Source organism: Veillonella sp. CHU732 (assembly GCF_003992085.1).
Lineage (GTDB): Bacteria > Bacillota > Negativicutes > Veillonellales > Veillonellaceae > F0422.
This window is the reverse complement of record NZ_RQVC01000011.1, coordinates 1-57,671: the sequence shown is the minus strand read 5'-3', so window position 1 is coordinate 57,671 and position 57,671 is coordinate 1. Positions and strand designations below refer to the sequence as shown.

Annotated in this window: 48 protein-coding genes, 1 pseudogene and 2 other annotated features (1 of these 51 running past the window's edge); of the genes and pseudogenes, 45 read left to right on the top strand and 4 right to left on the bottom strand. The window is 40.3% G+C overall.

Annotated features, from left to right (window positions below; translation table 11 throughout):
• A protein-coding gene (locus EO121_RS06195; RefSeq protein WP_164725877.1) for a glycosyl hydrolase family 28-related protein crosses the window boundary here: on the top strand, positions 1–1,235 show its 3' portion. 235 nt of this gene lie to the left of the window's left edge; 1,235 of the gene's 1,470 nt are visible here — the last part of the coding sequence; the start codon falls outside the window, past its left edge; its stop codon occupies positions 1,233–1,235.
• Positions 1,236–1,277: 42 nt separating this feature from the next.
• On the opposite strand, the gene EO121_RS06190 is transcribed toward EO121_RS06195, so the two are convergent.
• Positions 1,278–2,216, bottom strand: coding sequence for a diacylglycerol kinase family protein (locus EO121_RS06190; protein ID WP_127166819.1), 939 nt, complete (start codon positions 2,214–2,216; stop codon positions 1,278–1,280).
• A gap of 167 nt (positions 2,217–2,383) precedes the next feature.
• Between EO121_RS06190 and EO121_RS06185 the strand changes: the two genes are divergently transcribed.
• The 6 genes from EO121_RS06185 (at position 2,384) to EO121_RS06160 (ending at position 11,691) form a co-directional block, all read left to right on the top strand.
• On the top strand, positions 2,384–3,079 hold the full coding sequence (locus EO121_RS06185) for a GntR family transcriptional regulator (protein ID WP_127166817.1): 696 nt from the start codon (positions 2,384–2,386) through the stop codon (positions 3,077–3,079).
• Positions 3,080–3,684: 605 nt separating this feature from the next.
• Positions 3,685–5,436: a 2-oxoacid:acceptor oxidoreductase subunit alpha gene (locus EO121_RS06180; RefSeq protein WP_127068833.1), complete on the top strand. Its 1,752-nt coding sequence runs from the start codon at positions 3,685–3,687 to the stop codon at positions 5,434–5,436.
• A complete protein-coding gene (locus EO121_RS06175; RefSeq protein ID WP_126940932.1) occupies positions 5,436–6,308 on the top strand; it encodes a 2-oxoacid:ferredoxin oxidoreductase subunit beta in 873 nt (290 codons plus the stop codon). The genes EO121_RS06180 and EO121_RS06175 overlap by 1 nt, the downstream gene beginning before the upstream one ends.
• A gap of 220 nt (positions 6,309–6,528) precedes the next feature.
• A complete protein-coding gene (locus tag EO121_RS06170; RefSeq protein ID WP_127166815.1) occupies positions 6,529–7,872 on the top strand; it encodes an MFS transporter in 1,344 nt (447 codons plus the stop codon).
• 376 nt (positions 7,873–8,248) lie between these two features.
• Entirely contained in the window at positions 8,249–9,544 is a 1,296-nt protein-coding gene (purB, locus tag EO121_RS06165) for an adenylosuccinate lyase (protein WP_127166814.1), read from the top strand.
• A gap of 632 nt (positions 9,545–10,176) precedes the next feature.
• Positions 10,177–11,691, top strand: a complete 1,515-nt coding sequence (locus EO121_RS06160; RefSeq protein ID WP_127166812.1) for an ABC transporter substrate-binding protein — start codon at positions 10,177–10,179, stop codon at positions 11,689–11,691.
• Between the two features lie 194 nt (positions 11,692–11,885).
• On the opposite strand, the gene EO121_RS06155 is transcribed toward EO121_RS06160, so the two are convergent.
• Positions 11,886–13,403 (bottom strand): ABC transporter substrate-binding protein, encoded by a 1,518-nt coding sequence (locus tag EO121_RS06155; protein WP_127166810.1) that lies wholly within the window; start codon positions 13,401–13,403, stop codon positions 11,886–11,888.
• A gap of 231 nt (positions 13,404–13,634) precedes the next feature.
• On the opposite strand from EO121_RS06155, the gene EO121_RS06150 reads away from it, so the two are divergent.
• The 22 genes from EO121_RS06150 to EO121_RS06045 all read left to right on the top strand — a co-directional run bounded on the left by EO121_RS06150 (position 13,635) and on the right by EO121_RS06045 (position 36,949).
• Entirely contained in the window at positions 13,635–14,573 is a 939-nt protein-coding gene (locus tag EO121_RS06150; RefSeq protein WP_127166808.1) for an ABC transporter permease, read from the top strand.
• Positions 14,570–15,379: an ABC transporter permease gene (locus EO121_RS06145; RefSeq protein WP_127166806.1), complete on the top strand. Its 810-nt coding sequence runs from the start codon at positions 14,570–14,572 to the stop codon at positions 15,377–15,379. The genes EO121_RS06150 and EO121_RS06145 overlap by 4 nt, the downstream gene beginning before the upstream one ends.
• 55 nt (positions 15,380–15,434) lie before the next feature.
• The gene (locus EO121_RS06140) at positions 15,435–16,205 is read left to right on the top strand and encodes an ABC transporter ATP-binding protein (protein WP_009352902.1); all 771 of its coding nucleotides are present in this window, start codon (positions 15,435–15,437) and stop codon (positions 16,203–16,205) included.
• Complete coding sequence (locus EO121_RS06135; RefSeq protein ID WP_164725878.1) at positions 16,205–16,951, top strand: ATP-binding cassette domain-containing protein; 747 nt, start codon at positions 16,205–16,207, stop codon at positions 16,949–16,951. The genes EO121_RS06140 and EO121_RS06135 overlap by 1 nt, the downstream gene beginning before the upstream one ends.
• Before the next feature lie 171 nt (positions 16,952–17,122).
• On the top strand, positions 17,123–18,589 hold the full coding sequence (locus EO121_RS06130) for an energy-coupling factor ABC transporter ATP-binding protein (protein ID WP_127166802.1): 1,467 nt from the start codon (positions 17,123–17,125) through the stop codon (positions 18,587–18,589).
• A 1-nt stretch (position 18,590) separates the two neighbouring features.
• Entirely contained in the window at positions 18,591–19,397 is an 807-nt protein-coding gene (locus tag EO121_RS06125) for an energy-coupling factor ABC transporter ATP-binding protein (RefSeq protein ID WP_127135668.1), read from the top strand.
• Positions 19,398–19,407: 10 nt separating this feature from the next.
• Entirely contained in the window at positions 19,408–20,079 is a 672-nt protein-coding gene (locus tag EO121_RS06120; protein ID WP_127166801.1) for an energy-coupling factor transporter transmembrane protein EcfT, read from the top strand.
• A gap of 533 nt (positions 20,080–20,612) precedes the next feature.
• Positions 20,613–21,107, top strand: a complete 495-nt coding sequence (locus tag EO121_RS06115) for a pyridoxamine 5'-phosphate oxidase family protein (RefSeq protein ID WP_127166799.1) — start codon at positions 20,613–20,615, stop codon at positions 21,105–21,107.
• Between the two features lie 107 nt (positions 21,108–21,214).
• The gene (locus EO121_RS06110) at positions 21,215–21,841 is read left to right on the top strand and encodes a peptidylprolyl isomerase (RefSeq protein ID WP_127166797.1); all 627 of its coding nucleotides are present in this window, start codon (positions 21,215–21,217) and stop codon (positions 21,839–21,841) included.
• Between the two features lies 1 nt (position 21,842).
• A complete protein-coding gene (locus EO121_RS06105) occupies positions 21,843–22,115 on the top strand; it encodes a GIY-YIG nuclease family protein (protein WP_127166795.1) in 273 nt (90 codons plus the stop codon).
• A 36-nt stretch (positions 22,116–22,151) separates the two neighbouring features.
• Positions 22,152–22,610 carry a DUF1934 domain-containing protein gene (locus EO121_RS06100; protein WP_038144345.1) on the top strand — a complete coding sequence of 153 codons (459 nt, stop codon included), beginning with the start codon at positions 22,152–22,154 and terminating at the stop codon, positions 22,608–22,610.
• Positions 22,576–24,240, top strand: a complete 1,665-nt coding sequence (gene argS / locus EO121_RS06095; protein ID WP_127166793.1) for an arginine--tRNA ligase — start codon at positions 22,576–22,578, stop codon at positions 24,238–24,240. Before EO121_RS06100 ends, argS begins: the two co-directional genes overlap by 35 nt.
• 31 nt (positions 24,241–24,271) lie before the next feature.
• Positions 24,272–25,882 (top strand): CTP synthase, encoded by a 1,611-nt coding sequence (locus EO121_RS06090; RefSeq protein ID WP_127166791.1) that lies wholly within the window; start codon positions 24,272–24,274, stop codon positions 25,880–25,882.
• A gap of 217 nt (positions 25,883–26,099) precedes the next feature.
• Positions 26,100–26,705 carry a protein adenylyltransferase Fic gene (gene fic, locus EO121_RS06085; protein WP_127166835.1) on the top strand — a complete coding sequence of 202 codons (606 nt, stop codon included), beginning with the start codon at positions 26,100–26,102 and terminating at the stop codon, positions 26,703–26,705.
• 481 nt (positions 26,706–27,186) lie between these two features.
• Positions 27,187–27,387 (top strand) — a binding site (T-box leader).
• Between the two features lie 525 nt (positions 27,388–27,912).
• Complete coding sequence (locus EO121_RS06080) at positions 27,913–29,451, top strand: 2-isopropylmalate synthase (protein ID WP_240629399.1); 1,539 nt, start codon at positions 27,913–27,915, stop codon at positions 29,449–29,451.
• 4 nt (positions 29,452–29,455) lie between these two features.
• On the top strand, positions 29,456–30,721 hold the full coding sequence (gene leuC / locus EO121_RS06075) for a 3-isopropylmalate dehydratase large subunit (RefSeq protein WP_127166787.1): 1,266 nt from the start codon (positions 29,456–29,458) through the stop codon (positions 30,719–30,721).
• A gap of 1 nt (position 30,722) precedes the next feature.
• Complete coding sequence (locus EO121_RS06070; RefSeq protein ID WP_127166786.1) at positions 30,723–31,217, top strand: 3-isopropylmalate dehydratase small subunit; 495 nt, start codon at positions 30,723–30,725, stop codon at positions 31,215–31,217.
• Between the two features lie 132 nt (positions 31,218–31,349).
• A complete protein-coding gene (leuB, locus tag EO121_RS06065; protein WP_127166784.1) occupies positions 31,350–32,423 on the top strand; it encodes a 3-isopropylmalate dehydrogenase in 1,074 nt (357 codons plus the stop codon).
• Positions 32,424–32,737: 314 nt separating this feature from the next.
• A complete protein-coding gene (gene pheA / locus EO121_RS06060) occupies positions 32,738–33,625 on the top strand; it encodes a prephenate dehydratase (RefSeq protein WP_127166782.1) in 888 nt (295 codons plus the stop codon).
• A 348-nt stretch (positions 33,626–33,973) separates the two neighbouring features.
• A complete protein-coding gene (locus tag EO121_RS06055; RefSeq protein WP_127166780.1) occupies positions 33,974–34,390 on the top strand; it encodes a PepSY domain-containing protein in 417 nt (138 codons plus the stop codon).
• Between the two features lie 331 nt (positions 34,391–34,721).
• Entirely contained in the window at positions 34,722–35,231 is a 510-nt protein-coding gene (locus EO121_RS06050) for a hypothetical protein (protein WP_127166778.1), read from the top strand.
• Between the two features lie 146 nt (positions 35,232–35,377).
• Positions 35,378–36,949 carry a class I SAM-dependent methyltransferase gene (locus EO121_RS06045; RefSeq protein ID WP_127166777.1) on the top strand — a complete coding sequence of 524 codons (1,572 nt, stop codon included), beginning with the start codon at positions 35,378–35,380 and terminating at the stop codon, positions 36,947–36,949.
• A 189-nt stretch (positions 36,950–37,138) separates the two neighbouring features.
• Here the strand turns inward: EO121_RS06045 and EO121_RS06040 are convergent, their stop codons facing one another.
• Positions 37,139–38,584, bottom strand: coding sequence for an aminoacyl-histidine dipeptidase (locus EO121_RS06040; protein WP_127166775.1), 1,446 nt, complete (start codon positions 38,582–38,584; stop codon positions 37,139–37,141).
• A 167-nt stretch (positions 38,585–38,751) separates the two neighbouring features.
• Here EO121_RS06040 and EO121_RS06035 point away from each other — a divergent pair, with 167 nt between their 5' ends.
• Entirely contained in the window at positions 38,752–39,729 is a 978-nt protein-coding gene (locus EO121_RS06035; RefSeq protein WP_127166773.1) for an asparaginase, read from the top strand.
• 73 nt (positions 39,730–39,802) lie between these two features.
• On the opposite strand, the gene EO121_RS06030 is transcribed toward EO121_RS06035, so the two are convergent.
• Positions 39,803–40,537, bottom strand: coding sequence for an adenosylcobinamide amidohydrolase (locus EO121_RS06030; protein WP_127166771.1), 735 nt, complete (start codon positions 40,535–40,537; stop codon positions 39,803–39,805).
• A gap of 202 nt (positions 40,538–40,739) precedes the next feature.
• On the opposite strand from EO121_RS06030, the gene yfbR reads away from it, so the two are divergent.
• The 15 genes and pseudogenes from yfbR to EO121_RS05960 form a co-directional block, all read left to right on the top strand.
• Positions 40,740–41,333: a 5'-deoxynucleotidase gene (gene yfbR / locus EO121_RS06025; RefSeq protein ID WP_127166770.1), complete on the top strand. Its 594-nt coding sequence runs from the start codon at positions 40,740–40,742 to the stop codon at positions 41,331–41,333.
• A 201-nt stretch (positions 41,334–41,534) separates the two neighbouring features.
• Positions 41,535–41,745 (top strand) — a binding site (T-box leader).
• A 39-nt stretch (positions 41,746–41,784) separates the two neighbouring features.
• On the top strand, positions 41,785–43,251 hold the full coding sequence (locus EO121_RS06020) for an ATP-binding protein (RefSeq protein WP_127166768.1): 1,467 nt from the start codon (positions 41,785–41,787) through the stop codon (positions 43,249–43,251).
• Positions 43,252–43,277: 26 nt separating this feature from the next.
• Positions 43,278–45,938, top strand: coding sequence for a valine--tRNA ligase (locus tag EO121_RS06015; protein WP_127166766.1), 2,661 nt, complete (start codon positions 43,278–43,280; stop codon positions 45,936–45,938).
• Between the two features lie 11 nt (positions 45,939–45,949).
• Positions 45,950–47,242 (top strand): folylpolyglutamate synthase/dihydrofolate synthase family protein, encoded by a 1,293-nt coding sequence (locus tag EO121_RS06010; RefSeq protein ID WP_127166764.1) that lies wholly within the window; start codon positions 45,950–45,952, stop codon positions 47,240–47,242.
• On the top strand, positions 47,215–48,447 hold the full coding sequence (locus EO121_RS06005; protein ID WP_240629398.1) for an O-antigen ligase: 1,233 nt from the start codon (positions 47,215–47,217) through the stop codon (positions 48,445–48,447). Before EO121_RS06010 ends, EO121_RS06005 begins: the two co-directional genes overlap by 28 nt.
• A gap of 664 nt (positions 48,448–49,111) precedes the next feature.
• Positions 49,112–50,620 (top strand): acetyl-CoA hydrolase/transferase family protein, encoded by a 1,509-nt coding sequence (locus EO121_RS06000; RefSeq protein ID WP_127166762.1) that lies wholly within the window; start codon positions 49,112–49,114, stop codon positions 50,618–50,620.
• 21 nt (positions 50,621–50,641) lie between these two features.
• Complete coding sequence (locus tag EO121_RS05995) at positions 50,642–52,288, top strand: methylmalonyl-CoA mutase (RefSeq protein WP_126941051.1); 1,647 nt, start codon at positions 50,642–50,644, stop codon at positions 52,286–52,288.
• A gap of 30 nt (positions 52,289–52,318) precedes the next feature.
• Positions 52,319–52,714, top strand: a complete 396-nt coding sequence (locus EO121_RS05990) for a cobalamin B12-binding domain-containing protein (protein ID WP_126937572.1) — start codon at positions 52,319–52,321, stop codon at positions 52,712–52,714.
• 68 nt (positions 52,715–52,782) lie between these two features.
• Complete coding sequence (meaB, locus tag EO121_RS05985; protein ID WP_009352943.1) at positions 52,783–53,724, top strand: methylmalonyl Co-A mutase-associated GTPase MeaB; 942 nt, start codon at positions 52,783–52,785, stop codon at positions 53,722–53,724.
• Positions 53,725–53,825: 101 nt separating this feature from the next.
• Positions 53,826–54,248, top strand: a complete 423-nt coding sequence (mce, locus tag EO121_RS05980) for a methylmalonyl-CoA epimerase (protein WP_009352819.1) — start codon at positions 53,826–53,828, stop codon at positions 54,246–54,248.
• A gap of 36 nt (positions 54,249–54,284) precedes the next feature.
• Positions 54,285–55,814, top strand: a complete 1,530-nt coding sequence (locus EO121_RS05975) for a carboxyl transferase domain-containing protein (protein ID WP_127166760.1) — start codon at positions 54,285–54,287, stop codon at positions 55,812–55,814.
• A gap of 80 nt (positions 55,815–55,894) precedes the next feature.
• Positions 55,895–56,221: an OadG family protein gene (locus EO121_RS05970; RefSeq protein ID WP_062401065.1), complete on the top strand. Its 327-nt coding sequence runs from the start codon at positions 55,895–55,897 to the stop codon at positions 56,219–56,221.
• 16 nt (positions 56,222–56,237) lie between these two features.
• A complete protein-coding gene (locus EO121_RS08655; protein WP_009352831.1) occupies positions 56,238–56,402 on the top strand; it encodes a hypothetical protein in 165 nt (54 codons plus the stop codon).
• A gap of 59 nt (positions 56,403–56,461) precedes the next feature.
• Positions 56,462–56,839 carry a biotin/lipoyl-containing protein gene (locus EO121_RS05965; protein WP_127166758.1) on the top strand — a complete coding sequence of 126 codons (378 nt, stop codon included), beginning with the start codon at positions 56,462–56,464 and terminating at the stop codon, positions 56,837–56,839.
• A gap of 56 nt (positions 56,840–56,895) precedes the next feature.
• Positions 56,896–57,501, top strand: a pseudogene (locus EO121_RS05960) (sodium ion-translocating decarboxylase subunit beta); the annotation flags it as partial.
• Between the last annotated feature and the right edge of the window lie 170 nt (positions 57,502–57,671).

Here is a 57,671-nt window from a genome sequence, read left to right as displayed (position 1 = left end):
ACGTCAATCAAGAAAAAGTGAAAGAAATTCGTTCTAGTGCAAAGGGCGTATCTATCATTCCTAGACTAGAGTTGGATGGATTAGAATCCGATACAGTATACTTAGTGCAAGTAAAAGCTGTAGATGATACGGGCTCTACTTTGTCGGATTCTTCCAAGGTACCAGTCAAAACATTACCTCAAGAACCACGGTTAGAGGCTACCGCCTATGGCGCTGTAGGAGATGGGATTACGGACAATACATTAGCGTTACAAAAAGCGATACGTGATACCCCAGCGGGAGGTATCTTACATCTTAGTAAAGGGGTATATCGCACAGGAACGCTATTCTTGCACAGTTATATGACCTTAGAATTAGATGAGGATGCTGTGCTGATGGCGATTAATGATAGCTCTGCCTTTGTAAAGCCTAATTATGTGGTGACAGGAGGTACGCCATATTTAGGACTTTTACAGTTAGAAGGCGATGAGCAAGGACCTATCGAAAACGTTGTCATTCGTGGTGGTACTATTGATGGATATGGATGGAAAGAAGACCTTTTACAAGAGGAGAATACACCCGAAGCGGATGCAGTGACGCAAGATGTGCTTGATCATACTGGTTTGTTAAGTAAGTCTGAAGTACAAGCGGCAATGCGTAGAGGGGCTAGTTATGAGAAAGGAAACACCATACGGTCTTCTTTAGTGGTTATCCATCATGGTAAGGATATTTTGCTGAAACATACGGTGTTAAGAAATGCATCAGCTCATATGGTGGAGGCTACACAAGTGGATCAACTAAGCATCCAAGAGGTGCGTATGGAAGGTAGGCACAGTGGTGATGGCTTACATTGGGATGGTGTAGGGCTATTGATGTATAACCTTGTGATGGAACGTATGCAACAAGGGATTGTAGTCTTAGCAGGACATCCTGTAGGATCTAGTGTAACGGAACAGTGGAATGCGTATAATTTACAGATTCGCCATAGTCGTGTAGGCATTGTCTTTAGTAATACAGGGAATACTTGGATTCAACATATGTACTTACAAGGATTGACGATGGAAGATGTACTACTCGCTATGCGTATTCGTGAGACCACAACTATAGGTGGTGGTATACGTGATATTGTAGTGCGAGAAGTAGAATTGCGGGATATTATACAACAAATAGATATAGGTAACAAACGGAATAGTCCTGTGGAATGGATTCGTAGTTCAATAACATTTCAAAAGCAACAAAAAATAGAGGAGAGTTGATAATTCAACTCTCCTTTGTTGCTTGTTCAAAAACTATTGGATTTATTTTTGTAATGGATTGTGGAATAATCCTTGCGTTTTTTTTCGACGTTTGTTAGGCACGTAAACTTGTAAAAACTTAGGCAATACTTCTAAGTCTACTGGTGCATCAGGTCCGATATCGCCATCCATGTTGGTGGACGCATCCATGGTGTCACACACTTCGATGCGAGCTTGTTTGACTTTTAGGATGGTTACATATTTTGAATTATAAATAGAACCACTTAGAATGAGTGGTAAAATAAAGAATAGGTTCATAATAAAATATTCTTTAAAGATGATAATACGCATGTATCCATCGTCGACGGAAGCGGTAGGCATGAAATGCTCAAAGCTAGACACTACATTGGTTAATAAGGCGATGACCAATGGAGACATAAATTCTTGGGTTCCTTCTTCGGTAGTGATGCGGAACTTATAATCCTTGGTTGTAAATAAGGCTTGTCCGCCTTTGGCAAAGTAGGCTAGAGGTCCTAATAATTGTTTTTCTTTTGGAGTGACGGAGGCCACAACCTCAGGGATGACCCCGATGGCGATATTGTTGCAAAAAAACGAATCGTTACAACGCCCTACATCGACATGGCGGATGGTACTGTTTTTTAAGCCGTGAATAGCTTCTAATGGTTGTAAGGGGATGCCTAGAGCACGGCTCATATCGTTGACAGTGCCAAGGGGAATGAAACCGAATTTGGAGCGACAGCCAGCTTTCACAATGCCGTTAACAGTTTCATTAATAGTGCCATCACCGCCCATGCAAAAGATGGCATCAAACCCTTCGTTGGAGGCTTCGATGGCGAAGCGGGTTGCATCACCAGCTTGTCGGGTAAATTTTACTTCTAAACGATCAAAAAGAGCGCTTAGTTGCCATTGTAGTTCCATTACGTATCGGCGGGCCCGACCACCACCTGATACAGGGTTTATAATAATTAGACAACGACTCATGGTTGATTCCTATTCTATACACAGATACATTAGTTATTACTATTATATCACAGGGACATTAGATTTCATTGATTTTTAGGACCTATTTCACGTATAATGAAAGAAATGTGTTACGTATGCCAGACTAGGTGAAAGTATAGAACAGTAACATCTTGGAGGGGGATTCGATGGATAAGACGGAAGAGTATCGTTTACATAGTATAGACTCAATAGGGCGGTTGCCGCTGAGTGAGCAAGTGTATATGTCGCTAAAGCAAGCTATTTTGACGGGTTCTTTGAAACCAAAAGTGAAATTAAGTGAAGTGCGTATTGCAGAACAATTAAATGTGAGCGCCACTCCGGTACGTGAAGCATTTCGTAAACTGGCGAAAGATAATCTTGTGGTCATTAAACCGTGGAAAGGCGTGACGGTGAAAGGCTATTCTCCAGAGGAGATTGTAGCCATGTATCAATGCCGTGAAGTAATGGAAGGCTTGGGTGCTAGACTTTGCGCAGAACGATGCACAGAGGAGCAGTTAGCAGAGTTACAAGAAGTGTGTGATGCAGGAATTCATACAGAAGATCCAGAGGAACGGGTTGCCATTAATAGTCGCTTTCATACATTGATTGCAGAATTTTCTGGCAATGACCGGGTAGCAGATTATTTAGCGGATTTTCGGGAAATGGTAAATCGTGACATGTATATCAGTACGTCAGATAAAACACGTACCATTTCTTGCGATTTAGAACATCAACAAATTATGGAAGCTATCCATGATCGCAATGGACAGCTTGCAGAAGAGCGGATGCGAGGTCATGTGCGGAATGCCTTTGTATTTAAAAAGGCTCATGCAGAGTTATTGGCGAAGCAGAAAGAAAAGTAATAATTTTGGCGGTGAAAGTATTCATAGGTTGTAATACTAATAGTTTCTAGCGTTATATATAAAAAATATATAAAAAGCCTAGGAATTTATAAAATCATGTGTTTACTTTTACACAATCATTTGCTATAATAACTCAAGCAAAGGGTTCACACTACCTTTGCTAGATAAAGATCTCTCTCTTTATCTACCTAACTTACAATAGGGAAGGGTTCATCTTATACCTTCCCAGGTAAAAGACCCTACTTTTACCGAAGGGGCGCCCCCCATTGCCCCAACAAAACATTTGAAGCTATTTCAAATGTTCTCTCTCTTTTTTCTCAAATACAAAGACCTCGGCTTTATTCTCTTGGCCGAGGTTTTTGTATTTTTTTACTTATAGGGCATGCCTATATATACCATGCGTGTCATAACGTTAGGAAATAGATGTATAAAGAATCTGTGAAAGTGGCAATATTGCTTTATAAATATAGGGAATATGATTGATGAAAAGCGGTAAAAATGCTATTATTAGAGGTGAACTTTGAGAGATTGATGTGTATTGAAAACACTTACTATATACAGTCTTTCTGTGGTCCTATATTACAATCCTAAGGAGGGTGAATCTCTTGCAAAAACGTAAAGATTTTATCTGGAAAATGGGCGGTCAACAAGGTGAAGGTATTGAAAGTTGCGGCGAAATCCTAGCGACTATTCTTGCCAAAGAAGGATATTCCTTGTACAGCCAACGTTTGTTTGCATCTCGTATCAAAGGTGGTCACACAACATTTGCATTACGTATCGCATTAGAACAAATTATGACAGTCGGTGAGCATATCGATTTCTTGGTAGCGCTTGACCAAGAAACTGTAGATATGCACGGTAAAGAAGTGCGTGAAGGTGGCTTTATCATTTGCGATAGCAAAGTAAATCCTAATTTTGAAGCTTTCACAGGCACTGGTGTAACATGCTTAGCATTGCCAATTTCTGAAACAGCATTACAACAAGGTTCCTTGTTGATGCGTAATATCGTGGCACTAGGTATGTCCGTTGCGCTATTGGGCTTTGAAACAGAATTATTCTTAACAGCGATTAAAGCTCGCTTTGCGAAAAAATCGGAAGATATTATCAATAAAAACTTACAAGCATTCCAATTGGGTTATCAATTGGTAAAAGACCAATTGGGTGATGTAGAAGTAGATACATTGGATAAACCAACACCAAAAGATCAAATGTTCTTGCTTGGTAATGAAGCATTAGCATTAGGCGCGATTGCAGCGGGTTCCCGTTTCATGGCGTCCTATCCAATTACGCCAGCTTCTGAAGTTATGGAATACATGATTAAGAAAATGGATAAAGTTGGTTCTACTGTGGTACAAACAGAAGATGAGATTGCGGCATGTATGATGGCTATGGGTGGTGTATACGCTGGTGTTCGTGGCTTTACATGTACATCTGGTCCTGGCTTGAGCTTGATGGCTGAGTCTTTATCTATGGCATCTATGGCTGAATTGCCAATGCTGATCATCGATGTACAACGTTCTGGCCCATCTACAGGTATGGCTACAAAAGTAGAAACATCCGATATCGATGCAGCTTGCTACAATGCGCATGGCGACTATTCCAATATCGTAATTGCTCCAACAAGCATTGAAGAATGTTTCTATGAAATTCAACATGCTTTCAACTTGGCGGAACAATACCAATGTCCAGTTATTTTCATGCCTGATTTACAACAAGGCTTGAATAAACAATCTGTACCAACATTCGATTTGAACCGTGTTGGTATTGAACGTGGTAATTTGATGAAAGAAGAAGAATTGCCAGCATTGGAAAATCCTAAATATTTCAAACGTTTTGAATTGACTGAAAGCGGTATTTCCCCTCGTACGATTCCAGGTATGAAAAACGGTCTATTCTTGTCTACTGGTCTAGAGCATAACGAAGAAGGTAAACCAGCAGAAGCACCTTCTATGCACGTGGCACAAACAGACAAACGTTTCCGCAAATTATCTACAGTAGCGGATGTATATGAACCATTCTTGAACAATGCAAAACATGAGGAAGCAGATGTTCTTGTGATCGGTATTAACTCTAGCCGTGGTGCTATCGAAGAAGCAGTGGTGGAATTAGAGGCAGAAGGCCACAAAGTAAACCATTTACAACTTCGTTTGATTAAACCGTTCCCAAAAGAACAATTGCTACCATTCTATAACAGTGCTAAAAAAGTTGTGATTTGTGAACAAAATGCGACAGGTCAATTGACTAATTTATTCCGCATTAACATGCCGAATAAAGAAAAACTTTCTAGTTGCTTAAAATATGATGGTAATCCATTTACAACATCTTATGTAAAAGCGGCAATTAAGGAGGTTTTATAATGGCAACAGCAAATGAATATAGAAATGATATCCGCCCTAACTGGTGTCCAGGTTGTGGTCATTATGGGGTACAAGCAGCCATCGCTGATGCAGTAGCTGCTCTTGATATTGCGCCTGAAAAGTTGGCTGTTATCTCTGGTATCGGTTGTTCTAGCCGTATCGGTGGTTACTTCTATGCCTATGGTGCGCATACTACACATGGTCGTGCACTTCCGTATGCACAAGGTGTGAAATTAGCGAATGAAGATATGAACGTTGTGGTTTGCGGTGGTGACGGTGATGCCTTCGCGATCGGTATGGGCCATACGATCCATGCGTTCAAACGTAATGTAAATATTACGTATGTGGTTATGGATAACCATGTATATGGTTTAACCAAAGGTCAAACATCTCCTCGTTCTGACGTGGGTTTTGTGACAAAAACATCTCCTCATGGTTCTTTTGAAAGTCCATTACCAATTTGTGAAACAGCCATCGCGTCTGGTGCAACATTCGTGGCACAAAGTTACATGGTAAACCGTGCACAATTAGTGGATTTAATTAAACAAGGTATGCAACATGAAGGGTTCTCTTTCATTAACGTATTCAGCCCTTGCGTAACGTACAATAAACAAAATGGTTATGATTACTTCAAAGATAATCTAGTAAACTTGCCAGAAGGTTATGATCCAACAAACCGTGCACAAGCATTCGCTACACTAGGTGAAACAAATGGTCTTGTAACAGGTTTGATTTATCAAGATACAACAAAACCATCCTTTGAACAAGCGTTATATGCTGCTAACGGTGGTCCACATGCTCGTGCATTAGTGCATGACGTGGTGAAACCAGATGCAGAGATGTTTGCAGCTCTTTGCAACGAGTTTAAATAGAAACAACATATCTCTAGGATATACGTAGTACGAAAATCCGCATTACTTCTAAAAACTGCCCTACGCGAAAGTTTTTAGTAAGCAATGCGGATTTTCTTTTGCATTATCGTATTGTGTAGCGAGATATGTTGTTTCTACTGGGGAAACTCGAGGGGGAACTTTCAAAATCTCATTTGTATTGTTATAATGAGAGTATATTGAAACAAGGAGTGATATTGTCATGAAAGCTGTTTTATATACGATGATGGTAGCGGCGTTTTTGAATCCTTTTGCATCGAGTTCTCTCACGATGTCTTTTCCAGATATGATGCAAGAGTTTGGAGCGACTACGAATGATATGGCATGGGTGGTAGAATCGTTTTTGCTGTGCTGTACGGTGGCGGTGATTCCTGCTGGTAAGTTAGCAGATATCTATGGAAAGCGCAAGTTATTTTATATAGGTAGCATCGTATTTACGGTGATATCTGGGTTTATGTGCTTTGTTGGTTCCGTAGAGATGCTGACGGTGTATCGAGCTTTGCAAGGGATTGCCTTAGGGATTGTGTATACTACGTCTATGTCTATTTTAACCTTGTCTGTACCAGTGGAACGACGTGGATATGCGTTCGGTATGATTGGAGGTATGGTCTATTTGGGGCTATCCTTAGGCCCGGCCTTAGGTGGTTTTCTAAATTACTATTATGGATGGCGCAGTATTTTTGTATTTACTACTTTATTAGGTGTTGTGGCAAATGTGATGGCCTTTCGCTCGTTGCATAAGGAATGGGTACATACACCGGATAGTAGTATTTCTACGGGAAGTTTACTTTTATACGCCTTGGGTATCAGTGCAGTGATGATTGGTATTACCGAATGGGTTCGCTTTTGGTGGAGCCCTTATGCTTTCATAGTGGGGCTGGCGTCGTTAGGTGTGTTGGGATATGTAGAGTGGCATAGTAAGGATCCGCTTATTCCGGTTAAAATATTTGTGTCGAATCTAGGGTTTACCATGTCTAGCATAGCTGCGATGATGAACTTTAGCGCTACTTTTGGTGTAGGATTTGTATTGTCCCTGTTTTTACAAATGATAATGGGCTTTGATTCTCGTATGACCGGATTAATTTTGTGCATACAAACCGGAATTATGGTGTTCTTGGCACCTCGCATGGGAGCACTGTCTGATCGATATAATCCATCCTTATTTGCTCAATGGGGGATGGTGCTCATCGGCATAGGATTGCTTAGCATGGCCTATGGTACTTTCACTGAAAGTATGGGAATCATCATGGTAAGCTTGGCTATTGTAGGTATCGGAGTGAGTTGCTTTGCGCCACCGAACAATAATCTAATTATGAGTTCTGTACCGAAAACGTACATTGGCTTTGCCTCTTCTACGATTTCCACAGTACGCCTATTGGGACAAACCTTGAGTATGGCTTTGATTGGAATTATTCTAGCCTACACCATAGAAGGAAGAACAGCATTAGAAATGATGGAATATAACAGCACTGTTGCGCTAGTTGTATTTGGCGTGATTTGCTTGGTAGGAGCTATCCCGGCGGGGATGCGTAATATGCGTAAGTGAACTGTCAACTGTTGGTTGACAGTTCGCTTGGGTGCTATAAAAATTTTGTTGCCCAATTAATATATTTCCTTAGAATAGTCGTATTGCTTCTAAAAACTTTCATGTAGGTCAGTTTTTAGAAGTGATGTAGAGGTTCTTGTGATGCACTAGTCTGATATATTTAGAGAATTGAGAATGTGCTTTCTGTTGCTGAGTGGTTGTCAACTACTAGTTGACAACCACTTTATAATTGTTGAACGGTCAACTAATAGCTGACAGTTGCCCCTGATTTTTGTATAATGATAGAGTAATATGGAATACCCTAAGAGGTATGACTTTCACAATGGATGGTCAAAGGATTTCCATGAGGAAACGGATTAGATAAAGGAGTTATAGTATGATTAATCGCTACACTCGTGAAGAGATGGGACATATTTGGAGCGAACGCAATGAGTTCGATACGATGTTATTAGTTGAAATTTTGGCATCGGAAGCGCAGGCAGAATTGGGGATTATCCCAAAAGAAGCGGCCGTAGCGATTCGTGAGAAAGGTGACTTTCAAGTAGAACGGATTCGTGAGATTGAACGAGAAACGAATCATGACATTATTTCCTTTGTCACTGCTGTAGGCGAATACGTAGGACCTGAGTTTGCGAAATACATTCATCTTGGCTTAACGTCTACAGATGTAAAGGATACAGCATTAGGATACATGATGAAACAAGCTTGCGACTTGTTGTTAAAAGGCTTGCGTAATTTCCGTGACGTCTTGGCTCGTCGTGCCGTAGAGTTCAAATATACGCCGATGATTGGCCGTACGCATGGTATTCATGGGGAACCGATTACATTTGGCGTGAAGCTAGTGAACTGGATGTCTGAAATTGACCGTGACATTGCTCGTTTAGAACAGGCTCGTCAATCCGTAGCAGTAGGCAAATTGTCTGGTGCTGTAGGAACATACTCTAATATCGATCCATTTGTGGAACAATATGTATGTGAAAAATTGGGTTTAGAACCAGTGAAAGTAGCTACACAGGTAGTATCTCGCGACCGTCATGCAGAATTGTTGTCTATGATTGCTGTTATCGGTGGTACCTTGGATCGTATTGCTTTGGAAATTCGTCATTTACAACGTACAGAAGTGCGTGAAGCGGAAGAGTATTTCAGCCCGAAACAAAAAGGTTCCTCTGCGATGCCGCATAAACGGAACCCTATTACTTGTGAAAGAATTTGCGGCTTAGCACGTATCTTGCGTGGTCATGCACAAGCAGCCTTTGAAGACCAAGCTTTATGGCATGAGCGCGATATTTCTCACAGCTCTGTAGAACGTGTGATTTTACCAGATGCGACAATTACATTAGATTATATGATTCATCTAGCTACCCGTACGGTAGATAAATTATTGGTATACCCTGAAAATATGATGAAAAACTTGAACTTAACAGGTGGTCTTGTATTTAGCCAAACGATTTTAACGCATTTGGTGGATAAAGGGGCTGTTCGTGATGAAGCCTATCGTTGGGTGCAACGTCATGCTATGGCTCGTTGGTTGGAAGGTAAAGACTTCGCTACAGGATTAAAATCTGATCCAGAGATTGCAAAATACCTAAGCGCAGAAGAAATTGATGCTTGCTTTGATCCAACACCATTGTTACGTCATGTAGATACCATTATGGCTCGCTTTGGATTATAATCTGCGATACCTTGTATTTTAAGCGTGGATGGTATATAATTAGGTTAGTAAATAAGGAATGATAACTCAAGCATGTTGTCAAACAAAAAAAGGACGGTTGCAGCCGTCCTTTTTCTTTCTATTTTCTATTTTTATAGATATCGATCAAAATGTATGCTACTACATGTATTACGATACCTTGTAAAATAGGGGGAAGAAAGGCTCCCAGATTTAAGGTATGATATACCTCAAGCATGTCATCACCTCCTTTCTTATTAAAGAGGCACTTAAAGTATAGCATACTTTTAAGATAAACGTAATGAGGATATTTATCAAAAATAAAAATCCGTGCTAAAAGCGCGGATTTTTTTGTACTTTACATAACATCATAAATACATGTTAATACGATATAAAGGAATAAAACTAATAAATTGTTTTAAAAAAAATACCTGTAAACATATATAAATGAACACTCTATCACTTATGCCGGAAGAATAGTTATGCATTAATTTCATAATTGGTATATTTACAAATAGAGGTCAGACCCTATATACTAGAAGACAGAGTATATAGGAAAGGTGGATTGTATCACCGTTGTATTATTACATTAGCGATGCCTTACAAGATGGTAAGCACGTGTAAAAGGAGGAACTATGAAACGTTGGTTAGTACTAGCAATGACATTGGTTGTTGCCCTAGGCTTATTAGCTGGATGCGGTTCAGACACTAATAAAAGTGGCAAGCATGCAGGCTTAGGTTTATTCTGGTTTGGGGAAACGTTAGACCCAACGCATGAATGGGATGCGTGGACATTGACTCGTATTGGCGCCGGTGAAACATTGGCGACAGTAGACAAAGATATGACATTCCAACCACAATTGGCAGATTCTTGGGAAAATGTGGATCCATTGACTTGGAAATTCCATATCCGTGAAAATGTAAAATTCCATAATGGCGTTGTGATGACTCCAGATATGGTGAAAGCATCCATCGAAAGAACCATTGCTAACAGCAAACGTTCTAAAGATGCCATCAAAATTGAAAGTATCACTGTGGATGGTCAAAACTTGATCTTTAAAACAACAGAACCAAATGCGCATTTATCGGCAGACTTAACAGAACCTGCTTTCGTTATCGTGGATGTTGCGGATACAAAAGATATGGAAAATGCACCAATCTTAACAGGTCCTTACAAAATCGTGAAACATACAAAACAAGAAGAAATTCAACTAGAACAACATAAAGAGTATTGGGGTGGCACACCTGGTTTAGATACGTTAACAGTTAAAAACATCGAAGACAACAGCAAACGTGCGATGGCATTACAATCTAAAGAAGTAGATATCATTCAAAAAGTAGATGGTGCTAACCGTGGCTTATTCGAAAATAAAGACTACAATTTGTTAGAAGTAGCAGGTGTTCGTACACACATGTTACAAATCAACATGAAAGAAGGTTCTCCATTAGCGAATACAATGGTGCGTGCAGCTATCTCTTATATGATCGACTATGAAGGATTGGCAAAAGCATTGGGCAATGGTGCTATTCCAGGAGGTGCTACATTCCCTCCAACAGCGAACTTAGGCTTCGATAGCTTACCAAACAAACAACATCTAGACTTAGCAAAAGCAGATGAATTACTAAAACAAGCTGGTTACACAAAAGAGGGCGATGTATACACAAAAGATGGTCAACCATTGCAATTAACAATGGGTGTATGGGGTAAAGACACTGTATCCTATGAAAAGATCCAATCTGACTTAAAAGCTGCTGGTGTACAAGTAGAGTTAAAACGCGTACAAAGCGCTGATGATGTCTTAGGCGGTGCTACTGACAATTTAACTATGGGTGAAAATAACTGGTCTACTTTAACAAGTAATGACCCATTCCGTTTCTTATCTGCTTTATTTGCAACAGGTACGAAAGCAAACCGTGGTGAATATTCTAACCCTCGTGTAGATGCATTGTTGGACAAAATGACAAATACCTTTGATGCAGAAGAACGGCGTAACATTACAAAAGAAATCCAAAACATCTTAATTCAAGATAATGCGGCTTACTTCTTGTACTACCCAGTATCCTCTGTGGTAACAAGCAAACGCGTTCACAATGCACAAGCATTCCCAATTGATTATTATTTAATGACGAAGGATATTACTGTTGACTAAATATCTTAGTAAATTTTATTCATGATGTCCTTTTGATGAGAAACGTAAAACTATAAAAAAAGAAACATAAGTGAGGCTACTTTGTTATACCTGAAATCAGTTATATATCATGCATCTCACTTATGTTTCTTTTTATTTTTTATAATTACATTTTAGACAGCTCTTATATGCAAGAAACTGAACATAGTATACCTTTATTCTACAGTGGTGTCTTTTGTAATCACATAGTAGTCAATAGGGAATACTTTCACATTTTTTACTCGATTTGTTGTTACTACATTAGCACTTGGATAGTATAAGAAATAACCAGCGCTATCTTCTAGCAACACATTTTGAATATCCTTGACAATCGCTGTGCGTTCTTCTTCGTTAAATGTGGTTGTCATTTTATTAATTAACTCATCAACCTTCGGATTCGAATAGTCGCCACGATTGGATTTGGCACCACTTTTGAAAGCTAGGCTAAGGAACCAATATGGATCATTTGTGGACATTGTTACCCAGTTTGTTTCTCCCATATCAAAACCATTAGGAGCTAAAGTTAGTAATTCATCAGGACCTTGTACACGTTTTAATTCGACTTCAACACCAGCTCGTTTTAAATCATCTTGAAGTTTTTCGTAAACGCTACTATCTTTACCAAAAAGAGCTAACACTAAGTGTAATGGTTTGCCATCTTTCATGTAGGTATCACCTTGTTTTGTGTAACCAGCTTGTTTTAGTAATTCATCTGCTTTAGCTAAATCTTTATGTTGTTTATTTTTTAGATCGTCAAAGCCTAGGTTGGCTGTTGGAGGGAATGGGGCACCTCCAGTAACGGCACCATTACCGATTACTTTTGCTAATGCATCATAATCGATCATATTTGCGATAGCTGCTCGTACGGTTGGATTTGATAATACATTGCCTTCACGGACATTCAACTGTAGCATATATGTGCGAACCCCTGCGGACTCAATGATGTTATAATCACCCTTTTCAAATAAACTTCGATTAGCACTATCTACTTTTTGGATCATATCTACATCTTTAGACTGTAGAGCCATAGCACGTTTATTATTATCTTCTAGATCTTTAACTGTTAAAGAATCTAAAGCAGGTGTTCCACCCCAGTATTCTTTGAACTGAGCCAACTGAATTTCTTCTTTTTTTGTATGTTTTACAATTTTGTAAGGGCCAGTCAAAATTGGTGTATTATCCATATCTTTTGTATCCTGTACATCGACAATTACGAAAGCAGGCTCAGTTAAACTAGCTAGTAAATCAACATTTGGTTCTGTTGTTTTAATAATTAGATTTTGACCATCCACTGTAATCGAGTCTATCTTTACAGCTTCTTTGGAACGCTTGCTCTCGGCGATTGTACGTTCAATAGATGCTTTTACCGCCGCAGGTGTCATCATAGAACCATTATGGAATTTTACATTTTCACGAATATGGAATTTCCATGTTAAAGGATCCACCACTTCCCAGGAATCGGCTAACTGAGGTTCAAATTTCATATTTGAACTTACCGTTGCTAACGTTTCACCGGCACCGATTCGTGTCAATGTCCAAGCATCCCATTCATGTGTAGGGTTCAATGTTTCACCAAACCAATATAAACCAAGATTCAAATGCTTGCCATTTTTGCTTGATTCATCAGAACCACAGCCAGCAATTAAACCGATAGCAACAAACAGCGTCATTGCTAGTGCAACCCATTTTTTCATATATCCTCCTTATAAAAAACTAAAGAATAACTATAGTATACTGTATTTTTCTATAAAAGACAATAATTCTCATAAAAGTGGATATATATTGGAAGTGTATAAGTTGCTAAATGCTTTTGTAATTATATATTTAATCAGATATGAGGAATAAAATTAAATTGTTATATTTACAAAGAGAGGCCCTATCCTATATACTTTAGGAGAGAATATATAAAGGAAAGGTGGATTGATATGGTACGGGTATTATTATATAAATTGGCATCTATGGTAGGTGTATTATTGGCAGTCACATTGGGAACGTTTCTCTTAATGCAAATGTCTTCTGTAGATCCAGTGTCGGCACGGTTTTATCTGCAAGGTATGACGCCAGATCCCACTATAGTGGAACAAATTCGACAAGAGTTAGGCCTTAATGACCCTTGGTATATACAATATGGTCGTTGGTTGTGGCAAATGTTACATGGAGATTTTGGGCAGTCTATCTTCCTAAATGTACCTGTTGTAGATTTGTTGCAAAGTGCTTTGCCAAGGACCTTATCCTTGGTGGCGGTTTCCATCGGTTTAGGCAGTATCCTATCGATAGGTTTAGGAGGACTGGCAGCGCATTATAAAGATACTTGGATCGATTATGCGGTGCGTATAGTATCATTTCTAGCATTGGCAGTACCAGCATTTTGGGTAGGATTGTTGTTATTATATGCGCTAGCTGTGAAGATTCCTATTTTCTCTGTGACAAATACAAAGGGGTTAAGTGCTTACGTGTTGCCGAGTATTACTTTGGCGATTTGGTTTTGTGGCTTATATATTCGTCGCGTTCGCAACGCAGTGGTGCAAGCGTATGCATCGTTGCCGGTGATAGGGGCAAAAACGATGGGTATACGTACCGCATATATCTATCGTGATTACATCATTCCTCAAGTGCGTCTTGTGCTGTTATCCATGTTAGGGATTACGACCGGCGCTATGTTGGGCGGTTCTGCAGTGATTGAAACGGTATTTTCTGTCAAAGGAATGGGCCAACTCATGGTGCATGGTATTATTAGTCGTGATTATATTGTGATTCAAAGTTATATCGTATGGATTTCTCTAGTCTATGTGGTGGTCAACACATCGGTGGATATATGGATGTACTTACTTCATCCTGAAAGAAGATATGGAGGGCGCCCATGATTCGTATATGGAAACAAGATAAGCTACTCTTAGGGGCCATTTTACTGACTATACTTTGGATGGGACTCTTTCTATTTGGTTCTCAGTTAGCTCCCTTTGACCCTAATGAGACAAACTTAGGGGCTAGATTACAAGATATAAGTGCAACGCATTTATTAGGCACGGATCAATTGGGGCGTGATGTACTTTCACGGATATTATGGGGCGGACAAGATTCGTTGTTCATAGCCATATCCATCATTGCCATTAGCAGTATCATTGGCATTTGTATCGGTGGTTTGCTAAGTATGAGTCCTTGGTATATTGATGAATTGGGATCTCGTTGCATCGATATGATACTAGGGTTCCCCAGCATGATCGTGGCCATTGCCTGCATCGGTATATTGGGGCCGTCTGTGGAAAATATTATCATTTCACTGTGCCTAACTTGTTGGGCAGAATACGCAAAGATTACGCGGAACTTGGTGAATTTGGAAAAACAAGCACAATATGTGGTTGTAGCACGTATGTCTGGGGCTTCCTTGTGGCGCATTATCCGTCGCTACATGATTCCCAATCTTCGAGGGACTCTATTGTTGGTCATCATTCAACATATGGGGGACACGATTATTACGGTGGCAAGCTTTTCCTTAATCGGCATTGGCGTACAACCGCCTACACCAGAATGGGGTGCTATCTTGCTGAATGCTCGAGATTTCTTGCAAACAGCGCCTTGGCTGTTGATCTATCCAGGGTTAGCAATTTTTATCACTGTTGTGTTATTAAATTACATTAGTGATGCCTTACAAGATGGTAGGCATGTGTAAAGGGCGAAATAGTAGCCCCAATTTGATTCTTATGTAATGACAAAGGATAGTACCATTGACTAATACAGATTTAGTAAGCGTAGACAATTTATCCGTCTCTTACGATGGAGTAAAGGTCGTGAAAGAAGTATCTTTCACGTTAAAACAGAATGAAACCTTTGCCATCATTGGTGAAAGTGGGTCCGGAAAATCTACTGTAGCGAAAGCTCTCTTAGGTTTGTTAGAACAGGCAGACCTAACGGGAGCCATCCACTATGGGGGAGATAATTTGCTCACTTATGGACCTAAGGAATGGCAAGGTGTACGTGGTGTACATATAGCCATGATTTACCAAAATCCAGGTAATTATTTAAACCCATTCAAACGCATTGGAGAACAGATGAAAGTAATCTTAGCCTCTCATGGAAAGGCCTATGATGAAGGCGATATTTTGAATCTGCTAGAGGCTGTTTCCTTACCACGAGGAAAGGCATTGCTTGAGTCCTATCCATTTCAACTGAGTGGGGGCATGCAACAGCGTGTGGCCATCGTTATGAGTTTACTCATACATCCGCAACTACTTATTGCAGATGAACCAACTAGCGCTCTTGATGTATTGGTGCAACAGGATATTGTAAAAGTCCTAGAAGAGGTGCAACAACGGTTGCAGAATACGTTGCTGTTTATCACACACAATATTCAGATAGCCCGTAGATTGGCGGATCGCGTAGGCATTATGCATGAAGGTGTGTTAGTGGAAATCGGTAAGACCGAAGAGGTTTTATCGAATCCGCAACATGAATATACGAAACTACTTTTACAGTCTTTGCAGGAGGTGAAAGTATGATACTAGAAGTTCAGGGCGTCAGCAAACTATATACCCGCAAAGGGGAAACGGTGACAGCACTGCAAGATGTGAGTTTGTCCGTGCAAGAACGAGAGCGCATCGGAATTGCAGGTGGCAGTGGATCTGGTAAAAGTACCTTATTGCGATTGCTATCCTTGCAAGAAGAGCCAACTTCAGGGAACCTTTCTTTGTTTGGAAAATCTGTTTCCCAATGGAAAGGAAATGAGAGAGAGCTCTATCGTTCCTTGCAAGTGATGTTCCAAAACTCCTTTCACAGCATTAGCCCTCGCATGGCAGTAGGTGAATTTATGCTAGAGCCTTGCGTGAATTTTGGGATAGGCACAAAACAAGAGGCGAAAGAGCGCTGTGAATGGTGGCTTTCAAAGGTGGGATTGGATACATCGGTGTGGAAGAAATACCGCCATGAATTGAGCGGAGGCCAGTTACAGCGATTGGTTTTAGCCCGCATGATGGCAGTCGGGGCTGAGCTTGTCTTATTTGATGAGCCGACGAGTGCCCTCGATGTGTGCAATCAAGCACGGGTCATCGAACTGATTCAAAACGTTTACGAAGAGCAACCGTTTACCTATGTGTTCGTCAGCCATGACCTAGGCGTTTTGCAAACTCTCACCGATCGTATTATCGTGATGAAAGAAGGTGCGATTGTAGAAATCTTGGCATCAAAAGATTTGGGATTGGCAACGCATCCGTATACAAAACAATTATTGGCAGCTAGCCGTGGGTAAATGGCTATCGTCTATACAGTAGCAAAGACTACAACATTTCCTTGTGAAAGTGTTGTGGTCTTTTTTTGATATAAATGTTATCCTAGTGATAGCATGAATCGTAAAAAAATAGTATAATTGTATTTTAGAATATACGATACAAGTGATATAGAAGATGATAGGGAGGAACGTATGAAAGAAATCAAAGATGTGTCGAAACTGACTTACACGCATGTACAAGGTGGTCAGTTTCGTTGGATAACGGTGAGTACCATCATGCTAGCTTTGGGAACGATTTTACATGCTGTATCCCCAAGTGTGGCAGGGGTCACACCGAACTGGACTATAGCTACTTATTGCGTAGCTATCAACTTAACGCGTCCAACCCTTAGACAAAGTTTAGGTATTGGTTTGGTAGCGGCCTTGATTAATGTATTCACGTCAAAATCGGCATTGCCATATGGGAACCTGATTAGTGAGCCTTTGGGGGCTTTCACTTGTGCCGTGTTAGTGCATTATATTTCTAATCTAAAAATTGGTAAGCTAAATTTGATGCCTATATTGAGCGCTTTCATTAGTACTGTAGCATCTGGTGGAGCTTTTATTACCTGTCTATATCTCGTATTAGGATTGCCTAGCAATGTGTATTGGAATGCTATGTGGCCATTGGTATTGATGGTATCTCTTTGTAATGCCGTAGTGGCACCATTCTTGTACATTCCAGCGCAAAAATTATTGGCTCGTCAAACTGTGAAGGGGCAAGAATTGACAGACAGCAGTGATCACAGTGATTTACATATTGTACCGTCTGTGAAAGCACCTATCGTCATCGACCATATGAGTTATCGCTATGGGAATCAAAGCGAGTATGCTGTGAAAGACATTAACTTAGTGGTACATGAAGGAGATTTTCTTGTCATTACAGGACCAGCAGGTTGTGGTAAATCTACCATCTGTATGGCCATGGCAGGAGCTGTACCTAAGTTTTACGGCGGTACTATGGAAGGTATGGTATTCATCAATGGCAAAGCGGTGACGCAATTAGAAATTCCAGATGTAGCAGATGATATCGGTATCGTCTTAGCCGACTATGATACACAACTAGTGACCATGACGGTGGCAGAGGAAGTAGCCTTTGCCCTTGAAAATCGTGGTTATACAGCGGAGGCGATTCAAGAGCGTACAGCCATCGTATTAGAACAAGTAGGCTTAACTGGATTGGAAGACCGCAATGTGTACAGCTTGTCTGGGGGGCAACGTCAGCGGTTGGCCATTGCCTCTGTGTTAGCTGTAAACCCATCTATTTTAGTGTTAGATGAACCGACTAGCTCTTTAGATCCAGAAGGCACAGAAGAGTTATATCGCTTAGTAGGTTCCTTGAATCGTGACCATGGTATTACCGTTGTGGTTATTGACCATGATTTACACGCTGTCTTACCGTACGCAAATCGTATGGTATTAATCGATGGTGGGGAGCTAAAAATCGACAGCTCTGTAGAAGATGTATTGTCTTATATGTATGATACGAATACATACGTAGATGCATTGCCATCCTTATTTGTGACCTATAAATCATTAGTAGCAAAAGGGATTGCTTTAGATACACCATGGTTATCTTTAACATCTGCTCAATCTAGTCTTATGAAAGGAGAACGCTAATATGTTAACAGTTGAAAATTTGCGCTTTTCCTATGTACCGGGACAAGATATTATGAAAGATGTAACTTTTACCATAGGAGATGGAGAATTCATTACATTAGGTGGCCGTAATGGGTGTGGTAAAACAACGGTAACTCGTTTATTAGTGGGTTTGGAAACACCCGTAGAAGGTAAGATTTCTTACGACGGCCAAGATATTACGAATATGCCTACCTCTGAAAGAGGACGTTTTATTGGCTATGTATTTCAACAGCCAGATCGTCAAATGTTCCGCCAGACTGTGGCAGAAGAGGTGGCATTTGGTCCTGAACAATTGGGATACGACAAAGCAACGGTAGACCGCATCGTACAAGATGCTCTAGAACGAGTAGGTATTTCCCATTTAGCAGAATCCTATCCATTAGGCTTACGCCGAGGGGAAAAGCAACGAGTAGCGATTGCCTCAGCGTTAGCGATGCAGTCTAAACTGTTGATTCTTGACGAACCTACTAGTGGACAAGATGGAACAGAAACAAAAGGTTTACTTGTGTTGTTACAAGAATTGCAAGCCCAAGGTTTGACCATATTACTCATTACCCATGATATGGAAATTATGGCAGAATATTCTACACGAGTGATCATTATGGGATATGGCACAAAAGCCTTCGATGGATCCCCGGAAGAATTATTTACAAGCCGTGAGGACTTGTTGGAACTTGGTTTGACAAAACCGCCGAGTGTGGTGCTTAGTGAAACGGTACCAGACTTAGGGTATTGCAAATCGATGAAAGAGTTTGAACTGCGCTATGCAGAGTATGTGAAAGGATAGGAGGAGACCGATGAAATTTGTACCATTAACAAAAATTTGGGCAACAATCTTCGTGTCCATCTTAGCCATTGCTATGAAAACTCCGGAACTATTGTTAGCATTATTTGGAGTAGAATTGCTGGTAATGCTGATTGGTGGTATCTTGTTGCGTCAATGGAAAGCATTATTCGCCTTAATCGGGTTTTCTGCGTTCTTAGGTATTGTACAGTACTTGGGTAGCTGGTCCGTGGACTCCGCGGTTGTAACAGCTTTGCGTATGTTGACGATGACCACTATCTTTATGATGCTCATTGTAACAACGAAAACACAAGATTTAACAGTGGCTCTTGTACAACAATGTCGCATCCCCTATGCGTATGCCTTTATGTTTACAGCGGCCCTACGCTTTGTGCCTGACTTTTTACGTGAAAGTAAAGCGGTGCAAGAAGCACAGGCCTGTCGGGGTATGTCGTTAGAAGGGAATTGGCTGACAAAGATAAAATCTTATATGACGGTCATTCAACCGTTGATGCTGAAATCATTGAGCCGTTCGGAGACAATGGCATTGTCCTTGGAACTTCGAGGTTTTGGAAATCAGCAACATACATTTATGCGGAAAGTTAGCTTGCAAGCAGTGGATTATGTGGCATTCTTCGTGATGCTGGCAGTTACCTATGCTGTCATTCAGTATATCATCTTCTAAGCGTCACTGGTGATGCTATGTAGCCTGTAGGTCGTCACTTGTTTCTCTATGCAGCCTATGGCGTTCTTAACTAAATATGATAAAGGGAAGAGCACGATGCTCTCCTATTGATGATTGTCACGTTCAAACAATACTATATAAAGCAAATAAAGAGCACGGCACATTCCTTCAGAAACGGTATTTCATAATGTTTCTTCAGGAACATGCCGTGCTCTTTTAGGATAGGTGTAATTATGATATAAATGAGCGTGACATTACTTTAGTTTATTTGGGGCACACCGTGCTCTTCTTGCATTTGTGTGATTTGGTCAGTAAAGGAACGCCACAAGACTGCTACGCCTAACTGCGTTCCTCAAGGGGAATCGCAAACTTATGCTTTGCTTAGTTTGCTTCGAATGTATCGTATTTACTTTTGTCGAGCTAAGTTTTTAATAATAACTTTCAAAATTATTCTGTAAATACTTGAAATGGACATGGCTGTTAGTGCTATAATAGAATGAGGTAAGTTCGTGCAGGGGTTGAAAGGAGAATTGATGGATTATAAAGTAGCAGCTTCTTTTTGGACAGAGAAGGATAAAACTGCAAGAAAGATGGACCCACGTGAATTGCATGTTGAGATTGTTGATTTTTTGAAAGCTCATCATACATGTGCTTTAGCGACGCATAGTGAAACGGGAGTTCGTTGCACTCCATTATCGTATACTGTGCATGGTGGATACATTGATATTTTCTCTGAAGGTGGTGAGAAATTCTTTCACTTAGAAGAAGATAAAAACGTATCTCTTACGGTGTTCGATCCTTATGAGGGTCCAGGTACGGCGAAGAGTGTTCAGATTCAAGGTGTAGCAACGGTGCTAGGTCCTGATGATGAAGAGTATGCTAAGGTACTAACAGAAATTGGTATGGAAAAATTATTAGACCGTGATGATCCATTGTATTTGATTCGTGTGAAATCGAATGAGATTGTTTACTTGAATGGTTCTTTGCGAGCACGTGGCTATTATATTCGTCAAGTCTTGGAGAGATAGGGTAGATTCTTTTTGCACATCTGCGTCAAGTATGATACAATAAGTAAAGACCGCCGTTAGAGGTTTCATCTAACGGTGGTTTTTATATTTAGAAATGGAGATAATTAATGAATATACAACGTATCTTACTGAGTGCGCTATTAGGAGCAACGTTAGTAGTGACGGCTGCTTGTGGTACTGACGCAGCTCAGCAAGCAAAATCTGAAGTAGGGAAAGAAGTGAAAGTAGAAATAAAAATGCCTAGCTTTGATGCGACACCAATTGCTGATGAATATGCTACGATTCATACGAATAAAGGTGATATTAAAGTGCGTCTATATGGTAGTAAGGCACCTATTACTGTAAAAAACTTTAAAAGTTTAATTGAGCAAGGATATTACAATAATTTAACCTTTCACCGTGTTATCGATGGATTCATGATCCAAGGCGGAGATAATAAAAAAGGTGGTCTAGGGTATACAATTCCTGATGAAGTGAGCAATGATTTACACTTTAATAAAATGGGAATCTTGGCGATGGCTAATGCAGGCCCTAATACAGGGAATGCTCAGTTCTTTATTACAGTGGCACCAACCCCATGGTTAGATAACAAACACACCATCTTTGGAGTAGTTGTACAGGGTATGGATGTGGTAGAAGCGATCAGTCGTGTGCCGAGAGATAAACGGGATACTCCGAAAGAACCAGTGGTGATTCAGTCTATTGACTTAGCGCCAATCCCAGCCGGTGAATAAGATGGAAGAAAAATTTTACACCTATATGGTACGCTGTGCAGATGGCTCTCTCTATACGGGATGGACTACGGATTTAGAAAAACGTATACGAGCCCATAATGGTGAAATTAAAGGGGGCGCCAAGTATACACGAGGTCGAAGACCAGTCACTTTGGTATGGAGCACAGCTTTCAGTAGAAAGCAAGACGCTCAATCCATGGAACAGCAAGTAAAGCGTATGGAACGGTCCCAAAAAGATGCTCTCATTGCAGCAAATTGTGATATAATGAAATGATACAGATAGTGCGTGAATACGAGAGGAGGAATGCTAATGAAACGAGTCATTGTGTCCGTGAAAAGTACGCAACGTGATGCGGATGGAGAAGATACGGTGGTGGAATTAGTATCCTCTGGTAAGTATTATGAAACAGCCTTGGCGAAACATATCATTTATGATGAAAGTGAAGTTACTGGTTTGGGAAATACGAAAACAACCATTAAAGCCTATAAGGATTCGGTGGTGCTTTTACGAACTGGCGAATTTTCTATGCGCCATGAGTATCAGTTGGGAAAGACTAATATTGCAAGTTTGGAAACCCCATATGGGGCAGTAGAACTAGCTATGCTAACCCATGAATTAGACATAGATTTGAAAGATGGCAAGGGCCATATTTGTTTAGGATATGATATCTCTGTTGGTGGTGAATGGCAATTTTACAACCAACTATATGTAGAGATTCGGGAGGATGTACATTATGGACATGAAAGAAGTTTTGAAAGCAGCCATTAAGGATGCTTTGCAGATAGCTCTGGAACAGGGAGAATTACCAGAAGGTACCTATCCAGAGGCACATTTGGAAGTGCCACCGCAGAAAGAATTTGGCGATTTTTCTACGAATATTGCTATGCAATCTGCACGGATAGCGAAATCAAACCCAAGAGCTATTGCGGAAACGATCATTTCCCATATGAATTATGATTGGTTAGAGCGCGCAGAAGTAGCTGGTGCGGGATTTATTAATTTCTTTTTAGTATCTGATGTGATTTACGATACTTTAAAAAACATATTAACAACAGGGGACACATATGGTAGTGCACCACTTCGTGAAGAAGATACTGTGCAAATTGAGTATGTGAGCGCGAACCCAACCGGTTTGTTACATGTAGGTCATGGTCGTGGTGCTGCCTATGGTAGTGCCTTGGTAAATTTAATGCGTGCAGCTGGATATAATGTGTTTGCTGAATATTACATTAATGATGCAGGTAAGCAAATCGACAACTTAGCGGCCTCTGTGAATGCTCGTTATTTGGAATTATTAGATATGAAACATGAGTTCCCTGAGTCTGGCTATCGTGGTCAAGATGTCATCGATACAGCGCAGGAATTGATTAACTGGAGAGGCGATTTCTTTGCAGTGCTTCCAGAAGAAGAGCGTGTTCCATTCTTTAAAGAATTTGCTTTAACAGAAAAATTAAATGGTTTACGTAAAACATTGCGTAATTTCCGCGTAGGGTTTGATCGTTGGTTTAGCGAACGTAGTTTGCATAAAAGTGGTGAGATTCGCACATTAGTGAATCAGCTATTAGAATCTGGCGGAATGTATGAAAAAGATGGGGCTTACTGGTTGGCATCTATGCAATATGGAGATGACAAAGACCGTGTAGTTATCCGTGATAATGGAGAACCAACATACCTAGCCGCAGATATTGCGTACCACAAAGATAAATACGAACGTGGTTACAAACAATTAATTAACATTTGGGGTGCTGACCATCATGGTTATATTGCTCGTGTAAAAGCAGCGATGGAAGCGCTTGGATTCAATCCAGATAAATTAGAAGTTCTGTTATTACAAATGGTATTCTTATACCGTGATGGGGAACTTGTAAAAATGTCCAAACGTACTGGTGAAACCATAACTTTGGATGAATTGATTGAAGACGTAGGAGTGGATGCAGCAAGATACTTCTTCTTGATGCGCTCCTTAGATAGTCAATTGGACTTCGACATCAACTTGGCATCCTCTAAATCTAACGACAATCCAGTGTACTATATCCAGTATGCACATGCTCGTATTCATAGTATTTTTGGGCAAGTAAAAGAAGCAGGTATTGCCTATGGTGACTGGGCAAATATATCTTTCACAGCATTGCAAAGCGAACAAGAAGTGGAATTGATTAAAAAATTAGCAGCCTATCCAGAAGAAATTCAACTATCTGCTAATAATAAAGCGCCACATCGTATAGCGAAGTACTTGTACGATCTAGCAAGTCTATTCCATTCCTTCTATAAACAAGGCCGTATCATGGGCGTTGACCCAGAATTGCAACAAGCTCGATTAGGCTTGATTACGGCAACAGCACATGTATTACAACATGGTCTTGGTATCTTAGGTATTTCCGCTCCTGAAAAAATGTAATCAGAAGCACATAATTTATTAGGGAGGCATCATGTCAACAAAGTATATTTTCGTAACAGGCGGCGTCGTATCATCATTAGGTAAAGGCATTACTGCAGCATCCTTGGGACGTTTGTTGAAAAACCGTGGATATAAGGTGACAATTCAAAAATTTGATCCATATATCAATATTGACCCAGGTACAATGAGTCCCTATCAACATGGTGAAGTGTTCGTCACTGACGACGGTGCAGAAACTGACTTAGATTTAGGTCACTATGAACGTTTCATCGACATTAACTTAGGTAAAACATCCAATATTACAGCTGGTAAAGTGTATTGGTCTGTGATCAATAAAGAACGTAAAGGTGAATATCTTGGCTCTACTGTGCAAGTTATCCCTCATATTACGAATGAAATTAAAAATGCTGTGTTTCGCGTAGGTAAAGAAGATAATGCAGATGTGGTGATTACAGAAATCGGCGGTACTGTAGGCGATATTGAAAGCTTACCATTCTTGGAAGCTATCCGCCAAGTGAAAAAAGAAGTTAATCGTGATGATGTGTTATATATCCACGTAACATTGGTACCATATATTAGTGCAGCTGGCGAGTTGAAAACAAAACCAACACAACATAGCGTAAAAGAACTTCGTGGCATCGGTATTCAACCAGATATCATTGTATGCCGTACGGAAAAAGAAATTTCCCGTGAAATGAAAGATAAATTGGCATTATTCTGTGACGTGGATCCAGATGCTATCGTGGAAAACCGCACTTGTAGCACGATCTATGAAGTGCCTTTGATGATGCAAGATGAAGGATTAGACAGTATTGTTGTGCGCAAATTGAACCTAGAAGATCGTCCTGCAGATATGACAGAATGGAAAGAAATGGTTCATAAAATCTTACATCCTAAACAAGAAATTACCATCGCTCTTGTTGGTAAATACGTAGCATTACATGATGCGTACATTTCTGTAGCAGAAGCGTTGGGTCATGCAGGTATCGTAGAAGATACAAAAGTGAACATTAAATGGGTTGATTCTGAAGCGGTAGAAGCTGAAGGTACGGACTTAGCGGAAGTATATAAAGATGTGGATGGTATCTTGGTACCAGGTGGTTTCGGTTGCCGTGGTGTAGAAGGTAAAATTTCGACCATCCAATATGCTCGTGAGCACAAAGTGCCATTCCTTGGCATTTGCTTGGGCATGCAAACATCTGTGATGGAATTTGCTCGTTCCGTATTGGATATGAATGGCGCTACTTCTACAGAATTTGATGAAAGCTGCCAGTTCCCTGTGATCGACTTAATGGATGACCAAGTAGATGTGGATGAAAAAGGCGGTACAATGCGTCTTGGCGTATACCCATGTAAAACAGTACCTGGTACAAAAGTACATGAAGCATACGGCGAAGACTTGATTTACGAACGTCATCGTCATCGTTGGGAATTCAACAATGCCTATCGTCAACAATTGACAGATGCAGGCTTGATTATCTCTGGTACATCCCCTGATAATCGTCTAGTAGAATGCGTTGAAGTAGCAGATCATCCTTGGTTCGTAGGCGTACAATTCCATCCAGAATTGAAATCCCGTCCAAACAATGCACATCCATTGTTCAAAGGATTTGTGAAAGCGGCCATTGAAAATAAAAAATAAGACATAGTGAGTATGTAACATAGAAAGGACTGTAACAGAATACAATAGATTCTGGGTGCAGTCCTTTTGTATGAAGTGATGTCGATGATTTTGTAGAATTTGTTATAAAATATAAGTTGTTTGTAACACCAGTGACAACATATATCTTAGAAGATTTTTATAAAAATGATGAATGTTAGAGGCGCCGGTATATTTTGTGCTAGAAGGTGGTGATGGTATGGTATTGCAAAATAAGTTGGGAATCACTAACTCTGTAGAACTTGCTAGAGAGGAAGAGCGGATTAGTAAGAAGAAAGCGTTAGATCTGTTTGATACTACTGTACTAGAGAAGTATCCTGTAGGTTCTTTTGCGCAATTAGCTGCGATACACAGATATTTATTTGAAGGTATCTATGACTTTGCAGGAAAAGTTAGGTCTGTTAATATAGCAAAAGGTAATTTCAGATTTGCTCCTGTGATGTATTTACAGGCTGCCCTTGAAAGTATAGAGAACATGTCACAATCTACATTTGATGAAATTATTGAAAAATATGTGGAGATGAACGTGGCACATCCTTTCAGAGAAGGCAATGGAAGAAGCGCTAGAATTTGGCTAGACCTAATGCTGAAGCAAGAACTACATCACGTTGTAGATTGGAGTTTTGTAGATAAAGACGATTATTTACTAGCTATGGAACGAAGCCCTATTAAAGATACTGAAATCAAGTATCTCCTAAAAAATGCTTTAACTGAAAGGATAGATGATAGAACAGTATATATGAAGGGAATTGACTATAGTTACTACTATGAAGGGTATACTTTGTATAAAATAGAAGAATTGTAGGCTAAAATCTATAGAAGAAAATACAAAAACAATACGATGTATATCTATTGTTAGAGTGATATGATATGTATCATGTATTGTTTTTTATCTCAAACAGTGCTATACTTAAGACACAAACAAGAAGAGCCATCAACGTGTGCTGGCGTTAGGCTCATCTCAAACTAGTAAAATGATGATGCCTAACGTTTAGAGGGTACGAACCTCTTTCGTTAGGCTTTATCATTAATTGTTAAAGAAACTAATGATTTGTACTATAAGCTTTAAAATTAAAATCAATACATTGATTTTTCTAAAAAACTTTTTCATAGTACCACCTCCTCCTATAGGATAGGAAGAGATGAGCCCAACGCACGTTGAAGACTCTTCTATAATTGCATTATAACAGAGTTTATTCGTATTGTGTATACATCCAAAATAAAAAACACATTAGTCTATTGACAAGCGACTCAAAATACTATAGAATAGTCTTCAGTTACATAAAGCAAATGCGATGAACAGGTATAAAGATATAGTTAGTTGCTTTCAGAGAGCTGCTGGTTGGTGTGAAGTAGTAGAACGGTTATATTGAAACTCTCCTGTGAGCAGCGATGGTGAAATCAAGTAGTCATCGACGGTAGTTCCGTTATAACTGTGAGAACCAACTAGGGTGGGACCGTGTTATTGAAATGATAATGCCCCTTGATGTGCAATGCACATTGAGGGGCTTTTTGTATCATAGGTTGTACCAGTTGCGTCCATATGTTTCTAGTATTTTAGTAGTCATTAGATATATATTATTAAGATTGAAAGAGCATAGCAGGCATTTAGTACAAGCCGTATCTAATCTATTAAAGAGTTAGCGATCTAGTATAAGAGGCTAAGAATGAGATTGTTTAGAAATTTGGTATAGATAGTACAGCCTATGCTGCTGAATATTCTAGCATGCTATACTCGATCATACATAATACTAGATTATCAATTAAGTATTAGAAATAATAAGGACCAACAGGCAACGAACATACACAATATATAACGCCCCTAGGGATGCATTGTCATCTCTGGGGGCGTTTTTCTATTCTCTGAAAGTTATTTTCACAGAACATAGGAATACAACCACCACAAGAGGGATCGCCGCAAAGGTGAGATATGGTCGCGACATATCCAGTTTTGTAGAGATACTTCATGATAATGAAATTAAGACATACGATAGATAGAAAGAGGAATCATCATGAACAATAGAATTTATTTTTTTGATACAACACTTCGAGATGGGGAACAAACACCGGGTGTGTCCCTTCAAACACCAGAAAAAGTAGAAATTGCACAAGCTCTTGTGCGTCTTGGATTAGATGTCATCGAAGCGGGGTTCCCAGCTGCATCGGAAGGCGACTTTGAGGCGGTATCTACGATTGCTAGAGAAGTGCGTGGATGTACTATCGCAGCGCTTGCTCGATCCAATGAGAATGATGTGACGAAAGCAGCAGAAGCACTTGCAGGCGCAGAGCGCAGTCGTCTACATGTGTTTATCGCTACTAGCGATATTCATTTAGAGTATAAATTGAAAAAGACTCGTGAAGAAGTGCTAGACATTGTGAAACACATCCTTGAGTTTGCGAAAGGTAAATTTGATGAAATTGAGTTCTCCGCAGAAGATGCATCTCGTACAGATTTAGATTATTTATGCCGTGTTTTTGAAGTAGCTATCGAAGGCGGCGCATCTATCTTGAACGTACCAGACACAGTAGGTTATATGACACCAGAAGAGTTTGGCAATCGCATTCGCTACATTAAAGAGCATACGAAAGGCATCGAAAAAGCAATCATCAGTGTACATTGTCACAATGACTTAGGTCTTGCGAATGCGAACACGTTGGCAGCTATCGAAGCAGGGGCTCGTCAAGTGGAATGTACTATGAATGGCTTAGGCGAACGAGCTGGTAATGTGGCTATCGAAGAAGTAGTAATGGCCATTAAAACACGTCATGACCACTATCCATTCGATGTTCATATCGATACACCTTTGTTTACGCGTACTAGCAAATTGGTGAGCAAACTTTGCGGAGTTGCTGTATCTCCTAATAAAGCTATCGTAGGTGCGAATGCCTTCGCACATGAGTCTGGTATTCATCAACATGGTATGTTGAACAATCCAACGACTTATGAAATCATGACACCAGCTAGTGTAGGAGCAGAAAAAACGTCCATCGTATTAGGTAAACATTCTGGTCGTCATGCCTTTGAAGATCATCTAGTGAATTTAGGCTTTCAGTTAGAAGAAGAACGAGTGAATGAGTTGTTCGTTCAATTCAAAGCTTTAGCAGATAAGAAAAAACAAGTCTACGATGAAGATATCTATGCTTTGGTGATGGATACTATGCATCACGAACAGGCATTCCACGTGGTACAACACGATTACCATTCCGATCAAAATGGATACGTTCTTGCTAGCATTCGTGTGTTAACTCCGAATGGGGAACGTATGGATGCTGCTGTCGGTGATGGCCCAGTAGATGCTTCTTTCAGAGCTATCGAACGATTAGTGAACACACCATTTGTATTGGAAGATTTCCAAATCCGTTCCGTAACAGTAGGTAAGGATGCCCTTGGTGAGGCGGTTGTAAAAGTCAATTATAATGGCCGCAGATTTCAAGGCCGTGGTATTAGCACAGATATCGTAAAATCTAGTGTAAATGCCTATATTAACGCAGTCAATGCGATTTATTTAGCAAAAGAATTAGAACAAGAGTTTGGAAACCAGGAGGGTTAATGTCATGGGTATGACGATTACAGAAAAGAATATGGCACGCCATGCAGGACTTGCAGAGGTGAAAGCAGGTCAAATGATCGAGTGTCAATTGGATTTCATCTTGATGAACGATATTACATTTCCGCCAGCGAAAAAAGAATTTGAAAAGATCGGTAAACCTGTATTCGATGCAGATCGCATCTACTTAGTACCGGATCATTTCACACCGAATAAAGATATTAAATCTGCTACGCAAGCCAAAGTAATGCGCGATTTCGTGCGACAACATAAGATTACACACTATTTTGAAGTAGGTCGTATGGGTATTGAGCACGTATTGTTACCAGAGCAAGGTTTGATTGGACCAGGGGAAATGATCATCGGCGCCGACTCTCACACTTGTACCTATGGGGCATTGAATGCGTTTGCTACCGGCGTTGGTTCTACAGATGCTGGGGTTGCTATGGCAGAAGGTAAAACTTGGTTTAAAGTGCCAGAAACGATCAAAGTCGTGTTAGAAGGGAAACCTGCTAAATGGATTTCCGGTAAAGATATTGTGTTGGACTTAATCGGTAAAATTGGTGTGGATGGAGCACGTTATAAAGCCCTTGAGTTCCATGGGACTGGTGTGCAATACATGACGATGGCAGACCGTTTGACCATCTGTAACATGGCCATCGAAGCAGGCGGTAAATGTGGTGTATTCCCATACGATGCAGTGACAGAGGAGTATATCCAAGGTCGCATCACACGCCCTATCGAACCGATTGCAGCAGACGAAGATGCAGAATATTGCCAAGTAGTAACCATCCAATTGGACGAATTAACACCAGTGGTAGCGTACCCACATCTTCCTTCCAATACACATTACATGAAAGACATTGTGAAAGAAGACCGCATTCAAATCGACCAAGTCATCATCGGTTCTTGCACGAATGGACGCTTTGAAGATTTAGAAATGTGCGCAGAAATTTTTAAAGGTCGCAAGGTGGCGGACTTCGTGCGTTGCATCGTGATCCCAGGGTCCCAAGATGTATATAACCAAGCTGTAAAAGCAGGCTTAATGGACATCTTTATCGAAGCAGGCTGTGCTGTAAGTACGCCAACGTGTGGTCCTTGCTTAGGTGGTTACATGGGTATCATGGCAGAGGGAGAACGCACTGTGTCTACTACAAACCGTAATTTCCGTGGCCGTATGGGACACGTGGACAGTGAAGTATATTTGGCAAGTCCCTATGTGGCGGCAGCAAGTGCAGTAGCAGGGTATTTAGCAAGCCCTGAGGAGGTATAATATGGCAGACTTTCAAGGAACAATTTGGCGCTACGGCGACAATGTAGATACAGACGTAATCATCCCAGCACGCTATTTGGCCATAGCGGATATGGCGGAATTAGCAGAACATGCTATGGAAGACATTGATACAACCTTTGCACCGAATGTGAAAGCTGGTGAAATTATGGTAGCTGGCAAAAACTTTGGTTGTGGTTCCTCTCGTGAACATGCACCAGCCGTGATTAAAGAAAAAGGTATTTCTTGTATCGTAGCAGATAGCTTTGCTCGTATCTTTTTCCGCAATGCTATCAATATCGGTTTGCCTGTGATCGAAATTGGTGAGGCTGTGGACCGTATTCAAGAAGGTCACGAAATCGCTGTAGAAATGGCCACAGGTGTTGTCCATAATGTGACTACCGGTGAAAGCTACCAGGGAACAGCACTACCACAATTTGTGCAAAATATTGCCAAAGCAGGTGGATTGGTAAACTTTGCAAAAACAAGACAAAACTAATATATCTAATAGGGTGCCTTAGGCAAAGCTACTATCGCTTAGCCTAGAGGTATTCCCTATAGTATGGATACTAACTAGGTAGAATATCTTGGTATATTGTAGATGTGTAGAGACTTTTAAAAGAGGAATACTATGAGTGAAAAACAAATTGTCCTAATTGCTGGCGACGGCATTGGGGAAGAAATAACAAATTCGGCGCGTGCTGTGGTGGATGCAGCCTTTGCCAAAGCTGGTGTAACAGCCAACTGGATTGAGAAAAAAGCTGGCGGTGCGGCTATCGATGCCTTTGGTGAACCATTACCACAAGATACTATCGATGCATGCCAAGCAGCAGATGCTGTATTATTAGGTGCTGTAGGAGGCCCTAAATGGGATGATGTAGATCCGTCCATCCGTCCAGAAAAAGCCATCCTTGGTTTACGCAAAGCATTGGGCTTGTTCTGTAACTTGCGCCCAGTGAAAATCTATCCAGCATTGCGTGAATTTTCTCCGTTGAAACCAGAATTGGTAGAAAACGTTGACTTCGTTATCGTTCGTGAATTAACAGGCGGCATCTACTTTGGGGAACGGGAAGAAGCACAAGGAGAAGGCCCAACAGAATTTGCTTGGGACAAAGAGACTTATGCTCGTTATGAAGTGGAACGCATCATGGACGTAGCAGTAGAAACAGCTCGTAAACGATCTGGCAAAGTGGTGAGCGTAGATAAAGCTAACGTATTGGCATCTTCTCGTTTATGGCGTAAAATTGCAAAAGAAAAAGCAGAAGCAAATCCAGATATTTCCATGGACTACTACTATGTAGATAATACAGCTATGCAACTCGTGACAAACCCAGGTCAATTTGATGTGTTAGTGACAACGAACTTATTTGGAGACATCTTGAGCGATGAAGGGGCTGTTATCTCTGGATCTCTTGGCTTATTGCCATCTGCCTCCATTGGTACAGGTACTTCCTTGTATGAACCAATCCATGGATCGGCACCAGACATTGCAGGACAAGGCATTGCCAATCCACTAGGAACAATCTTGTCTGCTGCCATGATGTGTCGTTACTCCTTGGATTTACCAGAGGTAGCAGATAATATTGAGCAAGCGGTGACAGCGGTTCTTGATGTGGGCTATCGCACAGGTGATATGTACCGTGAAGGATTTACGAAAGTGAATACACAAGGCATGACTGACGCTGTCATAGCGCACTTAGGATAAGATGTAAGAGTATATAAGGTATAAAAAATCGCGGCACACTCCTCCACAAACTGATACTATCGTTAGGTTTGCTCCGGAGTATGCCACGCTTTTTTTATGTATGTTATTACTTAGATATCGTTGATACTGCTTAGCCTATGTGCGCTATGGTGGTGCTCTAGGGAGAAGCGGATAAGTATGATTTCAGGAAAAAGATGATGGTCGGTACAGACCTATCTCACAAGAAATATATATACTAGTTAAGGTTTCATGTACTTTTGTGTATAATAGTGTACATATGTCAGTGTTGGGAACGGAATATAGGAGGAGTTACCATGTCAGATGAACGAGTTACAGATCTACAGTTGGCACACTCTGTGCTAGGCTATACTGGGGTTCCAGGGGCCTATGCCTATGAAGTGTTGCAGAATGTACTTTCAAAATATATAGAAAAGGGTGGATCCGTGGAAGGGCAACGGATTGAGCGCTGTCAAAGTCATCGTGAGCTTGTACAGGCTGTCCACGAAGGACGCATCGATTATGCTATATTGCCTATTGAAAATTCCATCGTTGGTGAAGTACGGGATAGCACGGATTTAATCAAAGATAAGAATATCCACATCGTGGGAGAAGTACGCCACCGTATTAGCCATAGTTTATTGGGCGTGCAAGGTGCTAGCCTAGATACGATTCAAGAGGTGTACTCTCATGAGCAAGCCCTCATGCAATGCTCACAATTTTTGGCAACTCACAGTTCGTGGCAACTAAGTCCTATGAACAATACCGCTATGAGTGCGAAACATGTAAGTGATACCCAGGATATAACGAAAGCATGTATTGCCAATGCATCTGCGAAAGAATTATACGGTCTTACATTGTTGGCGCCAGACATTGCAAACTTTAAGGAAAACTTTACACGATTCTTCATCATCACTCACAAACAGGTAACGATTCGTGATGCACACAAGTTGAGCATCATTGTACAAACACCGAATACTCCAGGGGCGCTGGTGAAAGTATTACGAGTCTTTGAAAATCATCAGCTGAACATGGTGAATATCAAGTCACGACCATGTATGCACACACCGTGGGAGTACTTCTTCTACATTGATATTGAAGGGGAAGGCCGTGAAACAGAAGTACAACAGGCTTTGGCAGAAGTGCGAGAACTGTCCAATTATTTGCAGGTCTTAGGGCATTATAAAATCTATGATGTACTGTGAGGGTTCCATTAGAACTCTGATGCCATAGAATACTAATATAGAGACATGATGGAAACCTTGCTATTTCTAGATGCTGTAATGCTAGGTAGTATAAGAGTAGTAATTTAAAAGTTTGATGAAGTTTCGGTATACCCCTTGCTCATAGAAATAGAGATATGATACTATATTCCCATGTGATATATAGAAATGTATAGATATAGCTGTACTGTATAAATGAGCTAAGTACATGTGCTATGTAAATGTAGCATAGAAATGTAGTGTACAAATGCACTATGCAAACTCAGTACAGATGACCTCCAATTTCTATATACGAATTACGAATGTGAAAATTAAATAAGGAGACATAGTATGAAACGAAGCATTATTTCTTTTTTAGTAGGCGCCATTGTGACGGCATGTGCTATGGGTTGGTTTTGGTATCAAGACCGTGAGCAGTATACACGTGCCATCCCCGCTGTAAAAGGGGCAGTTCAAGTAGCGCCAGTGGTGAATGGAACACCAACAGGAACGACAAATGGTACTGTACAACAACAAACTGGAGCCGTAGCGTCACAAGCAATACAGCAACAAGTACAAATCACACAAGAAAAAGCAATGGAAATCTTTAAAACAGCATACCCTGACTATCGCATTGAAAAAGTGAAGTTCGATACAGATCACGGCCGTGCTCATTATGAAATCGATGGGGAGACCTTAACACGGGAAGTAGAAATTAAAATCGATGCTGTTACTGGGGAAATCTTCCAAGTTAAAGAAGGACATTAATACTTTTTTATAGGACTAAGAATACCTAACCTACCTAGTAGGCTAGGTATTCTTTCATTAGTAAAGGAAATGATTATATTAGTATTGCAATCGGCAAATAAATGAGTTTCTAACGACATCATGAATCATTTTCTAGTAGTACATTTTAACGTACTGTGTTAGTATGGATTATAGAAGGTTCGGCAAATTATCTGTATATAATGTAGATTTATTTGGTGTATCGATGCTAGTACATCAAAGATAAAGTTTAGAAAATAAATGGGAGGATACCTTAAGATATTTAGAAGTTAGCATATCAATTTGAGTGAGTAAAGCAGGATGGAGGGATTGTATGACAGAACTACACATGTATTTAGCGTATTTGACAGCATGGACCATATACCAATTGTGGTCAATTCACAGATGGATACAATCGGAGTCAAAAGAGGAAAAAGCAGAGAATGCGGGACATGCATTGCAGGAGGTTTTAAATTTTATTTCGCCTAAGGCAGTGGCTGGTTTGGCCATGAGCGGAATCATTTTTACAGGGGCTGCAGATGTATTAGGCATTTTGCTAGTGAAAGGCTTCATACGTGACCCTCAATGGCTAGATACTTTGCTAGTCGGCCTTGTTTGCGTAAGTATTATAATGGGTATCCGTTCTGCTATTGAGGCGTATCGCATTGTTCTAAGTGCATCTAATTCTCGTCAACCAGATCTCTTTTTAGTGCGCCATGAAAGACTATTTAAAAAGGGGCGTATGAACCTAGAGGTCATAGTGAACCGGATATTACATATTCTATATGCGGGATTTGCCATTTACACGATTGTTATACTTTTACAAGCATTGCATATTTTATAAGAAAATTTGTCAATAATGTTTATAGGATATTAGCAAAAGTTGTGGTGGTCTGTTATAATAAATTGATTACATTACATATGGTTGGAGTATAGCAGTGTAAACGATAGTATATATATACAAATCAATTAGTAAGAAAGGCATTGATAATGAACGTAAACAAGAAAGCAACAATTTCTAAAGAAGAAACGGCCGTGATTGAACATTTAAAAGACTCCTATAATGAATTGGTATATCCTTCAAAATCCTTTGGAGTAACCTCTATCAACAGTTTAGAAGCAAAGGCAAAATTATGGGGCTTGAATCCAGTGCCAGCAAAAGAGGCTCGAGTATTAGAACTAGGTTGTTCTATGGGTGGTAATATCATCGGTCAAGCTGTGTATCATCCAGAGGGGTCCTATGTAGGCGTTGACCTTAGCGGATCTCAAATTGAAATTGGCAATGAAATCATCGAGGCTATCAATTTAAAAAATGTAAAATTACTAGAACAAGATATTCTAAAAATTGACAAAGATTTTGGCACATTCGATTACATCATCGTTCATGGTATTTGGTCTTGGGTACCAGATGTGGTGAAAGATAAAATTTTAGAGATTTGTAATGTGAATTTATCCGAGCGTGGGGTAGCCTATGTTTCTTATAATGTATACCCAGGTTGGCATCGATTGAAACAAGTGCGGGAGATGATGCTCTTTGCTACACGGTATGATCAGGATATGGATTTATTACCTCGCACAGAAAAAGGGATTTCCTTCGTACATCATATGAATGAACTTATTAAAGGCTCTAAGGATGTGGTACCTAAATTAGGTTGGAAAACAGATAGCTTTGATTCTGCTTTAGATCATAAAGCCTATTATATCGCCCACGAATATTTAGAGCCTATTAATGACCCTGTATATATAACGGATTTTATTGACCGCGCTAACAAACATAAATTAGTCTATGTAGCGGATACAGATTTCCAACTGTCTGCTATTACGTGGATGAAAAAAGAACGCAGAGAATTAATTGAGGCTATGTCTGGTGGAGATTGGAATACGAAAGAACAAATTCTAGATTTCTATTTTGATACCCAATTCCGTCGTTCCTTATTATGCCATGAGTCACAGGCTCATTTACTACGTCATAATGAAGAGTTTTTAATTACCACTCTTGATTCCCTGTATTTCGGTATGGTCAATAAGGGTAAGGAACTACAAGATACAGCGAATGTGATAGAACAGGCCATTGTAAACCTATGCCGTAAAGGAGATATGTTCACCGTTGCTGATTGCAAAGAAGAATTGCAACAATTACAAACAGATGTGGAATATGATCGTATGGAACTATACAGTATGCTTATTCGTTTCTTGTTGTGTGGATTTATCGCACCTGTGACGGAGAAAAAAGAAATTACTACATTCCAAGAAGGTGTGTCCACAGTGCCAAAAGAGATGGCGAATTATGTACAAACTGTTGTGGATAGAGGTGGTTCTAGATTTATCAACATTTCTGATTTGTACAATGACAGCATTACAGGCTTTAACTCCGCCCATGTACTGATGATGAAAGAGTTGGAAATGCCAAAAACGTTGGAAGAACTTTACAACGTAGCGGATAAAATTTTGAAAGTAGATGAAACGAAACCATCTGGTGAAGTGGTGCCGTTACAAGGCCGTACTGTGGTAGATAGTACATTAGAGGATTTAGGTCAACTTGGTTTCTTGCGTAATAACTAGAACTATTGGCAAGTAGCTTAGGTAGTGGACCCAGCAAGATGATTATAAAAAAGAGCTGTACTAGCATGTCTGTGTGACATGTGAGTACAGCTTTTTTGTTGTGGTAGGGAATACACAAAGGGGCGTTCATCTATAATGATGTGCATATAACAGAGGGGAATCGCATGGCGATTCCCCTTACTCATAGTGTTATTGCAATTTTTCTAATAAGGTTAATAAGAATTTGGACACTGTATCTACTGCTGGCAAGTGTAACCGTTCTTTTGGTGTATGAGCACCTAAGATAGTAGGACCAAAGCTAATCATTTGTGTATTTGGTAATTGTGCTTTTAGTAAGCCACATTCAAGGCCTGCATGCACGGCTGTTACATGAGGTTCTACACCGATTACCTCTTTGTATAGAGCGATCGCCTGTTCTTCTAAACGGCTACCGCGTTCGTATTCCCAAGCTGGGTAACGACCTTGTTCAGAAGCATTGAAGCCATGTATTTTGGCCAATGTCATGATGCGGTCACGTAGGTAAGCTAGTTGACTCATAGTCAAGCTACGCACGGAGATAAGAATATCTAATTGTGTGTCATTATCTTCGACGATAGCGATATTGTTACTGGTATCTACTAAGCCCTCTAACTTTTTACTCATACCAAATACACCATGAGGTGCTAAGTACAAGAATTGCAAAAAGGTTTGTGCTTGTGCATCGCTATAGATCGTAGCAGGTGTGTCACAAGGAGTGACTTTCACTTGTAGATTTGGATCTTGTGGAGATAATTCGTGACGAATAATCTCAGCGTTGGCTTGGATATGAGCTTGTAATGCGTCTGCATCAGAAGGTTGGCAAAGAATCGTTGCCTCTGCAAAGCGAGGAATCGCATTATGTTTAGAACCACCTGTAAAATGGCTTAAAGAAATAGGGGATTCTTGTTGTGCTTCCACTAATAAGCGAGCTAGGATTGTCAGAGCATTACCAAGTTGTTCACCAATTTCGATGCCAGAGTGACCACCATGGAGTCCATCTACCGAGATTTTCAAAGCAGTTAATCCAGCTGGTGCTGGTACTGCGTTCGTTGGTAAAGTAAGATCCAAACGACAGCCCCCAGCACAGGCTACAATAAATTCATGTTCTTGTTCTGTATCGATATTGAGCAAATATTGTCCGTGTAGGCGGTCGCCTTTCACAGCCATAGCGCCGTTCATACCTGTTTCTTCATTAGTAGTAAATAGGCATTCTAAAGGTCCATGAGGGATGGCTGGATCATCTAGGACAGCCAGTGCCATCGCCACAGCAATGCCATTATCGGCACCTAGAGTAGTTTCATTGGCGTGTAACCATTCACCTTCTTCAATCAGCTCGATCGGGTCCTTGGAAAAATCGTGAGTGGATGTGTCAGATTTTTCTGCCACCATATCGATATGACCTTGTAAAATGATAGATGGATGATTTTCATAGCCAGCAGTTGCATTAGCACGAATGATTACGTTTAATTCTTCGTCTTGTTCTGCCTCTAAACCTCTATCTTTGGCAAATTGCATTAGAAAATCGCTAATGCCTTGCTCATTGCCAGATTCACGAGGGATTTGACTGATTTCACGGAACCAATGTAATACATTCGTTGTATAGTTAGTATGTGTCATAATAAACCCTTTCTTAGGATGGATGAAATACTCAATAAAATAACTATACTCCATTAGCCGTAAGGGGTCAATATAATAATAAACGATTCTTTTATGATGAAAGTCTATGTCAATGGTGTGCCAAGGAATGCTATAATAAAAATAGTGATTTCAAAGGAGGTTATCACATGAAGGATACAAAGATTATGATGATAGGCACAGGAGGTACCATTGCAGGTACAGGAAATGGGTCTAGTGCATTAACAGAATATAGATCGGGATCCATAGGTGTGGATGATTTGATGCAAGCTGTGCCAGCCTTGGAGGGGTATGGCCCGTTTGAAAGTATACAATTCTCTAATATCGATAGTTCTGAAATGAGCCCCTATCGTTGGGTACGCTTAGCACTACTTGTGAATGAAGTGGCTGAGCGAGATGATATAGGTGGTATTGTTATTACTCACGGCACAGATACGATGGAGGAAACTGCATATTTCTTGCAATTGACGGTGCATACGAAGAAACCGGTTGTGATGACTGGTTCCATGCGTCCTGCTACAGCACTCAGTGCGGATGGTCCGGTGAATTTGCTGCAAGCAGTACAAGTAGCACGCAGTGAAAATGCTTGGAATCAAGGGGTATTAGTGGTCATGAATGGCTACATTGATAGCGCTAGAGAGGTGGCTAAGCTACACACTACTGATGTGGCTACCTTTGGAAATGCCCAATTAGGTCATATGGGTTGCGTACAAAATGGAACAGCTTATTTTTACTATACTCCGTGTCGTAAGCATACAAGTGATAGCGAATTTATTTTGCGTGAGGAAGTGGAATTGCCACCCGTAGGGATTGTACATCTCTATGGAGGTATGGATACAGAAATACTCACTATGGTAGCAAGTCGATCACAAGGGTTAATTGTGGGTGGCTTTGGGCATGGCACATTGCCACAGGCTGTACGAGATACGCTCAAAAAAATTACCATTCCCAAAGTGCGGTCATCCCGCATTGGGAATGGTATTGTATCTAGCAATTCATCGGATGCGAAAGAGGGATTAATCGTTAGCGATTCTTTGTCGCCTGTGAAAGCTAGAATACTTTTGATGTTGGCGTTACAACAAGAACGAAGTCGAGAAGATTTAGAGAAACTATTTACACTCTATTAAGGCGTTTATTGTTGTGCTATGCACTCTACGGAGATCTAGGTTAACGGAATGGTAGCACAATAAGCCCTAATAGTTATAAATCCAAGGTATCTGCATTCTCTAATGCTGTTTCTATAGCACTTCGTACGGCTTTGGCTAAGGTGTCGCCAAACTGGGAGAACGTGCCTGAGTCTGTGAGGAGCTCTCCGTTCGGATCAATGGTCATGATGACACCATCTGTGGATGTGCCTGTAGCTAGTTGTCCAGATAGGATGCTAGTGATTCCCTTGGATTGGAGTGCTACGGTTTTGGCTTCCGTTATAGTTAGCAATGATTTTGTGAGAGCCCCGTCGGTGAGGGCGCAGTTGGTAAATACTAATAGGTTGATGGTGCCTCCAGCATGGAAGGCGCCATCTTTTTCGTAGTATGTATAGCCATCGCCTGCTCGATGCGCTGTTTTTTCAACACCTGCTGTAGCAATGACTTCGACTATGATGCTTCCCTCTTGTAAGCATACATAGGCATGTCGCTCCATAGAAGCGCTAGTCAATAAGGCTGTACAAAAATGAATCGGTAGGTCTAGTTGTACGCATTCTTTTGCTAAATAAGCAGACGTGGATCCACCAGGTAATTCACTTTCATCATTGACGAAAAATGTGAGTTGTTGATTGCGCATAGCCATGACATGGTGCAAGCCACCGTTGAAAGGGCTCGTGCTGATGGCATAATAAGGCATATCATAAGTCACAGTAATGGCAGAATTGTGTATATCTACATAGCCACCACTACGTAGTGTAGTAGGGGCCTTATATTGATTGTGATTGGGCATATATCCTCCTAGTAAGTAACATGAGATTTTATATAGTTATAGTACCATAAAACGGAACATAGGGGATATTGAATTTAGTATATTTTATGTATCAGAGATTAACATAATAACTATTGGGACGTACTAAACAACTCATTACCGGAATAGCGATAATGGGCTTTTTTTTGTATAATGAGTATAATGGATTAAGGAGGCATGTACCATGGAAGAAAGTCATTTTTTTGCCCTTTTAGGGCGTATGAAATATATTCAACGTTGGAGCTTGATGCGCAATACAGAGGTGGAAAATTTACAAGGGCATAGTTTAGAAACGGCTATGATTGCCCATCAATTAGGAGTGCTTCGGAATACATATTTTGAGGGAACTGTGGATGTGAACCGATTAGCGGTACTGGCCATGTATCATGATGTGAGCGAAGTATTTACAGGAGATATGCCCACGCCAGTGAAATATTTTAACCCTAAATTGCGTGCCCTATATGGGGAAGTGGAACAGTTGGCCAATGAAACCTTATGGCGTACGTTGCCAGAACCGGTGCAACCAGTCTATGAGGAAGCCTTAGTATCTGTTCCAGAGGAATACGAAGTACTAGTGAAAGCAGCGGACACTTTATCAGCATTCATGAAATGCGTAACAGAAAAAGCCGCAGGTAATGACGAGTTTAATGCAGCCTATGATACGATTCACGAACGATTAGTACAGATGCAATTGCCAGAGGTAGATCTATTTTTGAAAGTGTATGTGCCTAGTTTAACGAAGTCCTTAGATGAAATGAATGTGTCTTTTACAAAGTAAGAAGTTGATAGTCAATCAAGATATATTTTAGGGATGTGCTGTATAAAGTTGGCGTCAAGAAAGATGTTTGTGAAAAGTCAGACTAGAATTGTTTTTATAGACACTGAAAGAACGGTTTGACAATTATATAAATTGTAGATAGTTTTGCAGCTTCATATATTGACGGTGTTGCATACTTTCACGTATACTAATACTATATAGATAATAACTAAGAAGAGGAAAAATCTTTTGAACGCATCACAGAGAGCATTGGGTTGGTGGAACAATGTATGTAGAAGGAAGAGGGTAGCCTCGGAGTTGGCATGGTGAACTAGAGTAAGTGTGCCCGCTGATCAGCGTTAACGATAATGAGTGATTGCTACAGCAATAATCTAGGTGGTACCGCGGAAGTATAGACCCTTTCGTCCTAACGGACGAGGGGGTCTTTTTGATGTTTTGAAGAGGGAAAACTATGGATTTAGTAAACTATATCGGAGAAACTAGTTCTTACGATAAAAAAGTACAGCTCGAACGGCATAAACCTAAAAGTTGGCTAAAATCTATTAGTGCATTTGCCAATTCAAAAGGCGGGGTGCTTATTTGGGGAATCGATGATGAAGATAGGCTCGTAGGATTAGATGATGCAAAAGGTGATTCTGAGTTCATTAGCGCGATGATTAAGACCAAGCTAGACCCTACACCTAGAGTTAATATAGAAATCATCAGGAATGATAATAAAGATCTTATTATGTTACAGGTGTATGAGGGAAACGAAACTCCCTATTATTATGTAGATAGTGGAAATAGGCTTGCCTTTATACGAGTTGGAAATGAAAGCGTTGCAGCCAGCAGCGTGCAACTAAATAGCCTTATTCTACGAGGTATGAATAAAACGTTTGATACTATATCAACAACTATTTCGATAGAACGAGCTGCATTTTCTAAGTTAAAATCTGTATACTTTCAGCGAACGGGTAATGATTTGCGAGATAATGATTTATTATCTTTTGGGTTAGTTAGTAGCGATCATCATCTTACAAATGCAGGAGCGTTATTAGCTGATGAGCCACTGGTTCGTCAGTCAAGGGTGTTCGCCACAAGATGGAATGGCCTTGATAAAACGAATGGTAGAGAAGAGGCTCTTGATGATAAAGAGTTTGAAGGTAGTCTTTTGTTATTGTTACAAAATAGTATAGACTTTATAAAAACCAATTCTAAAAAACGTTGGAAAAAAGTTGATACATATCGCGTGGAATATCCTGATTATCCAGAGCGAGCAATACAAGAAGTATTGGTAAATGCTTTGATTCATCGTGATTATGGTGAATTAGGTTCAGAAGTTCATATTGATATGTATGATGATAGATTAGAAATATATTCTCCTGGGGGGATGATGGATGGAACTTTTATTCAAGAGTTAAACATATCGAATATATCATCTAAACGTAGAAATCCTATGATTGCTGATGTATTTAGTAGAATGCACTTAATGGAGCGACGGGGCAGTGGGCTAAAAAAAGTGTTGGATATCTACGAGTCACAAGAAGAATATGATGCATCTCTACGACCTGAGTTTCGTTCCACTCAAAGTTCTTTTTTTGCTGTACTTAAAAATTTGAACTATGAATATGATAAAAGAACGGCAGTAAAAAACGGCGATAAAGGGGCTATCAATCTTGATAGTAAGGAAAATAGTTCTGATGGTGGCGATATAAGACCGGCGGTAAAGAATGGCGATAAAAGAACGATAAAAAATGAACAAAAAAAGCAAATACTTATTTTTGCTGAAATGAATCTATTTTTTAAGGCGAAGGATATCGCGGAATTGTTGGGGTTACAAGCGTCGAGAGCAAGATATTTATTACAGGAATTAGTGAAAGATGGTAAAATCAAAGGAATTGGTAATAATAAAGGTAGAAAGTACCAATTAATAAAATAATTATTATATCCAAACTAGGAGGACATATGAAAGAATATAAAAATCTCACAACTTACAATCCGAAGGAGATTGAACAACAATGGTACACATATTGGGAAGAGAAAGGTTATTTCCATGAGGAAGTGGACACAAATAAAGAGCCTTTCAGTATTGTCTTACCGCCACCAAATGTAACAGGTCAATTGCACATGGGTCATGCCCTTGATAACACCTTGCAAGATATTTTGATTCGTACGAAACGTATGCAAGGTTACAACGTATTGTGGATGCCTGGCACAGACCATGCAGGGATTGCAACACAAGTAAAAGTAGAAGAAAATATCATGAAAACAGAGGGAAAATCTCGTCATGATTTAGGTCGTGAAGAGTTTTTGAAACGTGTATGGGAATGGAAGCAAGAATACGGTAGCACCATTGTAAAACAAATCCGTAGTTTAGGCGCTTCTTGTGATTGGACGAGAGAGCGTTTTACCTTGGATGAAGGCTACCATAAAGCGGTATTAAAAGTATTCGTAGCATTGTACGAAAAAGGTTTAATCTATCGTGGAGAACGCATCACTAACTGGTGCCCTAATTGTTTGACAGCCTTATCCGATATCGAAGTAGAACACGAAGATGAAAATGGTCATTTGTGGCATATTAAATACCCTGTTATCGGGGAGGAAGATACATTCTTAACCGTAGCTACCACACGCCCTGAAACAATGTTTGGTGACGTAGCCGTAGCGGTGAACCCTAATGATGAGCGATATGCCCATTTAGTAGGCAAAGAATTATTGCTTCCATTCGTGAATCGTCATATCCCAATCATTGCCGATGAATACGTAGATCAATCGTTCGGTACTGGTTGCGTAAAAATCACTCCAGCTCATGACCCTAATGACTTTGAAATGGGACAACGCCATAACTTAGAAAGTATCGTGGTGATGAACCCAGATGGCACCATGAATGCAGGAGCAGGTCACTTTGTGAATATGCCTCGTGAGTTGGCACGTAAACAAGTAGTAGCTGAATTAGAGGCGCAAGGTTTATTAGAAAAAGTGGAAGAACATGGTCATAGTGTAGGCCATTGTTCCCGTTGTAACACGACAGTAGAACCTATGGTGTCGAAACAATGGTTTGTATCTATGGAACCATTGGCAAAACCTGCCTTAGAAGTGGTACGTGATAAATCTATTGAATTTGTACCAGAACGTTTTACAAAAACGTATACTAACTGGTTAGAATCTATTCGTGATTGGTGTATTTCTCGTCAATTGTGGTGGGGACATCGTATCCCAGCTTGGTACTGCCAAGATTGTGGAGAAACCATCGTAACAGCAGAAACGTTGACAGAATGTCCACATTGCCATGGCAAAGTAGAACAAGATCCAGACGTATTAGATACATGGTTCAGCTCTGCGTTATGGCCATTTGCCACAATGGGTTGGCCTGACAATACAGAGGAAGTGAAACATTGGTATCCTACAAGCGTTATGGTAACAGGCTACGACATCATCTTCTTCTGGGTAGCTCGTATGATTTTCATGGGCTTAGAATTTAAAGAAGAAATTCCTTTCAAACACGTCTTCATTCATGGTTTAGTACGTGATAGCCAAGGTCGTAAAATGAGTAAATCATTGGGCAATGGTATCAATCCATTAGAAGTGATCGAAGAATACGGTGCCGATGCGTTGCGCTTTACCTTGGTAACAGGGAATACGCCAGGGAACGATATGCGTTTCTACATGGAACGTGTGGAAGCAAATCGTAATTTTGCCAACAAAATCTGGAATGCATCCAAATTCGTATTGATGAATTTAGAAGGCTTTGATGAAAGCTTTGTACCAAGCGCAGAAGACTACACATTGGCGGATAAATGGATTCTAGAAGAATACAATAAAACAGTGACTAATATTACGAATAACCTTGATAAATTTGAATTAGGGGAAGCAGCGAGCGCTGTATACGATTTCATTTGGAATACGTACTGCGACTGGTACATTGAATTAGCGAAACCTCGTTTATACAATAAAGAAGGTGGCCATGATCGTCAAACAGCACAATACTTATTGGTATCCATTCTTCGCCATATGATGGAATTATTGCACCCATTCATGCCATTCGTAACAGAACATATTTGGCAACACTTGCCACATGAAGGGGATAGCATCATGGTCGCTCCATGGCCAAGCACATTATCCATGGAAGGATTCAGCTCTGCAGCGGCTCATATGAATGTGATGATGGATGGCATCAAAGGTATTCGTAACATGCGTGCAGAAATGAATGTACCAATGGGTAAACGCTCTGAGGTTATCTTAGTGCCTGCTACAGAAGAGTTGAAAGGTATCTTAGAAACCCATGGTGATTACTTCCATACCTTAGGTTGGGCTGAAAAAGTGACGGTACTTTCACCAGATGCGCCAAAACCAGAAAATGCTACAGTAACTGTGGTGAACGGCTTAGAAGTGTACTTGTTGTTGAAAGATTTAATTGACGCAGACAAAGAAAAAGAACGTATCGCCAAAGAACAAGCCACAGTATTGAAAGAAATCGCTCGTTTAGAAGGCAAATTGAACAACCAAGGATTCTTAGCGAAAGCCCCTGAAGCGGTAGTGGCGAAAGAAAAAGAAAAATTGGAAGAATACAAACAAAAACAACAAGCCTTGAACGAACGTGAAGAGTTCTTAAAAACATTAGCATAAGGAGATCCATCATGAATTATACGGAAGCGATTGCCTACCTAGAAGAGGTAGCCTCCTTTGGGATTCATCCAGGATTAGAACGGATTACAGCGCTATTAGAAGAGCTAGGAAATCCACAACATACATATAAAACCATACATGTCACAGGAACAAATGGGAAAGGGTCTGTTTCTACGTATATTACCTATGGCTTGTATATGAGCGGGCTTCGAGTGGGGACGTTTACGTCCCCGCATCTGCAATCCTATACGGAGCGCATGCGTGTGAATACGGCCTGTATTACGGAAGAGGCCTTTGCTAATTTGATTGAGCGTGTCAGTCATGCTGTGAAAGCCATCATGGACCGTGGCGTAGAAGCGCCTACACAATTTGAGATCCTAACAGCAGCAGCATTCCTATTCTTCCAAGAGCAAGGTGTGGATTATGCCGTTATCGAAGTAGGCTTAGGTGGATTACTAGACTCTACGAATGTCATCACTCCAGAAGTGGCAGTAATCACCAATGTAACGATCGATCATCAAGCGTATTGTGGTGATACGGTAGAGGAGATTGCCCGCCATAAAGCAGGTATCATCAAACAAGGAGTGCCTCTTGTAACCGCAGCTCAAGGGAGCGCTCTTGATGTGATCAAGGAAACGGCTCGTTCTCTAGGCGTGACCTATCATGTGTTCAATGAGGACTTTACCATCGATAGTCGCAGTGCGATGGAGATGGGACAAATGATTACTGTAAAAGATAAAGAAGGACATAAAGACATGCTCTTCACATCTATGCATGGTATCCATCAAGCCCTAAATTTAGCGTGTGCAGCAAGGGTCTTGCAAATCTTGAAAGACAAAGAACCAGCGGTGAGCGAAGAAACGTACCGTGAAGGCTTAGCTCGTGCTACTTGGCCAGGACGGTTTGAAACCTTCAAAGTCCATGGCAGAACAATCATTTTAGATGGGGCTCATAATGCGAGCGGAGCAGAAGCCTTTTCTATGACTTTCAATGAACTGTATCCAGAAAAAGCGAAAACTGTGGTTTTATCAATTTTGGAAGATAAAGATGTGTCCACTATGGTTAGTTATTTAGTGGGACAAAAAGACCGTGTTATTACGGTGCCAGCGCCAACGCCACGAGGCATTGCACCGCAACAGTTGGCAAAACAAATGCCCGTCCAAGCAGATCCTATGGAGACAATCCAAGAGGGCTTAGACCATGCTATGAAAATAACTAAGGAAGGCGATATCATCGCTGTGGTGGGATCTTTATACATTCTTGGTGACGTGCAACAATGGCTCGCCCAAGAAATGGGGCACTAATGGATGCCCTACGTAGACTATCTATAGATCAGTGGATAGTCTATCTACTCTATGGAGCAACGGTGTGTATTCCCTTATTACCTATAGGAGGCAATATTCTTGTCCTTGTGGCGGGGATATTGGCATTGCTATTTGATAGGCAACGATTTTCTGGGGCCTTACATTGGCTACAATGGGCAGTTCTGGGATTTATTCTTTGGACAGGAATTTCTATCGTTAATTCCATGAATATACAATGGTCGGCTATGAGCTGGTTCTACCATATAGGTATGTATGGCAGTATCTATTGGTTGATGACATATTATATAGATAATGAATTACGGCAGAAAACATTTTTGTCCTTATTTTGTATGACTGGAGTTCTCGTGTGCTTAGGTGCGGGATATCAGTATTTTTATATGACTCCGGAACATATTCATGAATGGGTGGATAATGTTCATTTTCCAGGACTCATGCGGCGTATGTATGGGACGTTACAGAACCCTAATTTATTGGGTGAGTATTTATTGTTTGTCCTATCCGTTGGTGGATTAGGAACGATGCAGGTATTGAAAGCTAAAGATTGGAAACGCTTTGCTTACATGGCATTAGCTGTCGTATTTATGCTATTATGCCTTGTTCTTACCTATTCGAGAGGCATGTGGCTTAGTTTGGCTGTTGTTGTATTTGTGGCAGGTATTTGTGTAGAGCGAAGATTATTATATGCTCTTCTAGTAGTGCCGTTAGTGTTATTCTTTTACCATGGGGAAGTATCCAGCCGATTATGGTCACTCTTTAGTGGGCAAGATACATCGGTCATGCTCCGGTGGGCATTATGGGATAGCACTATGTATATGATAGAAGATTTTCCTATCTTTGGTATTGGTTGGGATGCGTTTTGGATGACCTATCCAGACTATAATTACTTCATCCAAGATCCAACGGTCATCATCTATCATGCTCATAATTTGTATTTGCAAGTGGCAGCAGAAACAGGACCGATTTCCTTGTGTTTGTTGTTAGCAATTTTGCTAGGGCATAGCAGAAATGTGCAAAAAAAAAAAAATCTTGCCATTCCATTCCGATATGGTATGACCCTAATTACTGTAGTAGTTTTGGTAAGTGGTCTCTTTGATCATGCTTTATATAGCCAGCAAGTAAGTATGGTCTTGTGGCAACTATTAGGCTTTTCTATGAGTGTCATACGAAATAAAAAAACAATATAAAAAATTAAAAGTATAGAGAAGGTCTTATGACTATCTCTATACTTTTTATATGTGGTAATCATTGTATTTAGATTGTATGAGGACGATAACAATATTTACATATATCAATGACTATAGAGAAATGAGAATACTGAGCTGTCAATTATAAAAGAGTATTTCTTGGCAGTAAGGTTAAGACGGATATATCATGAGTGATATAGTTTTAATGCAGACTATGAAGCGGATTAAGAAATACGATTCGGGACATAACAAACAAGAATAAAAGCAAATAACTGTTAGTTATGAATAATATAACGCACAGAAATGCATAAACATAAATAGAGTGTATACATAAGAATTAAAATATCGAAAAAATTTGTACTATACCAATATTTATAGATATAGGTAGATAAAGGGTATAACAAAAAGTTATACTCACATTGGAATTATCTATTCTGTATGCCTATTATGCATATATTTGCATATATGGTTGACAATAACAAGAAAAATGAGTAGTATTTATGAGAATTAACAAATATCACACTTTGAGTAGATATTTAATCTTATATTTCTATAACAGTTTTGTAAGTAAGAAATTTCTTTCATAATAGAAATAAAAGAATTGAATGTATCGTGTGATTGTTAGATAGCTGAATAAGTCATTCAAACTAAAGGAGATGGTAGTATGATCGACATTTTAGATCGCGTGCAAGGCGCAGCGTTGCAAGCAAAAATTACTACAGCAGAAGAAGCAGCTAAATTGATTAATCCAGGAGACCATGTAGGTATCAGTGGTTTTACACCATCTGGTTACCCTAAAGCAGTGCCTTTGGCTCTAGCAAAACGCATGGAATCAGATCCTTTCCAAATTGATCTTTGGACTGGTGCATCAGTTGGTGATGAAGCAGACGGAGCATTAACTCGTGTAAACGGTATTCGTCGTCGTTTCCCATATCAAACAAATAACGATACTCGTAAAGCTTTAAATAGCCAAAAAATTCGTTATATTGATATGCACCTTAGCCAAATGGCTCAACAAATCCGGTATGGTTTCTTCGGCGACACTGACGTAGCTATCATTGAAGCGGTTTGCATCCGTGAAGATGGTGGTATCGTTCCTAGTACATCCGTTGGTAACTCTCCAACATTTGTGAGTCAAGCTAAAAAAGTTATCGTAGAAGTAAACGTATCCCAACCAATGTCCTTGGTAGGTATGCATGATATCTATGAACCACAAGATCCTCCATACCGTGAGCCATTCCCAATCAAAGCGGCTGGCGATCGTATCGGAACAGATTACATCCCATGTGATCCTGCGAAAATCGTAGCTATCGTTCCATGTGATGTACCTGACACAACTCGTCCACTAGCACCAATCGATGATGATGCAAAAGCGATGAGTAAACATTTGATTAACTTCTTCTTAGAAGAGGTAAAAGCAGGTCGTTTACCTGAAAACTTATTGCCATTACAATCTGGCGTAGGCTCTGTAGCAAATGCTGTTGTGTCTGGCTTGGCTGAAGGTCCTTTCACAAATCTATCCATTTTCACAGAAGTTATCCAAGACGGCATGTTGGACTTAATCGATGCAGGTAAAGTAACAGATTGCTCTGGTACAGCATTGTCCCCATCCCCAGATGGATTGAAACGCTTCTATGACAATATCGAAAAATACAGCAAACACATTCTTTTGCGTCCGCAAGAGATTTCCAATAACCCTGGCTTAGCTCGTAGACTTGGTGTTATCACTATGAATACAGCGATTGAATTCGATATCTTCGGCAATGTAAACTCTACTCATATCATGGGTAGTAAAATGATGAATGGTATCGGTGGTTCCGGGGACTTCACTCGAAATGGTTATATCTCCATTTTCTGTACGAACTCTGTAGCAAAAGGCGGAGACATCAGTTCTATCGTTCCTTTTGTATCTCACATTGACCATACAGAACATGATGTACAAGTATTCTGTACAGAACAAGGTATTGCCGATGTTCGTGGTTTGGCTCCAATTGAAAGAGCATACAAAATCATTGAAAACTGTGCTCACCCAGACTACAAACAAGAATTACTTAACTACCTCGAAAGAGCTATTGAAAAGACAAATGGCGCCCATACACCTATCTTATTAGATGAAGCTCTTTCTTGGCATAAACGCTTCACTGAAACAGGAAGCATGAAAAAACAAGGTTAATTTTATAGGAGGATGATGAACATGGCTAATGACAACTTAAAAGCCAAACTTGCTGAATATGATGCAGCGTACGCTAAAAACTGTGAGAAAGTACCTGCTCGTCAAAACTTACCAGAACAACCGGTATACACACCGCTTGATTTAGAAGGTTTTGATTATGAACGTGATCTTGGATTTCCAGGATTCTATCCTTACACTCGTGGTGTGCAACCTACTATGTACCGTGGCCGTTTCTGGACAATGCGTATGTATGCTGGTTTCGCAACTGCTGAAGAGTCCAACAAACGTTACCGTTACTTAATCGAGTCCGGTGCAACTGGTCTTTCTTGCGCATTCGACTTACCAACACAAATCGGTTATGACTCTGACGACGCTATGGCTGAAGGCGAAGTTGGTAAAGTAGGTGTTGCGATTGACTCCTTAAAAGATATGGAAATCTTGTTCCAAGGTATCGACTTAGGTAAAGTTTCCACTTCTATGACAATCAACGCTCCTGCATCTGTACTTCTTGCTATGTACATTGCAGTTGCTGAAAAACAAGGTGTACCTTCCACTGAACTTCGCGGTACAATTCAAAATGATATTTTGAAAGAGTACGCAGCTCGCGGAACTTACATCTTCCCTCCAAAACCATCCATGCGTTTGATCACTAATATTTTCGAATATTGCTCTCAATATGTGCCAAAATGGAATACTATCTCCATCTCCGGTTACCATATTCGTGAAGCTGGTTCCACTGCTGCGCAAGAAATCGCTTTCACAATTGCTGATGGTATTGCATACATCGAAGCAGCTCTTAAAGCTGGCTTGGAAGTTGACGATTTTGCAGGTCGTTTATCCTTCTTCTGGAACGCACACAACAACGTATTAGAAGAAGTTGCGAAATTCCGTGCATCCCGTCGTCTATGGGCACATATCTTGAAAGAACGTTTTGGTGCTAAAAAACCTAAATCCATGATGTTACGTGTACATACTCAAACAGCTGGTTCTATGTTGACTGCACAACAAGTTGACAACAACATCGTTCGTGTTGCTCTTCAAACTGCAGCTGCTGTAATGGGTGGTACTCAATCCTTACATACTAACTCTCGTGACGAAGCATTGGCTCTTCCAACTGAAGCATCTGTACAAATCGCTCTTCGTACTCAACAAATCGTTGCTTACGAATCCGGTTTAGCTGACGTAGTTGACCCATTGGGTGGTTCTTACTATGTAGAAGCTATGACTAATGCTATCTATGAAGAAGCTAAAGCATACATCCAAAAAATCGATGAAATGGGTGGCGCTGTTGAAGCTATCGAAAAAGGTTACATCCAAAAAGAAATCCAAGAGTCTGCTTATAAATGGCAAATGGAAGTGGAATCTGGCCTTCGTACAATCGTAGGTGTTAACAAATTCCAAGTTGAGGAAAAACCAGTTGAAGGTCTTCTTCGTATCGATGCTTCTGTAGGTATCAACCAATCCAAGAAAACACAACAAGTTCGTGCAGACCGTGATCAAGCAGCAGTTGATGCAGCATTAGCAGCATTAAAAGCTGGTGCAGAAGATGAATCTGTAAACTTGATGCCATTAATCTTGGCTGCCGTTAAAACATATGCTACATTAGGTGAAATTTGTAACGTATTGCGCGGCGTATTCGGTGAATACCAAGCTCATTCCACACTATAATTAATCGAACCTATTTGGAGGTATAACATCATGGCAGAAAAACGTATCAGAGTAATCGTAGCAAAACCAGGTCTTGATGGTCATGACCGTGGTGCAAAAGTAGTAGCACGCGCACTTCGCGATGCTGGTTTCGAAGTTATCTACACAGGTCTTCGTCAAACTCCAGAACAAATCGTTGAAGCAGCTCTTTCTGAAGACGTTAACGTAGTTGCGTTATCTCTTCTTTCTGGCGCACACAACACATTGTTCCCTAAAATCGTTGAAATGCTAAAAGAAAAAGGCATGGGCGATGTATTAGTAGTTGGTGGAGGCGTTATTCCTGACGCTGATATCCCTGGTTTAAAAGCAGCTGGCGTATCCGCAGTATTCACACCAGGCACTCCAACAGCTGATGTAATTGAATTCATCAAAGCTAACGTAAAATAATATACTTGAGCTAGGCTCGGGCATCTATGTTCGAGCCTAGACGTATATATAATTGGGACGGTGACAATATGGATTTAATCAAAGAACTATTAGAAGGTTCTCGTCTTGCTTTGGCACGGTCGATCACGGCTGTAGAAAATGAATACGATAATGCGATCGATATTATGAAAGCTATTTATCCACGTACTGGTAAAGCTCGTATCTTGGGTATCACAGGTGCTCCAGGAGCTGGTAAAAGTACATTGACAGATAAAGTGGTTAAGCATTATCTAGAACAAGGTAAGAGGATCGGCATCGTTGCTGTTGACCCAACCAGTCCATTCTCAGGTGGCGCTATTTTAGGTGACCGTATTCGGATGAATGATTTGACATTAAATGAAAATGTATTTATCCGTAGTATGGGTACACGTGGTAGCCTAGGTGGATTATCTAAAAAAACAGCAGATGTTGTTAAATTAATGGATGCATTTGGCATGGATCTTGTTATCATCGAAACAGTAGGTGTTGGACAATCCGAAGTAGATATCGTTAAAAATGCAGATACTACATTGGTTGTATTGGTACCAGGTTTAGGTGATGATATCCAAGCTATCAAAGCAGGTATTTTAGAGATTGGTGATGTATTCGCTATCAATAAAGCGGACCGCGATGGCTGTGATAAGCTAAATGTTGAAATTGAAATGATGCTAGACCTAGATTCTCGTGAACTTGATTGGAGACCACCAATTAAGAGAACTATCGCTAGTAAAGATGAAGGTGTTGATGAATTAGTGGAAGCACTAGATGAACACTTTGAATATCTTGAAGATAGTGGAGAATTAGCAACTCGTCGTGCAGAACGTACGCATGATGAGCTCGTAGCGATGATCAATGAACAAATCATGCGCTATGTTCACGAACATGTTGTAGAAAGCGATGCTTTCAAACAAGATGTAGCAGCTGTTAATAATAGAACTAACGACCCTTATAGTGTTGTTAACTCGGTATTGGAAAAGTCATTAAAAAGATAATAAAAAGAATGATAAAAATCTAATATCGTGGTATCATATAAGTAATCGAAGGATGATAAAAATCACTTTCGAGTTGCAGCTCATTTGAAAGGAGAGTTATTATGGCATTCAAAGTATTACAAGTAGACCACATCGGTATCGGTGTATCTGACTTAGCAGCAACAAAAGAATTTTATAAAAACGCACTTGGTATGGAACATCTACCAGAAGATGAAGTGGTTGAAGAACAAAAAGTAAAAGTAAGCTTCTTCCCTTGCGGTGATGCTGAACTTGAGTTCTTAGAATCTACAACTCCAGATGGCCCTATCGGTCGTTTTATCGAAAAAAATGGTGGCCGTAATGGTATCCAACACGTAGCACTTCGCGTTGATGACATCAAAGCAGCTATCGCTGATTTAAAAGCAAAAGGTGTTCAATTAATTGACGAAGAACCTCGCTATGGTGCTGGTGGATCTGCAATTGCATTCCTTCATCCAAAAGCTACTGGCGGTGTTTTATTAGAACTTTGCCAACGCATGAAATAATAGACTATATCCGTAATTATTCTATGGAGGTGTAAAATGGCAACAGTTCAGGAAAAAATTGAATTATTGCACAAAAAGCTGTCCACTGTAAAACAAGGTGGCGGTGAAAAACGCGTAGAAAAACAACACGCGAACGGTAAATATACAGCTCGTGAACGTATTGAAAAATTATTCGACGATAATAGCTTCGTTGAATTGGATCAATTCGTTAAACATCGTTGTGTGAACTTCGGTCAAGAGAAAAAAGAATTACCAGGTGAAGGCGTAGTGACTGGTTACGGTACTATCGACGGACGTTTGGTATTTGCTTTTGCTCAAGATTTCACAGTAGAAGGTGGCTCCCTTGGGGAAATGCACGCTGCTAAAATCGTTAAAGCACAACGTATGGCAATGAAAATGGGCGCTCCTATTATCGGTATCAATGACTCCGGTGGAGCTCGTATTCAAGAAGCAGTAGACGCATTAGCTGGCTACGGTAAAATCTTCTTTGAAAACACTAACGCTTCTGGCGTTATCCCACAAATTTCTGTTATCATGGGACCATGTGCAGGCGGTGCTGTATATTCTCCAGCATTAACTGACTTCATTTACATGGTTAAAAATACATCTCAAATGTTCATCACTGGTCCAGCTGTTATCAAATCTGTAACAGCAGAAGAAGTAACAGCAGAAGACCTTGGTGGTGCAATGGCTCATAACAGTGTATCTGGTGTAGCTCACTTTGCAACAGAAAACGAAGATGATTGCTTAGCACAAATTTGTTACTTGTTGAGCTTCTTACCAAGCAACAACATGGAAGACACTCCATTAGTTGACACTGGTGATGACCCAGCTCGTGAAGATGAAGGTTTAAATACTTTACTTCCAGACAATCCAAATATGCCTTATGACATGTTCGATGTTATCCGTGCAACAGTCGATAATGGTGAATACTATGAAGTACAACCACACTATGCACAAAATATTATTACATGTTTCGCACGTTTTGCTGGACAAAGCGTAGGTATCATTGCTAACCAACCACGCGTAATGGCAGGTTGCTTAGACATCAATGCATCCGACAAATCTTCCCGCTTTATCCGTTTCTGTGATGCTTTCAACATCCCTGTTGTAAACTTCGTTGACGTACCGGGCTTCCTACCGGGCACAAACCAAGAATGGGGTGGCATTATTCGTCACGGTGCGAAAATGTTATATGCTTACTCTGAAGCAACAGTACCTAAAATTACTGTTATCACTCGTAAAGCATATGGTGGATCTTACCTTGCAATGTGTTCCCAAGATTTGGGTGCAGACCAAGTGTATGCATGGCCTACATCTGAAATCGCTGTAATGGGACCTGCTGGTGCAGCGAACATCATTTTCAAACGCGATGAAGATAAAGATGAAAAAACAGCTAAATACGTAGAAGAGTTTGCAACTCCATACAAAGCTGCTGAACGTGGATTCGTTGACGTGGTAATTGAACCTAAACATACTCGACCTGCTATCATCAATGCATTAGCAATGTTGGCAAGTAAACGCGAAACCCGTGCTCCGAAAAAACACGGTAATATCCCTCTATAAACTATTTCCTAGAGGCATACTACACACTTTGCTTCTTGCATGATTCTACTATCATGGTTCTCTATTAATGAGGTGAAAGTATGACAGATAATCCGTGGCTAATTATGGCCATCAATATGACAATTGTATTCGCCGTTCTAATTTTGTTAGGCGTGCTTATGCATATTATTTATCTAGTAGATCCTACAAAAAAAAAGTCAACTAAGGCTGAGGTAGCAGAGGTACCATCAGCCACAGCTCCTAGTGTGGCAAGTACCACAACAAAACATGATGAAGTGGTTGCAGCCATTGTGGCAGCAGTATGTGCGATGGGATATTCCAAATCACAAATTGCTTCCGTAAGACCGATTGTGAGCACAGGTTGGAAATTGGACGGTAGACTGCTAGGTAGGAATGTAACCAGATAGTTTGGAGGAGAACTTAATGAATAAGACTACCAACGCACAAGCTGCAAACAAAGAAACAGAAGTTGTAGCAGCTATTGTCAGTGCTATCGTTGCTATGGGCTATTCGCAAAATCAAATTGCATCCATTCGCCCAGTAGTGTCTAATTCTTGGCGACTAGCTAGTCGTTTACAGGCCCTATAAGCTAATCTAAGCTTATGAAAAAGTTTCATTACAAATAGGTAATTCAGGAGGAAGTTATAATGAAAAAGTTCAATGTTACAGTAAACGGTACAGTTTATGAAGTAGAAGTAAATGAAGTTGGCGGAGCAGCTCCAGTAGCAGCAGCTCCTAAAGCAGCAGCTCCAGCTCCTAAAGCAGCTCCAGCAGCAGCTCCAGCAGCGGCAGCAGCTCCAGTTCCAGCAGGCGCAGAAACAGTAAAATGCCCAATGCCAGGTAAAATCTTATCCGTAGCAGTTACAGCTGGTCAAGCAGTTAAAAAAGGCGATCTTCTTTGCATTTTAGAAGCTATGAAAATGCAAAATGAAATCTATGCTCCACATGATGCAACAGTAGCTGAAGTTCGCGTAGCAGCTAACCAAACTGTAGCAACTGGCGACGCTTTAGTTGTTTTAGGCTAATCATAACTTTATACTGCTTAAACTAAACCCTTCTATTTCTTAAGGAGGAACTCCATATGGACGCTTTTCTTGTTGCACTCAACTCTGTTTGGGTGGATAGTGGTTTTATTAGTTTCACAATGGGTCATGGTATCATGATCCTTGTAGGAATTATCTTATTGTATTTAGCTTTTGCGAAAGGCTTTGAACCTCTATTGTTGAGTCCAATCGCATTTGGATGTATTTTGGCTAATATTCCTAATAATGGTTTCCATGAAGGTGTTATGAACCTCATTGGATTAGGGATTAAATACGAAATTTTCCCACCTCTTATCTTCCTAGGGGTAGGTGCTATGACTGACTTCGGTCCACTCATTGCAAATCCTAAAACATTATTATTAGGCGCAGCAGCTCAAATCGGCGTATTCGTGGCTCTTGGTGGAGCGATGATGGTTGGATTTACTGCGAAACAAGCAGCAGCTATCGGTATCATCGGTGGTGCTGACGGTCCTACATCCATTTACTTAGCTTCAAAATTAGCTCCTGAGTTATTAGGTGCTATCGCAGTAGCGGCATATTCCTATATGTCTCTTGTACCATTGATTCAACCTCCGGTTATGAAGTTATTTACAACTCAAAAAGACCGTGAAATCGTAATGGAACAATTGCGTGAAGTAACTCGTTTGGCTCTATAATAAATGTTGGGGCTACTCATATAAGAGTAGTCGCCAACATTCTTTTTTTGCAATAAAATAGACATATACAAACTCAAACCGTATCATAAAAGTAACCACACAATTAAGAAAGGATGAGTCATATATGTCTACAGTTAATTATACAGAAATTATCTTTA

Bases quoted from the DNA above. Each gene is read 5' to 3' on its own strand.
- yfbR (WP_127166770.1), top strand. From the start codon at position 40,740: ATGGAAGAAAGTCATTTTTTTGCCCTTTTAGGGCGTATGAAATATATT.
- EO121_RS06125 (WP_127135668.1), top strand. From the start codon at position 18,591: ATGTTAACAGTTGAAAATTTGCGCTTTTCCTATGTACCGGGACAAGAT.
- EO121_RS06100 (WP_038144345.1), top strand. From the start codon at position 22,152: ATGAAACGAGTCATTGTGTCCGTGAAAAGTACGCAACGTGATGCGGAT.
- EO121_RS06105 (WP_127166795.1), top strand. From the start codon at position 21,843: ATGGAAGAAAAATTTTACACCTATATGGTACGCTGTGCAGATGGCTCT.
- mce (WP_009352819.1), top strand. From the start codon at position 53,826: ATGGCATTCAAAGTATTACAAGTAGACCACATCGGTATCGGTGTATCT.
- purB (WP_127166814.1), top strand. From the start codon at position 8,249: ATGATTAATCGCTACACTCGTGAAGAGATGGGACATATTTGGAGCGAA.
- EO121_RS06155 (WP_127166810.1), bottom strand. From the start codon at position 13,403: ATGAAAAAATGGGTTGCACTAGCAATGACGCTGTTTGTTGCTATCGGT.
- EO121_RS05995 (WP_126941051.1), top strand. From the start codon at position 50,642: ATGGCTAATGACAACTTAAAAGCCAAACTTGCTGAATATGATGCAGCG.
- EO121_RS06190 (WP_127166819.1), bottom strand. From the start codon at position 2,216: ATGAGTCGTTGTCTAATTATTATAAACCCTGTATCAGGTGGTGGTCGG.
- EO121_RS06175 (WP_126940932.1), top strand. From the start codon at position 5,436: ATGGCAACAGCAAATGAATATAGAAATGATATCCGCCCTAACTGGTGT.
- meaB (WP_009352943.1), top strand. From the start codon at position 52,783: ATGGATTTAATCAAAGAACTATTAGAAGGTTCTCGTCTTGCTTTGGCA.
- EO121_RS06160 (WP_127166812.1), top strand. From the start codon at position 10,177: ATGAAACGTTGGTTAGTACTAGCAATGACATTGGTTGTTGCCCTAGGC.
- EO121_RS06000 (WP_127166762.1), top strand. From the start codon at position 49,112: ATGATCGACATTTTAGATCGCGTGCAAGGCGCAGCGTTGCAAGCAAAA.
- EO121_RS06040 (WP_127166775.1), bottom strand. From the start codon at position 38,584: ATGACACATACTAACTATACAACGAATGTATTACATTGGTTCCGTGAA.
- leuC (WP_127166787.1), top strand. From the start codon at position 29,456: ATGGGTATGACGATTACAGAAAAGAATATGGCACGCCATGCAGGACTT.
- EO121_RS05970 (WP_062401065.1), top strand. From the start codon at position 55,895: ATGACAGATAATCCGTGGCTAATTATGGCCATCAATATGACAATTGTA.
- leuB (WP_127166784.1), top strand. From the start codon at position 31,350: ATGAGTGAAAAACAAATTGTCCTAATTGCTGGCGACGGCATTGGGGAA.
- EO121_RS06045 (WP_127166777.1), top strand. From the start codon at position 35,378: ATGAACGTAAACAAGAAAGCAACAATTTCTAAAGAAGAAACGGCCGTG.
- EO121_RS06110 (WP_127166797.1), top strand. From the start codon at position 21,215: ATGAATATACAACGTATCTTACTGAGTGCGCTATTAGGAGCAACGTTA.
- fic (WP_127166835.1), top strand. From the start codon at position 26,100: ATGGTATTGCAAAATAAGTTGGGAATCACTAACTCTGTAGAACTTGCT.
- EO121_RS06080 (WP_240629399.1), top strand. From the start codon at position 27,913: ATGAACAATAGAATTTATTTTTTTGATACAACACTTCGAGATGGGGAA.
- argS (WP_127166793.1), top strand. From the start codon at position 22,576: ATGGACATGAAAGAAGTTTTGAAAGCAGCCATTAAGGATGCTTTGCAG.
- EO121_RS06170 (WP_127166815.1), top strand. From the start codon at position 6,529: ATGAAAGCTGTTTTATATACGATGATGGTAGCGGCGTTTTTGAATCCT.
- EO121_RS06120 (WP_127166801.1), top strand. From the start codon at position 19,408: ATGAAATTTGTACCATTAACAAAAATTTGGGCAACAATCTTCGTGTCC.
- EO121_RS06070 (WP_127166786.1), top strand. From the start codon at position 30,723: ATGGCAGACTTTCAAGGAACAATTTGGCGCTACGGCGACAATGTAGAT.
- EO121_RS06185 (WP_127166817.1), top strand. From the start codon at position 2,384: ATGGATAAGACGGAAGAGTATCGTTTACATAGTATAGACTCAATAGGG.
- EO121_RS05990 (WP_126937572.1), top strand. From the start codon at position 52,319: ATGGCAGAAAAACGTATCAGAGTAATCGTAGCAAAACCAGGTCTTGAT.
- EO121_RS06150 (WP_127166808.1), top strand. From the start codon at position 13,635: ATGGTACGGGTATTATTATATAAATTGGCATCTATGGTAGGTGTATTA.
- EO121_RS06020 (WP_127166768.1), top strand. From the start codon at position 41,785: ATGGATTTAGTAAACTATATCGGAGAAACTAGTTCTTACGATAAAAAA.
- EO121_RS06015 (WP_127166766.1), top strand. From the start codon at position 43,278: ATGAAAGAATATAAAAATCTCACAACTTACAATCCGAAGGAGATTGAA.
- EO121_RS06010 (WP_127166764.1), top strand. From the start codon at position 45,950: ATGAATTATACGGAAGCGATTGCCTACCTAGAAGAGGTAGCCTCCTTT.
- EO121_RS05975 (WP_127166760.1), top strand. From the start codon at position 54,285: ATGGCAACAGTTCAGGAAAAAATTGAATTATTGCACAAAAAGCTGTCC.
- EO121_RS06050 (WP_127166778.1), top strand. From the start codon at position 34,722: ATGACAGAACTACACATGTATTTAGCGTATTTGACAGCATGGACCATA.
- EO121_RS06145 (WP_127166806.1), top strand. From the start codon at position 14,570: ATGATTCGTATATGGAAACAAGATAAGCTACTCTTAGGGGCCATTTTA.
- EO121_RS08655 (WP_009352831.1), top strand. From the start codon at position 56,238: ATGAATAAGACTACCAACGCACAAGCTGCAAACAAAGAAACAGAAGTT.
- EO121_RS06090 (WP_127166791.1), top strand. From the start codon at position 24,272: ATGTCAACAAAGTATATTTTCGTAACAGGCGGCGTCGTATCATCATTA.
- EO121_RS06055 (WP_127166780.1), top strand. From the start codon at position 33,974: ATGAAACGAAGCATTATTTCTTTTTTAGTAGGCGCCATTGTGACGGCA.
- EO121_RS06005 (WP_240629398.1), top strand. From the start codon at position 47,215: ATGGCTCGCCCAAGAAATGGGGCACTAATGGATGCCCTACGTAGACTA.
- EO121_RS05965 (WP_127166758.1), top strand. From the start codon at position 56,462: ATGAAAAAGTTCAATGTTACAGTAAACGGTACAGTTTATGAAGTAGAA.
- EO121_RS06030 (WP_127166771.1), bottom strand. From the start codon at position 40,537: ATGCCCAATCACAATCAATATAAGGCCCCTACTACACTACGTAGTGGT.
- EO121_RS06115 (WP_127166799.1), top strand. From the start codon at position 20,613: ATGGATTATAAAGTAGCAGCTTCTTTTTGGACAGAGAAGGATAAAACT.
- EO121_RS06035 (WP_127166773.1), top strand. From the start codon at position 38,752: ATGAAGGATACAAAGATTATGATGATAGGCACAGGAGGTACCATTGCA.
- EO121_RS06130 (WP_127166802.1), top strand. From the start codon at position 17,123: ATGAAAGAAATCAAAGATGTGTCGAAACTGACTTACACGCATGTACAA.
- pheA (WP_127166782.1), top strand. From the start codon at position 32,738: ATGTCAGATGAACGAGTTACAGATCTACAGTTGGCACACTCTGTGCTA.